This is a genomic window from Pseudomonas sp. PAMC 25886, assembly GCF_000242655.1.
Taxonomy (GTDB): Bacteria; Pseudomonadota; Gammaproteobacteria; order Pseudomonadales; family Pseudomonadaceae; genus Aquipseudomonas.
Window position 1 is genome coordinate 57,672 of record NZ_AHHC01000058.1, and the last position, 57,319, is coordinate 114,990.

The 57,319-nt window shown below is 61.6% G+C and carries 51 protein-coding genes (2 of these 51 only partly in view); 23 read left to right on the forward strand and 28 right to left on the reverse strand.

Annotated elements, in window-relative coordinates; translation table 11 throughout:
• Positions 1–330: the beginning of an autotransporter-associated beta strand repeat-containing protein gene (locus MUM_RS0119865; RefSeq protein ID WP_029616016.1), read on the reverse strand. Its footprint begins 10,203 nt before the window's first position; the window shows 330 of its 10,533 coding nt (coding positions 1–330); it begins with the start codon at positions 328–330; its stop codon lies beyond the left edge, outside the window.
• Positions 331–764: 434 nt separating this feature from the next.
• On the opposite strand from MUM_RS0119865, the gene MUM_RS0119870 reads away from it, so the two are divergent.
• Both MUM_RS0119870 and MUM_RS0119875 read left to right on the forward strand, forming a co-directional pair.
• Positions 765–2,573 (forward strand): monovalent cation:proton antiporter-2 (CPA2) family protein, encoded by a 1,809-nt coding sequence (locus tag MUM_RS0119870; RefSeq protein WP_010173267.1) that lies wholly within the window; start codon positions 765–767, stop codon positions 2,571–2,573.
• Between the two features lie 72 nt (positions 2,574–2,645).
• Complete coding sequence (locus MUM_RS0119875; RefSeq protein WP_010173269.1) at positions 2,646–3,224, forward strand: hypothetical protein; 579 nt, start codon at positions 2,646–2,648, stop codon at positions 3,222–3,224.
• A gap of 10 nt (positions 3,225–3,234) precedes the next feature.
• On the opposite strand, the gene MUM_RS0119880 is transcribed toward MUM_RS0119875, so the two are convergent.
• From MUM_RS0119880 to MUM_RS0119890, 3 genes are read right to left on the reverse strand one after another with little or no spacing between them, the layout of a single operon-like run.
• The gene (locus MUM_RS0119880) at positions 3,235–3,954 is read right to left on the reverse strand and encodes an alpha/beta hydrolase (RefSeq protein WP_010173271.1); all 720 of its coding nucleotides are present in this window, start codon (positions 3,952–3,954) and stop codon (positions 3,235–3,237) included.
• A gap of 12 nt (positions 3,955–3,966) precedes the next feature.
• Positions 3,967–4,722, reverse strand: coding sequence for a precorrin-6A synthase (deacetylating) (gene cobF / locus MUM_RS0119885; protein ID WP_010173273.1), 756 nt, complete (start codon positions 4,720–4,722; stop codon positions 3,967–3,969).
• Between the two features lie 58 nt (positions 4,723–4,780).
• Positions 4,781–5,344, reverse strand: a complete 564-nt coding sequence (locus tag MUM_RS0119890; protein ID WP_010173275.1) for a histidine phosphatase family protein — start codon at positions 5,342–5,344, stop codon at positions 4,781–4,783.
• A 198-nt stretch (positions 5,345–5,542) separates the two neighbouring features.
• Here MUM_RS0119890 and MUM_RS0119895 point away from each other — a divergent pair, with 198 nt between their 5' ends.
• Entirely contained in the window at positions 5,543–5,755 is a 213-nt protein-coding gene (locus MUM_RS0119895; protein WP_010173278.1) for a CbtB domain-containing protein, read from the forward strand.
• 15 nt (positions 5,756–5,770) lie between these two features.
• A complete protein-coding gene (locus MUM_RS0119900; protein ID WP_032882004.1) occupies positions 5,771–6,499 on the forward strand; it encodes a CbtA family protein in 729 nt (242 codons plus the stop codon).
• A 40-nt stretch (positions 6,500–6,539) separates the two neighbouring features.
• Here MUM_RS0119900 and MUM_RS0119905 read toward each other — a convergent pair whose 3' ends face one another.
• Entirely contained in the window at positions 6,540–7,094 is a 555-nt protein-coding gene (locus tag MUM_RS0119905; protein WP_010173282.1) for a DUF4865 family protein, read from the reverse strand.
• A gap of 92 nt (positions 7,095–7,186) precedes the next feature.
• On the opposite strand from MUM_RS0119905, the gene MUM_RS0119910 reads away from it, so the two are divergent.
• Positions 7,187–8,053, forward strand: a complete 867-nt coding sequence (locus MUM_RS0119910; protein ID WP_010173284.1) for a LysR family transcriptional regulator — start codon at positions 7,187–7,189, stop codon at positions 8,051–8,053.
• Here the strand turns inward: MUM_RS0119910 and MUM_RS0119915 are convergent.
• Complete coding sequence (locus tag MUM_RS0119915) at positions 8,031–10,124, reverse strand: PTS sugar transporter subunit IIC/EAL domain-containing protein (protein ID WP_010173286.1); 2,094 nt, start codon at positions 10,122–10,124, stop codon at positions 8,031–8,033. The two genes, MUM_RS0119910 and MUM_RS0119915, sit on opposite strands and share 23 nt — an antisense overlap.
• A 233-nt stretch (positions 10,125–10,357) precedes the next feature.
• Between MUM_RS0119915 and MUM_RS0119920 the strand changes: the two genes are divergently transcribed.
• Entirely contained in the window at positions 10,358–11,674 is a 1,317-nt protein-coding gene (locus MUM_RS0119920; RefSeq protein WP_029616017.1) for a serine hydrolase domain-containing protein, read from the forward strand.
• A 24-nt stretch (positions 11,675–11,698) separates the two neighbouring features.
• Complete coding sequence (locus MUM_RS0119925) at positions 11,699–12,028, forward strand: DUF6388 family protein (protein WP_010173290.1); 330 nt, start codon at positions 11,699–11,701, stop codon at positions 12,026–12,028.
• Here MUM_RS0119925 and MUM_RS0119930 read toward each other — a convergent pair.
• From MUM_RS0119930 to tssA, 16 genes are all read right to left on the reverse strand, one after another.
• Positions 12,025–12,903, reverse strand: a complete 879-nt coding sequence (locus tag MUM_RS0119930) for a serine/threonine-protein kinase (RefSeq protein ID WP_010173292.1) — start codon at positions 12,901–12,903, stop codon at positions 12,025–12,027. The two genes, MUM_RS0119925 and MUM_RS0119930, sit on opposite strands and share 4 nt — an antisense overlap.
• On the reverse strand, positions 12,900–13,628 hold the full coding sequence (locus MUM_RS0119935) for a PP2C family protein-serine/threonine phosphatase (RefSeq protein WP_029616018.1): 729 nt from the start codon (positions 13,626–13,628) through the stop codon (positions 12,900–12,902). The genes MUM_RS0119930 and MUM_RS0119935 overlap by 4 nt, the downstream gene beginning before the upstream one ends.
• Complete coding sequence (gene tssM, locus MUM_RS0119940) at positions 13,625–17,014, reverse strand: type VI secretion system membrane subunit TssM (protein WP_010173296.1); 3,390 nt, start codon at positions 17,012–17,014, stop codon at positions 13,625–13,627. The genes MUM_RS0119935 and tssM overlap by 4 nt, the downstream gene beginning before the upstream one ends.
• 15 nt (positions 17,015–17,029) lie before the next feature.
• Positions 17,030–17,890, reverse strand: coding sequence for a type IVB secretion system protein IcmH/DotU (icmH, locus tag MUM_RS0119945; protein ID WP_010173298.1), 861 nt, complete (start codon positions 17,888–17,890; stop codon positions 17,030–17,032).
• Between the two features lie 4 nt (positions 17,891–17,894).
• A complete protein-coding gene (gene tssK / locus MUM_RS0119950) occupies positions 17,895–19,223 on the reverse strand; it encodes a type VI secretion system baseplate subunit TssK (protein WP_010173300.1) in 1,329 nt (442 codons plus the stop codon).
• 1 nt (position 19,224) lies between these two features.
• A complete protein-coding gene (tssJ, locus tag MUM_RS0119955) occupies positions 19,225–19,707 on the reverse strand; it encodes a type VI secretion system lipoprotein TssJ (protein WP_010173302.1) in 483 nt (160 codons plus the stop codon).
• Positions 19,708–19,712: 5 nt separating this feature from the next.
• Complete coding sequence (tagH, locus tag MUM_RS0119960) at positions 19,713–20,894, reverse strand: type VI secretion system-associated FHA domain protein TagH (protein ID WP_010173303.1); 1,182 nt, start codon at positions 20,892–20,894, stop codon at positions 19,713–19,715.
• Positions 20,895–20,912: 18 nt separating this feature from the next.
• Entirely contained in the window at positions 20,913–21,044 is a 132-nt protein-coding gene (locus tag MUM_RS0119965) for a hypothetical protein (protein ID WP_010173304.1), read from the reverse strand.
• 68 nt (positions 21,045–21,112) lie between these two features.
• Positions 21,113–22,645: a sigma-54 interaction domain-containing protein gene (locus tag MUM_RS0119970; RefSeq protein ID WP_010173305.1), complete on the reverse strand. Its 1,533-nt coding sequence runs from the start codon at positions 22,643–22,645 to the stop codon at positions 21,113–21,115.
• The gene (gene tssH, locus MUM_RS0119975) at positions 22,645–25,209 is read right to left on the reverse strand and encodes a type VI secretion system ATPase TssH (RefSeq protein ID WP_010173306.1); all 2,565 of its coding nucleotides are present in this window, start codon (positions 25,207–25,209) and stop codon (positions 22,645–22,647) included. The genes MUM_RS0119970 and tssH overlap by 1 nt, the downstream gene beginning before the upstream one ends.
• A gap of 12 nt (positions 25,210–25,221) precedes the next feature.
• On the reverse strand, positions 25,222–26,229 hold the full coding sequence (gene tssG, locus MUM_RS0119980; RefSeq protein ID WP_029616019.1) for a type VI secretion system baseplate subunit TssG: 1,008 nt from the start codon (positions 26,227–26,229) through the stop codon (positions 25,222–25,224).
• Entirely contained in the window at positions 26,193–27,968 is a 1,776-nt protein-coding gene (gene tssF / locus MUM_RS0119985; RefSeq protein WP_010173308.1) for a type VI secretion system baseplate subunit TssF, read from the reverse strand. Before tssF ends, tssG begins: the two co-directional genes overlap by 37 nt.
• Complete coding sequence (gene tssE, locus MUM_RS0119990) at positions 27,958–28,383, reverse strand: type VI secretion system baseplate subunit TssE (RefSeq protein WP_029616020.1); 426 nt, start codon at positions 28,381–28,383, stop codon at positions 27,958–27,960. The genes tssF and tssE overlap by 11 nt, the downstream gene beginning before the upstream one ends.
• Complete coding sequence (gene tssC, locus MUM_RS0119995) at positions 28,380–29,855, reverse strand: type VI secretion system contractile sheath large subunit (protein WP_010173310.1); 1,476 nt, start codon at positions 29,853–29,855, stop codon at positions 28,380–28,382. The genes tssE and tssC overlap by 4 nt, the downstream gene beginning before the upstream one ends.
• Positions 29,856–29,882: 27 nt before the next feature.
• Entirely contained in the window at positions 29,883–30,380 is a 498-nt protein-coding gene (tssB, locus tag MUM_RS0120000; protein WP_010173311.1) for a type VI secretion system contractile sheath small subunit, read from the reverse strand.
• Between the two features lie 32 nt (positions 30,381–30,412).
• On the reverse strand, positions 30,413–31,966 hold the full coding sequence (gene tssA, locus MUM_RS0120005; RefSeq protein ID WP_010173314.1) for a type VI secretion system protein TssA: 1,554 nt from the start codon (positions 31,964–31,966) through the stop codon (positions 30,413–30,415).
• A gap of 477 nt (positions 31,967–32,443) precedes the next feature.
• On the opposite strand from tssA, the gene MUM_RS0120010 reads away from it, so the two are divergent.
• A complete protein-coding gene (locus MUM_RS0120010; protein WP_010173316.1) occupies positions 32,444–32,959 on the forward strand; it encodes an Hcp family type VI secretion system effector in 516 nt (171 codons plus the stop codon).
• 55 nt (positions 32,960–33,014) lie between these two features.
• On the opposite strand, the gene MUM_RS0120015 is transcribed toward MUM_RS0120010, so the two are convergent.
• Positions 33,015–33,836 carry an aldo/keto reductase gene (locus MUM_RS0120015; protein WP_010173318.1) on the reverse strand — a complete coding sequence of 274 codons (822 nt, stop codon included), beginning with the start codon at positions 33,834–33,836 and terminating at the stop codon, positions 33,015–33,017.
• Between the two features lie 108 nt (positions 33,837–33,944).
• On the opposite strand from MUM_RS0120015, the gene MUM_RS0120020 reads away from it, so the two are divergent.
• The 15 genes from MUM_RS0120020 (at position 33,945) to MUM_RS0120090 (ending at position 52,993) form a co-directional block, all read left to right on the forward strand.
• Positions 33,945–34,439: a DUF1543 domain-containing protein gene (locus MUM_RS0120020; RefSeq protein WP_010173319.1), complete on the forward strand. Its 495-nt coding sequence runs from the start codon at positions 33,945–33,947 to the stop codon at positions 34,437–34,439.
• Positions 34,440–34,542: 103 nt separating this feature from the next.
• Entirely contained in the window at positions 34,543–35,643 is a 1,101-nt protein-coding gene (locus MUM_RS0120025; RefSeq protein WP_010173322.1) for a polyamine ABC transporter substrate-binding protein, read from the forward strand.
• Between the two features lie 25 nt (positions 35,644–35,668).
• Positions 35,669–37,087 (forward strand): aminotransferase, encoded by a 1,419-nt coding sequence (locus MUM_RS0120030; protein ID WP_010173324.1) that lies wholly within the window; start codon positions 35,669–35,671, stop codon positions 37,085–37,087.
• Positions 37,088–37,143: 56 nt separating this feature from the next.
• Positions 37,144–38,001, forward strand: a complete 858-nt coding sequence (locus MUM_RS0120035; RefSeq protein ID WP_010173326.1) for a response regulator transcription factor — start codon at positions 37,144–37,146, stop codon at positions 37,999–38,001.
• A gap of 88 nt (positions 38,002–38,089) precedes the next feature.
• Complete coding sequence (locus MUM_RS0120040; RefSeq protein WP_003208024.1) at positions 38,090–38,371, forward strand: peptidylprolyl isomerase; 282 nt, start codon at positions 38,090–38,092, stop codon at positions 38,369–38,371.
• 140 nt (positions 38,372–38,511) lie between these two features.
• Positions 38,512–40,371: an extracellular solute-binding protein gene (locus tag MUM_RS0120045; protein WP_010173329.1), complete on the forward strand. Its 1,860-nt coding sequence runs from the start codon at positions 38,512–38,514 to the stop codon at positions 40,369–40,371.
• Complete coding sequence (locus MUM_RS0120050) at positions 40,371–41,432, forward strand: microcin C ABC transporter permease YejB (protein WP_003208021.1); 1,062 nt, start codon at positions 40,371–40,373, stop codon at positions 41,430–41,432. The genes MUM_RS0120045 and MUM_RS0120050 overlap by 1 nt, the downstream gene beginning before the upstream one ends.
• Complete coding sequence (locus MUM_RS0120055) at positions 41,432–42,454, forward strand: ABC transporter permease (protein ID WP_010173332.1); 1,023 nt, start codon at positions 41,432–41,434, stop codon at positions 42,452–42,454. The genes MUM_RS0120050 and MUM_RS0120055 overlap by 1 nt, the downstream gene beginning before the upstream one ends.
• 11 nt (positions 42,455–42,465) lie before the next feature.
• Positions 42,466–44,037, forward strand: coding sequence for an ABC transporter ATP-binding protein (locus tag MUM_RS0120060; RefSeq protein WP_010173334.1), 1,572 nt, complete (start codon positions 42,466–42,468; stop codon positions 44,035–44,037).
• Positions 44,034–45,431, forward strand: a complete 1,398-nt coding sequence (locus MUM_RS0120065) for a sigma-54 interaction domain-containing protein (RefSeq protein ID WP_010173336.1) — start codon at positions 44,034–44,036, stop codon at positions 45,429–45,431. The genes MUM_RS0120060 and MUM_RS0120065 overlap by 4 nt, the downstream gene beginning before the upstream one ends.
• A 330-nt stretch (positions 45,432–45,761) precedes the next feature.
• The gene (locus MUM_RS0120070) at positions 45,762–47,153 is read left to right on the forward strand and encodes a GntP family permease (RefSeq protein ID WP_010173338.1); all 1,392 of its coding nucleotides are present in this window, start codon (positions 45,762–45,764) and stop codon (positions 47,151–47,153) included.
• Positions 47,154–47,160: 7 nt separating this feature from the next.
• A complete protein-coding gene (locus MUM_RS0120075) occupies positions 47,161–47,934 on the forward strand; it encodes a 3-hydroxybutyrate dehydrogenase (RefSeq protein WP_010173340.1) in 774 nt (257 codons plus the stop codon).
• Between the two features lie 109 nt (positions 47,935–48,043).
• Positions 48,044–50,002 carry an acetoacetate--CoA ligase gene (locus MUM_RS0120080; RefSeq protein ID WP_010173342.1) on the forward strand — a complete coding sequence of 653 codons (1,959 nt, stop codon included), beginning with the start codon at positions 48,044–48,046 and terminating at the stop codon, positions 50,000–50,002.
• Between the two features lie 135 nt (positions 50,003–50,137).
• Entirely contained in the window at positions 50,138–52,675 is a 2,538-nt protein-coding gene (locus MUM_RS0120085; protein ID WP_029616021.1) for a PAS domain-containing hybrid sensor histidine kinase/response regulator, read from the forward strand.
• Positions 52,676–52,717: 42 nt separating this feature from the next.
• On the forward strand, positions 52,718–52,993 hold the full coding sequence (locus tag MUM_RS0120090) for a peptidylprolyl isomerase (RefSeq protein ID WP_010173346.1): 276 nt from the start codon (positions 52,718–52,720) through the stop codon (positions 52,991–52,993).
• 131 nt (positions 52,994–53,124) lie between these two features.
• On the opposite strand, the gene MUM_RS0120095 is transcribed toward MUM_RS0120090, so the two are convergent.
• From MUM_RS0120095 to MUM_RS0120115, 5 genes are all read right to left on the reverse strand, one after another.
• Positions 53,125–54,033 (reverse strand): sugar kinase, encoded by a 909-nt coding sequence (locus tag MUM_RS0120095; RefSeq protein WP_010173348.1) that lies wholly within the window; start codon positions 54,031–54,033, stop codon positions 53,125–53,127.
• Between the two features lie 129 nt (positions 54,034–54,162).
• Entirely contained in the window at positions 54,163–55,371 is a 1,209-nt protein-coding gene (locus MUM_RS0120100) for an amino acid deaminase (protein WP_010173350.1), read from the reverse strand.
• 9 nt (positions 55,372–55,380) lie between these two features.
• Positions 55,381–56,145 (reverse strand): IclR family transcriptional regulator, encoded by a 765-nt coding sequence (locus MUM_RS0120105; protein ID WP_003208002.1) that lies wholly within the window; start codon positions 56,143–56,145, stop codon positions 55,381–55,383.
• A gap of 176 nt (positions 56,146–56,321) precedes the next feature.
• Positions 56,322–56,711 carry a RidA family protein gene (locus tag MUM_RS0120110; protein WP_010173353.1) on the reverse strand — a complete coding sequence of 130 codons (390 nt, stop codon included), beginning with the start codon at positions 56,709–56,711 and terminating at the stop codon, positions 56,322–56,324.
• A 24-nt stretch (positions 56,712–56,735) separates the two neighbouring features.
• A protein-coding gene (locus MUM_RS0120115) for an amino acid ABC transporter ATP-binding protein (protein ID WP_010173355.1) crosses the window boundary here: on the reverse strand, positions 56,736–57,319 show its 3' portion. The gene runs 202 nt beyond the window's last position; the window shows 584 of its 786 coding nt (coding positions 203–786); its start codon lies beyond the right edge, outside the window — the gene reads right to left on this strand; it ends in the stop codon at positions 56,736–56,738.

Consider the following 57,319-nt stretch of genomic DNA (forward strand, 5'->3'; position numbering starts at 1 on the left):
CGCCGGGTCGATTAGACCCGCGTTGTTCAAGGTAACGTTGTTGCCCGTCAGATTCAGCGCCACGCCACCCAGCGTCGCGTTCAGCTGGGCAGCCGAGCCCACATTGACGGTCAGGTCATTCACCGCACTGGAAAAGGTGTTCAAGAACAACGGCAGCGAAGGCACGCCGGTGCAGGTGACCGTGGCGCCAGCCGCAGGACTTGCCGGCGTACAAGCAGCCATCGCCTCCGGGCTCGCCAGGCCAAGAACCAGGCCGGCAATACCGAGGCGAATAGCAAGGTTCAGAGGAGAAATACGAGGTATGGCGGCAGTAGCAAGTCTTCTTTCCACGTGAAACTCCTTGTGGTCAAAGCCTTTCATCCATGAATGCGCAGAAGCCCCTAATACAGATCCAAACACGCATCGACTTCGAAATACCTGACCGTGGTGACAACTGATCCTGTTTGTCAAAACGTTAGCCGGGTACATAAAAGTCATTGAAATAAATGGTATTAATACTTTCGCGAGTACTTCGTAAGAACCAGGCGTCCTCCAATCAACGCTGAGGCGACAGCGTTGGCACCTGCAAAAATTCAGATTTCAAAACGTAAAAAAGCGCTCTAATAGCGCCCTGTGTTACCCCTGTAGGCGCGAGCTTGCCCGCGAAAAACGCTCAGGCTCCGCGTGTAGTCATGCCAGCCAGCGTCATCGTTAACGACCATCGCGAGCAAGCTTGCTCCTACGGTAAAACCTGTTGATTCAGCAAAAAGATCCTGGAGTCCCCAATGCCCCATGAAGGCAACCTGTTACAAGCGGCGGTTGTGTTCCTGCTTGCCGCCGTACTGACCGTGCCCCTGGCCAAGCGCCTGCAACTGGGCGCCGTGCTGGGTTACTTGCTGGCCGGGGTGATCATCGGCCCGTCAGTGCTGGGCCTGGTGGGTAATCCGCAAAGCGTCAGCCAGTTTTCCGAGCTTGGGGTGGTGTTGCTGCTGTTCATCATTGGCCTGGAGTTGTCACCGAAACGCTTGTGGGTGATGCGCAAGGCGGTGTTCGGCGTGGGCCTGGCGCAGGTGATGCTGACGGGTACAGTGATCGGCGTGGTGGCGCTGTTTGTGTTTGGCCAATCCTGGAACAGTGCGATTGTGCTGGGCCTTGGCCTGGCACTTTCCTCCACCGCGTTTGGCCTGCAGAGCCTGGCCGAGCGCAAGGAACTCAACCAGCCCCACGGGCGCCTGGCCTTTGCCATTCTGTTGTTCCAGGACATCGCGGCCATCCCGCTGATCGCCATGGTGCCGTTGCTCGCGGGCAGCGATCACCCCACCACCGCCTCCCAGGGGCTGGAGCACGGCCTGCAGGTGCTGGCCAGCATCGCGGTGGTGATCATCGGCGGGCGTTATCTGTTGCGTCCGGTCTTTCGCATCGTGGCCAAGACCGGCCTGCGGGAAGTGTCCACCGCCACCGCGTTGCTGGTAGTGATCGGCACGGCCTGGCTGATGGAACTGGTGGGCGTCTCCATGGCCCTCGGCGCGTTCCTTGCCGGGCTACTGCTGGCAGACTCCGAATACCGGCATGAGCTGGAGTCGCAAATCGAACCGTTCAAGGGCCTGCTGCTGGGTCTGTTTTTTATCAGCGTGGGCATGGGCGCCAATATCAGCCTGTTGTTCAGCGCGCCGGTGATCGTGCTGGGGCTGACCCTGCTGCTGATCGCCATCAAGCTGCCGCTGCTGTTTTGCGTGGGGCGCCTGGCCGGTGACCTGAACCGTGAAAGCGCATTGCGCCTGGGCGTGGTGCTGGCGGCCGGCGGTGAGTTCGCCTTCGTGGTGTTCAAGATCGGCCGCGACCAGGGCCTGTTCGAGCCGCACCTCTACGACATCCTGGTGCTGACCATCACCCTGTCCATGGCCGTTACGCCGTTACTGCTGTTGCTCTGCCCGAAGCTGTTCAAGCCCAAGGTCAAGCCTGTGGAAGTGCCCGAGGAATACCGCGCCATCGAAAGCGATTCGCCGCGGGTGGTGATCGCCGGGATGGGCCGTATGGGGCAGATCGTGGCGCGGATCCTGCGGGCACAAAACATCTCGTTTATCGCCCTCGACACCTCGGTGGAAACCATCGAGCTGACCCGCAGTTTCGGTGGCATGCCGGTGTTCTATGGCGACCCCCAGCGCCCGGAAATCCTCCACGCGGCGAAGGTCGACCAGGCCGAGTTTTTCGTCATCGCCATGGACGACCCCGAAATCAACATCAAGACCGCCGAGCTGGTGCGCAACCTCTACCCGCACATGAAAATCATCGCCCGCGCCCGTAACCGCCAGCACGTGCACCGCCTGGTGGACCTCGACGCGTCACCGGTGCGCGAGACGTTTTACTCCAGCCTGGAAATGAGCCGCCGCACCCTGGTGGGCCTTGGCTTGACCCAAGCCCAGGCCGACGCGCGCATCAGCCGCTTCAAAAACCATGACCTGCAGCTGCTGGCAGCGCAACACGCGGTGTATGACGACGCGGCCAAGGTGATGCAGTCGGCCCAGGAAGCCCGGACGGAATTGGCGCGGTTGTTTGAGATGGACCGACTCGAGGAGGAGTCCGACAAGGTGTAAGGACGGAGATGAACGATCTTGCGAAAATTCTGACAGAATACGGCGCAATTTCGTTCATCCCTGGAGAGCTTCATGGCCACCCTCAGCAAGACCGCAGCCCTCTTGGCCCTCGCGCTGGCCGCCGGCTTCGGCGCCAGCCAAGTCCTCGCCGCCAGCAAGCCGGCCGCGCAGAAAACCGCCACCCAGACCGTCTCCACCCTGGACGGCAAGTTCAGCTTCAACCTGCCCAAGTCCTACCAGGCCGACCCACTGCCCGCCGGTGATGCCGAGCACGGCACCGCAGGCGCCACCGGCACGATGTACAGCGACCAGGCCACTAAAAGCGTGATCTTTGTCGTCGAAAAACCGAGCGCCGCCGGCCTGATCAAAGACAATGACCCGCAGTTCCTCGACGGTGCCGTGGCGGATTTCGTCAAGGAGCAAAGCGCTGCCCTGCCAGACTTCAAGAAAGGCGCTGAGAAGAAACTCACCGTCAAGGGCCTGGCCCTGCGCCAGGTTGACAGCACCGCGACCATGGGCGGCGGCAAGACCCTGAGCTCCACATTCCTCACGGGCTCCGGCAGCCACCAGTTGGTGGTGCAGGCCATTTCCCGGGCGGATGACGAGAAAGGCCATGCGCTGTTGGTGAAGCAGATTATCGGCGGTAAATGAATCGCGGGACTCAGCGCAGGCTGTTTTCCAGCCACTGCTTCAAGTCCAGCAATTCCGCCTCACCGACGGTATGAATCATTCCCGGGTAGCCGTGGAATTCCGGCGTGAGGCCAATCCCCCGCAGCGCCTCATTGGCCCGCGTGGCCGAGTAGTAAGGCAGCGCCTGGTCCAGGGTCCCGTGGCCGATGAAAATCGCCAGCTTGCCCAGTCGCTCGTCCGGCTTTAGCTCTGCCTTGAGCACCGGCAACACGCTGCCACTCAACGCCGCAATCCCGCGCAGGGTTTCGGGATGCCGTAGCCCCACTTCGTAAGACATGATCGCCCCCTGGCTGAAGCCCACCAGAAACACCCGCTCAGGTTGGGTGTGGTACTTGGTGGTGGCCCGGGCGACGAAGTCTTCGATCAGCTTCGCGCTGCTCTGCAAATCGGCGGTCTCGCCATCAAAATCGCCATCGCCCGGCTTCTTGCGAAACCAGCGATAACCACCGCCCTCTACCGGCATCGGTGCCCGCGCAGACAGGTAGGTCCAGGTCGACGGCAAGCGGTCCTTGAGCCCGAACAAGTCCGCCTCGTCACTGCCATAACCATGCAGGAAGATCACCAGCGGCTCGTTGCGCGCATCGCTTTGGGTCTGCTCCAGATACGGCAGCGGCAAGTCCGTGTGCAATTCAGCTTCGGCATGGGCAGCGCTGGTAAACAGCGCCAAGGTGAGGGCGATCAGTTTGAGCATGGGCATCAACCTTCAGGGTTTGCGCAACAAATAAGTATCCATGATCCAGCCATTGGCCTGGCGCGCGGCCTTGCGCACCCGTTCGATTTCTTCGGCCACCTCGGCCACTTTGCCGCTGATCAGGATTTCGTCCGGTGTGCCCAGGTAGGCGCCCCAGTAGATATCCAGGTCCTGGTCGGCCACGGTGCGGTAGGAATCTTCGGCATCCAGCATGACAACCAGGGTGTCGGCATCACTCGCCTGCCCCGCCGCCAACCGACGCCCGGTGGTGATTTCGATGGAGCGGCCGATGCGGTTCAACGGCACTTTGTGCTGCGCTGCCAAGGCCTGGACGCTGGTAATCCCGGGGATCACCTCAAACTCGAACACACAACTGCCACTGGCCAGAATCGCTTGCAGGATACGGATGGTGCTGTCGTACAGCGCCGGGTCGCCCCAGGCCAGGAAGGCGCCGACTTCGCCGTCGGCCATTTCTTCATTGATCATCCGCTCGAAGGTCTGCTGCTTGTCGCGGTTCAGGTCCTTGACGGCGGTGGTGTAGTCGATGTCACCGCGCACCCGCTCGGGGCAATCGGCCTCGACAAAGCGGTAGGCATGATCGGTGATGTAGGTCTCGCAGATTTCCCGGCGCAGGTCGATCAGCTTGTCCTTGCTCTGGCCCTTGTCCATCAGGAAAAACACGTCGGTGCGGTTGAGCGCCTTGACCGCCTGCATCGTGATGTAGTCGGGGTTGCCGGCGCCAATGCCGATGATCAGGATGCGTTTCATGGGAAAGTCTTCATGGGTGTTCTCGGTGCGGGGAGCGGATTTTGCCATGTTCCGGGCGTCAGGCGTGAGTTTCCAGGCGCAGGCGCCAACGACCGTTGAAGCGCAGCTCGGTGGATGACAGCGGCTCGATGTCGATCAGGTTGAACTGCGACGGCGGGCATTGCATCACGTGCAACAGCGCCGCACGGATGACAAACGGATGGGTCACGGCCAGCACGTGCCCCGGCGTTTGCTCAAGGGACTGCAACCACTGCCCTACCCGTTCACACAGCTGCGCCACTGATTCGCCGCCATGGGGCGCCGAGGTGCTGTCGGTTAACCAGGCCTGCAGCGCTTGCGGTTCGGCCTGCTGGACTTCATCAATGGCAAGCCCTTGCCAGCGGCCGAAATCGCAATCGCGCAGGGCTGTTTCAACCGATGCATCGGCCGCAAACAGCGTCGCCGTCTGCCGGGTTCGCGCCTCCGGGCCACACAGCACCTGGGGCGCACGCTTGAAGCGCTGCGCGAGGGACAACGGCGCCTGCTGCCAGTCCATCTCCACCGACTCATCCAGCGCAAAGCGTGCCTGTTTCTGGGCGCGGGTGCTGGCGTGGGAAATAAGGGTCAAACGGGTAGCCTGCATGACAAATCGCTCTGGTTTTAAGGTGCAGTCAGCGTAGACTTGCGAAGTTGTTTCAATATGTTTCAAAAATTCTGCAACAGGAAGCCGGTTCAATGCCGGCGCGGTCGCGCCACTGTATTCGGCCTGATAGCCGTAAGCCAGACCCTGTTTCAGCCAACTCGCTATCCATTTCGGGACGCGTCATCCCTGGAGGTTTTCATGGCTTATACCGCTGCAACTGATTCCGACGTTTCCATCCCGTCCATTCCCCTGGGCGAAATCCTGCCCTGGGCGATCTTCAGCGGCCTGCTGCTGTTGCTGGCGATTTACTTCGTTGGCGCCGAGCAAGGCGCAACCGCCGTGTTCAAAGGCATGTACGTGCATGAGTTTGTGCATGACGGTCGTCACCTGCTGGGTTTCCCCTGCCATTGATTGGAGCGTGACGACATGACAGGGCATTTACTCGTTCGCGGGATGCTGGTGGGCTTGCTGGCCGGGATCCTGGCGTTTGGTTTCGCCAAGACCTTTGGTGAACCGCAGATCGACAAGGCCATCGCCTTCGAAGATCAGATGGCACAGATGCACGGCGACGCGCCGGAAGAAGAGCTGGTGAGTCGCGACGTACAAAGCACCTTCGGCCTGTTCACCGGTGTGGTGGTGTACAGCGTCTCCCTGGGCGGCATTTTCGCCCTGGTGTTCGCCTACTCCCTGGGCCGCATTGGCCGGGTTGGCCCCCGTGGCCTGGCGGCGCTGCTGGCGTTGGCGGCGTTTGTGACGATCATCGTGGTGCCGGGCCTGAAGTACCCGGCCAACCCGCCGTCGGTGGGCGACCCGGCGACCATCGCGCAACGTACCAAACTGTTCTTCCTGATGCTGCTGGTGTCGGTGGCGGCCGCCGTGATTGCGATCAACGCCGCACGCAAGCTGATTGCCAGCCGTGGCGTGTGGGCCGGCGCCATTCTGGGTGTGGCGCTGTACGTCGTGATCGTGTCGGTGGCCGGCAGTGTGTTCCCGACCATCAATGAAGTGCCTGAGCAATTCTCGGCGGTGTTGCTGTGGAAATTCCGCGTGGCCTCCCTGGGGATTCAACTGGTGCTGTGGACCACCCTGGGCCTGGTGTTCGGCGCCGTGGCCGAGCGCAAGTTGAGCCAGCCTCAGGCGCGTCTCAACTCCTGATGGCACCGGTAGCCGCCGACGGATCGGCGGCTACCGGCAATCATACCCCTGGCCGCGCCAGGTAAAACACCTCGTAGCCACTGCCCGGATGGCTCACATCCAGCGCCTTGCCCGACAAGGTGATCCGCACCAGCTTCCACGCCTGTACATCGAGCGCAAGGAACACCGCGAAGTTATCGCCGCTGTCTGCGATCTGTTGATTGCGCGCCTTTTCGGCGGCCAGGACTTGCCCACGGTCCGCCCCCGGCGCCAGCGCCCATTCCTCCCGATACAGGCTCAAGGCGTTGTGCGCCGGCCCACGCTGCACATCCAGCGGCAGCCAGGACTCAATGTGTGGCTGGCCAAAACTGTCGAGGACTTTCTGAAAACGCTCGCCGAGCAGAAAGTCCGCGGCCTGCAACGGGTCCGACCAGAGATAGACCGATGAATACAGGTTGCCCACGCCCGGCCCCTGCCCCCGGGTCTGGGCGATAAACGCCTTGAACAGCAAACCCTCGGCGTGATCCCACAACGGCCCCAGGCGGGCAGCCCGCTCACGGATGACACCCATGTCGTAATCGGCTGGCAAGCGGTGTGAATACTGTTTGGCAAACATCATGGCGCTCCTGTTCAGATGAGGGGCCAGCTTGCGCAACGGCCATGATTTCATCAAGATATCACCGGATATAAGTGTGATAAGGATTTGAAATGACCGACGCACTCAAGCCCCTGGATATCGACACGGTGCACGCCTTTGTACTGGTGGCCGATTTCGCCAGCTTCACCCGTGCGGCCCAGGCCCTGGGCACCTCACAGGCAGCCATCAGCCTCAAGCTCAAGCGCCTGGAAGACCGCCTCGGTTACCGCCTGTTGGTGCGTACGCCCCGGCACGTGAAGCTGTCGCCCCAGGGCGAGCAGTTCATCGTGGCCGCCCGTGCGCTGCTCAATGCGCATGAGCGCGCCTTGGGCGACATGGGCAACGGTGCACCGCGACGGCTGGTGATCGGCATCAGCGACCATGTGGCCGGGCCGGACCTGCCGCTGTGGCTCAGCCGCCTGGCGGCGTACGACCCGCTGGTCATCCTGGAGGTGCGGATTGCCTCCTCCCGGGACCTGGTCACGGCGTTTGACCGCAACGAACTGGACGCCGTGATCGTGCGCAACGAAGGCGATCGCCAGGACGCTGAAGTGTTGGTGGTGGAACGCTTTGGCTGGTTTGCCGCCCCCACCTGGCAGCACACGCCGGGCACACCGTTGCGCATGGCAACCATGGCCTCGCCCTGCGGCGTGCGGCACCTGGCAGTACGAGCACTGGATGAGGCGCGCATTGACTGGACCGAAGTGTTTGTCGGCGGTGGCGTCATGGCCGTGGGGGCAGCAGTCAGCGCCGGCCTGGGTGTGGCGGCGCTGGCCCGGCGGGTGGCGCCGGCGGGCGCTGTGGAGGTGAGTGAACAGTATGGATTACCGGCATTGCCCGTCAGTGAAATCGTGCTGCACAGCCGGATCAGTGATGGCCGCTCCCGCGAGACATTGCGGGCCTTGAGTGCAACCTTCAGAGGGGTTCTGGAGCGCTAGACTGCATCTGGGTGTACCGCCCGCGCACGAACTGCTCCAGTTCATCCCCCGGCAACGCCTTGCTGAAATACCAGCCCTGGATGATCAACTCCGAGCCCGACTGCAAAAACGCCAACTGCTCGGCCGTTTCCACACCTTCGACCACCACGCCGAGGTTCAGCGCCTCACAAAACCGCAACATCCCGGTCAACACCTGGGCGCCCTTTGGATCATGCTGGGCCACCACAAAACTGCGGTCGATCTTGATGAAATCCACCGGAAACTGGTGCAGATAGCTCAACGCCGAAAACCCGGTGCCGAAGTCATCGATGTACACCTTGGCGCCAATCGCCTGCAGCTTCTCGATCATCTGCCGCGTGCCCTGGATATCCCCCACCAACGCATCCTCGGTGATTTCCACCGACACCTGACCGTGGGCCTGGGCCAGTATCTCCACCAGCCGGTCACCGTAAGCCGGAGTGGTGAGGGTGGCGCTGGAAATATTGATCGTCATCGGCAACCCGAAGCCGACCTTCTGCCACTTCTGGTACTGGCGCACCGCCTGGGACGCCACCCACACATCCACGTCGGGCATCAGCCTGGCGTGGGCCAGCCATTGCAGGAATTCCCAGGGCGAATGCACCGTACCCTCGGCATCCCGGGCACGCATCAACGCCTCGCAACCGGTGCAGAGCCCGGTCCGGGTCGAAACCTGCGGCTGGAATTCGAGGTAAAACTCATAGTCGCAGATCTGCTGGATATGGCTCAACTCGCTGACCCGGCGCGCCTGGGCCTTATGGGAGGCCATCACCGGGTCCAGTTCCAGCAAGCGGCCTTTTTCTTCCAGGCCGCGAAAGGTCATGTCCAGCGACTTCAAATACACCGTGCCACCTTCCGTGGCCTGACGATGAATCGCCCGCACATAGGGCGCGTAAATCAGCGTGCCACCCCCCAGCAACAACACCTGCAGCACGACCGCCGCCAGGTCGCCATGGGTACTCAGGTAAGCGTTGAGCAACACCGGCGCAGTAAACGGCACACTGACTACCGCCGGCGACACCCAGCCCAGTTGCACCACTGTGATCGCCAGCATCGCATTGAACGCCGGCACCAGCAGGAAGGGAATGAACAGGCGTGGGTTGAGGATAATCGGCAGGCCAAACAACAGCACTTCACTGACATTGAACAACGACAGCGGCAGGCTGGCTATCGCCACCAATCGCATGGACTGGCTCCTGGAAAACACCAGGATCGCCAGCAGCAGGCTCAACGCACCGCCGGAGCCACCGATAAACGCGAAGCTGCCCAGCAAGCCGCCGTTCAACACATATTTGATCGGCTCGCCCGCCGCCATCGCCGCATTGTTGAGCGCCACGGCCTGGTCCAACACATCAAACAAAGGCTGCATGGCGTAGACGCCATGGATGCCAAAAAACCACAGCAGCGAATTCATCAGGGTCACAAACAAGCCGGTGCCATAGGGCGACTGCAGTGCGTCAAGCACCTGCGGGCCCTGAAGTTGCGCCACCTGGGGAATCTGCAACAGCAACGACAGCACGATCACCAGCCCGAGCGCCGTAATCGCCCCCGGCACCACCATATTGATGGTGCCCTTGAGGTTGTGGCCCACCAGGTCTTCGTTGACCAACCGGGTCCAGCGCCGCCGGTGCAGCCAGGCGATAACCGGCACATTGAGCAGCGGCGAGGCAATCGCGATAAACAACACAAAGGTCGCGGAGGCGCGAGGGAAATCCCGCAACACAAACGTGGCGATCACCACATGGGCCAGGCAAAGGAACGCTACCGGCAACTGCGGCAGGCGGTATTGAATCGCGAGCATGTAACCGATGGAAGCGGCCACCAGCAACGGGATCACCGAACTGATCTTGTTGTGAAGGCCCGCCAGGAAGGCCACCACCTGCGGGTCGAAACCCAGCACCCGGGCGCATTCGGACAGGATCAGGAAACCCGCCGATACCAGCAGGCATGGCAGGATCCACAACAGCCCCTCGCGTATGGCCCGCAACGACTCGGTGCTGGCCAAGGCTGCCAGCCGCTGGGTGAAGAAAAGCTTGAACAGCGTTTGCGCCATCACCTGTCCCTCGGTCGCTGGTGCCAGGGTCGAAAAATAACACCTGGCTGTCGCCTGATCACGGGGTAACGCTACACGTCCTGACACCGCGAGCGAAAGGTTTTTGCCTCCCCAGGGGCAATTATTCAGAATCGCCGTATGGGCCTGCTGCTTGTCGATTGCCTCGGGTTGGCCCATCCTTCGGCGCATTGGTTGTCGTAAAAAACGACGCTCTCTTCGAACGGACTCGACTGATGCTGCGATTCTCTCCCCTCATGGCCTGCGCGCTGCTCGGCCTGATCAGCCCGTTGGCCGGCGCCGCCACCCCGACCTTCCCGGATGCCCAGGCCAGCGACCCGGCCCGGCTGCAATGGATGGTCGGCGCACCACCGCCGGCAGACCGCACCCTGCGCTTTGAAGACGGCAGCTATTTCCGCTTCCCGGCCATGCGCTGGAGTGTCGCCCACTTTCGCCAATTGATGCCCACGGTGAATATCTCCCGAGGGCTGGGGGCGCCGCTGGTGTTGCCGCGCAAACTCGACCCCGGGCTCGACGCACTGCCCGTACAACCCGTGAGTGCCGCCCAGCCGTTGACGTGGCGCCAGAGCCTGGACGCCACCTACACCGATGGCATCGTGGTGATGCATCGCGGCACGGTGGTGTATGAGCGCTACTTCGGGGTGCTCAAGGACGACGGCCAACACGCGGCCATGTCGGTCACCAAATCGGTGATCGGTACCCTGGGCGCAATGCTGGTGGCCGATGGCACCCTCGATCCACAGAAAAACATCGTCGACTACGTGCCCGAACTGAGACATTCCGCGTTTGGCAGCGCCACCCTGCGCCAGGTGTTGGACATGACCACTGCCCTGGACTACAGCGAAGATTACGCCGACCCCAACGCCGAAGTCTGGGCCCACGCCCAGGCCGGCAACCCGCTGCCCAAACCCAAGGATTACACCGGGCCGCGCAGCTACTACGAGTTCCTGCAAACCGTGAAACAGCGTGGCGAACATGGCCGCGCCTTCGGCTACAAGACCGTCAATACCGACGTGCTGGGCTGGGTGATCGCCCGCGCGACCGGCCGCAACGTGGCGCAACTGCTCAGCGAACGCATCTGGAGCCGGCTCGGCGCCGCACAGGACGCCTACTTCACCGTCGACTCCATCGGCACACCGTTTGCCGGTGGCGGCCTGAACACCGGGCTGCGGGACCTCGCCCGGTTTGCCGAGATGCTGCGCAATGGCGGGCGCTTCAATGGCCAGCAAATCGTGCCCGAAAGCGTGGTGAAGGATATTCGCCAGGGCGGCGACAAGCAGGCGTTCGCCCAAGCCGGCTATGCTCAATTGAAGGGCTGGAGCTATCGCAACATGTGGTGGGTGACCCACAATCCGGACGGTGCCTTCATGGCCCGTGGGGTACATGGCCAGAGCATCTACATTGACCCCAAGGCTGAAATGGTGATTGTTCGCTATGCATCACATCCTGTGGCGGGCAATGCGGCCAATGACGGGGTGACCTTGCCGGCCTATGCGGCCATGGCGGCTTTTTTGATGACCCAACCAGACTGACCTCTCTTATCCTGGAGTAAACCTTTGTCCCAACCCGGCGAAAACCACCAGCTAGCCCTGGACCGATTCCTGAACGAGCACCCGGCCCTGGCCGCAGAACTGAATACGTTGAACCCCCTGGCGGCCCAGGCCAAGGGGGAAACCATCGAGCAGTACCGCGCCGAGCGCCTGCATGAAGCGTTTGAGGCTGAAGCCGAGCAGCAAGGCTTGTTTGCCTGGGAGCTGACGCTGAAACTGACGGCGCACTCCCCTGCGGAGTTCGAGGCCCAGCGCCTTGAGGTGCACAAGGAAGTGGCGCAAATGGCAGGCCTGAGTTGGACGGAATATTGCCAACTGCATGACCTGCCCGGCTAGAACCAGCGGCCCAGTCCCTGGCGGGTATCGCCGAGCACCTCGTGTAACTCATCAAGGGTGATGGCCCGGCGTTCGGGGTCGACCGCCAACGCCGTGCGTAATGCCGGCCAGCAACGGCGGGGTAATTGCCGGGGCCGGGGCGGACGTTCAGCGGGCTGGCGTCGGCCGTGTGCCAACTCATACAGCACACACGCCGCGGCATACAGGTCGGCACTGGCCGACAACGCTCCTCCGGCCAGCAACTCCGGCGCGGCGTATGCGGGCGTCCAAGCGTTGAAACGACTGCGACTCAAGCCGGGCGACCCCGTTGAAGCCTGCCCGCAAGCCTGGCCCAGGCCGAAATCAAACAAACGCAAGCCGCCATCGCCCACCATGATATTGCCGGGCTTCACATCCCCGTGCAGTACGCCGTGCTGATGGCTATGGCGCAGCGCATCCAGTAACTGCACGGCGATGCTTTGCAGCTCTCGCCAGGGCAAGCCACCAGGACACTCCAGCAGCAACCGATCCAGGGTCATGCCCTGTAGCAACTCCATGGTGAAGAAGGCGATCTGGCAGGGAGCGTCCACTTCAAACGAAAACACACGCACCACTTGCTCATGCCGCAGGCTACGGGTCAGGGCGAACTCGCTGTAAAGCAGCACATGGGCATCTGCAGACTCGCGGATGGCTTCACCCAGCACCTTGATCGCCACACGGGAGCGCGGCTCGCCAAACTGTTCGTGCAGCAGGTCCCGTGCGCGATAGACCACCCCCATGCCGCCTGCCCCCAACACACGTTCGATAAGGTAGCGCCCGGCCAGCAATTCGGGTGTGCCGTCACGCGGCGGGGTTGCCTGTGCCTCGGCAAAGGCAAAGTGGGTCACGTCGCTCACGACTGCACCACCACAGCGGTCAGGTTGTCAGCGGCGGCCCCCCGTAATACACCGGCGAACAGTTGGTCCAGCGCCTGCTGCGGGCTTCCCAGGCTCAATGCCTGGCCCAACTCGTAATGGCTAAGCGCCTGGTACAGGCCATCACTGCACAGCAGAAAAACATCCCCCGCCATGGTCCCGAGTTCCAATACCTGCGGATTCAGAGGAGCCCGCGAGCCGATGGCCCGGGTCAAGGCCCGTCCATCAGGATGAGCCCTGGCCTGTTCCAGGCTCACTCGCTGATCAACCAACTGCTCGAAGAGCGAATGATCCCGCGACAGCTGGTACAACGTCTGCCCGCGCCACAGGTAGCAACGGCTGTCACCCGCCCAGACACACGCGGCGCGGTCGCCCTGAAGCAGCAACGCCACTACCGTGCTGCCCATGATGCAGTCGGCGCCCTGGCCGGCCAAGGTTAACTCCTCGCCCAGCCGCCGGTTGAGCCATTGCAGGCAACGGCGGGTTGCCTCGACACGTTCGTCCAGGCTGCCCTGGCCTGGCAACGACGCCAGGCTATCGACCACCATCTGGCTGGCAATATCCCCCGCCTGATGCCCGCCCATCCCGTCCGCGACGGCCCAGCACCCGTTCCGGGGGCAATCGAGAAAGGCATCCTCATTGCGCAGCCGGACCTTTCCACGGTCCGTTCGGCCTGCGCTGTGCCAGCGGTCGAGAGGCCGGCTCACAACTGCTCCGGCAGGCGGAAAGTACGCCACTGCGCCATCTGAAACGGATTGGGCGTACGTCGGCTGGTCAGCAGGTAGTTGGCGCGCAAGCCCGCAAGGTCCGCCTTGAGGACCAGCACATCCTGCCCGCTGGAGGGTTCGCTCTGCATCAGGTCGAACAGACGGAACAGGGACCAGGCCCCGGTATTTTTTTCGAGGCCCAACGCCCGCTCACTGGCCCGCTCCAGCACCAGGCTGCTGCGACCATTTTCAACCTCGGTTGGCCATTGCATTGCCATGGGTACAATCGGCCCGTGCCGGTACTCCATCTGCTGATCACCGAAACGCAACACCGCGCGGCTCACCGACGAGTCCAGGCTGTAGGGCGCCAGCGTGAAACGAACCTGCAAGTCACCCGGCTCATCCGCAAAAAAACCGCGCCTGATCACCTGCACCTTCGCTTGCTGGTCGAGCAATACCCGTGACATCGGCAAGCTGCGCCCATCCAGGCTACGCAGCCTGTAGCGCCCTGCCTCACCGCTGACAAACGGCCTCAGGTAGCTGTCGAAAAAACGCGCCATCACCCCTTCCGGCTTAAAGAACTCCTGAAAATCGTTGAGGGAAACGTCGCTGCTGGCATGGGCATCGAACGGAAAACGCTGCTTGATCGCCTTGGCGTAAAACCCATACACCTCGCTCTGATAACGCTGGTTCACATGGCGATAGGCCTGGTCGAGCAACCGGCGCCAATGTTCGTCGGCCAGGCTTTCGAACCAGCCCGCCAGCGGCAATGGCAAACGTGCAGCAACGTTTCGCAGGTTACCCAGGGCGTCCTGCTGCCCCTGGATCCGCCGCTTGACCATTTCGAAGGCCACCGGCTCCGGCGCCCCTTCGCGATTCAAGGCCGCCAACTGCAAGTGCAAGTCGTTGAGTGCCTGCAGCATCCCGGTCAACTCGGTGCCCGGGTTTTGCTGGCTGTCCAGCAATTGGTGCAAGGGCTCGAAGCGGCGTTGCATGGCACGCCGGGCGGTATCGGGCAACGTATTGGCCAGCCCGGCAGCGGTCTGTACCCGCTCTGCCACAGCGCCCGGCAGTTTGGCAGCCAGCTCGTCCAGCCGCTCAGTGGCCGACGGTAAGCGCGTGTTGTCACGCACCTGTTGCAACAACTGCAACAACGGTGACTGGGCCGACGTCAAACTGGCGAGCTGCTCGGTACCTTGCCTGGAACTGTCAGTTTCACGCAGGCTAATCTGCCCAAGTGCCTCGCCCCAGGCATCCGCATACTCGCTGAAGTAGCGCTGTTCGAGTTCCACCATCAACCGTTGCAGGTCCATGGCGCTCAGGTCGGCGCCCTCTCCCAGTACCCAGTTATCCTGAACAATGGCGTTCACCAGTCGCGCGCCCTGCTCTTCGAAATGCCGCAAGTACTTGCGGGTATAAAACCCCGGAATGGGACGGTCGCCGCCATCAAATACCCGCCCGTGGGCAAGGCGCAAAGGTTCAAGGTCGCGGGCTTGTTCCCGCAGCACGCGGTACACCACATCGACCAGTGACTCGCCCCGCAACACGTGCCGTGCATGGGCCACCAGTTCATCATCGAGCGGCTGCACGAAGGGCTGTTCAAGCAAGCGGGCGAAGTGCCCATTCAAACGACTTTGCACAGAGGGCTCGCCGGCAAACCGTACCGACCAATGCCCCGCCACCCGCTCACGCAGCCAGCCGACATCCCGGCGTTCTCGCAGGTTGAGCATCAGGTACGCACGAAGGTTGTCCACCAACCGCTCACGATCGTCCAGGCTGCCCCGAACCTGCTCTTGCAGCATCTCGCTGACCTGGGACAGCAGTAACTGACCCAACGCCTGCTCATAGGCCTGCTCCAGTACGGAGCGGGTGACATTGCCCTGATACAAACCCATCCGCTCAGCCAGCCTGGCCTCACCCTGGGCAGGGAAAACCTGTGTGGCCGCCAGGCGATTGTCCAGCAGAGGCAAGAGTGCCAGGGTAGCGTCCAGGCCGGGCTGCGCGGTCGTGGGTGGGTGCACCAGACCTTGCAGTTGCTCCAGACGTTGATGATTGGAGGAGTAACTGTGGGTCCAAAGCAGTCCCGCCGTCCCGACAACCACTAATGCACTCAGCGCCATCAGCCCCTGCCGCCAGCGAATCCGACGCCGCTCCAGGCTGTCGAGGCCCGCCAGATCCGCTTCAGCCAGAATCACCCGGCTGAACAGGCCCTGGATAAAACGCGGCCGAGGTTCCAGCGCCTGTGGGCTACCGCCCGCACTGGTGAAGTAGAAGCCACGAAATCCGTTGGTGCGCTGATAACGCGGGCCGCAGAAGGCCACTTCGATATACAGGCTGAGACGCTCACCAATCCGGGCCGCCTGATGAGGGAAATCGAGCATCCGGCCACGCAGGTCGCTGTTACGCTCATGGTGCAGACGCTGTACAAGTTCACCGCTCAAACGCTGCAGCAGCGCTTCGAACGCCTGGCGGACCTGGCCATTTTCAATACCGGCTTTGCCCGGGACGATATATTCGCCGAGCACCGCGTCACTGCCCTCCCCCAGTGGATGCTCGAAGAACTCCGCAAACCCCGGCAGACGGTCGGCCTGGGTCACCACCAGATAGATCGGCAAATCCACATGCAACGTGTGCCGGATTTCCTGCAGCCGACTTTGGACCGCCCGCGCCTCCTTCTCCAGATCACGCTCGCTGCCATGGAGCAGTGTGTCCATGGACAGCGCCACCACCACGCCATTCAGCGGGCGCGTTCGGCGACGCGCCTTGAGCAGGCCCAGCAGGGTCGACCAGCCTGCGCCATCCACACTGCCGTCGGGCTGGGTGAGGTAGCGGCCAGCAGTGTCGAGCAACACGCCGTCTTCGGTGAAATGCCACTCACCGTAACCGGTGCCACCGACGTCTGTCGTCGCCATCGACCCGCCCCGATCCGGGAGCAATTGCAATCCACTGGCGGCCAACATTCGGGATTTCCCGCTGCCTTCCTTGCCGATCAGCAGGTACCACGGCAACGCATTGCGCCAACGCAGGCTGCGCTCGCCGTAAATGCTCGAGTTTTTCAAGGTGTACAGCGCGTCCTTGAAAAGACCGCGCAGATGCCGCTGCTCGCTCTCGACCAGCTCTTTACGCGGGCGCAGTTCAACATTGTCGACGGTTCCTTGCCGGGCCGTGCTGCGCCAATTGGCATACACCACCCCCAGGCCCCATAGCAAAAACAGCGCGCTGATCGTCAGCAGGCGCGCCGCTGCCGTTTGCCAGAATCGATAATCATCGACCGCCAGCAATGGCCCGAAGAACCACACGATCATCGCGACCGCGAGCACCAGCAACAGGCTCCAGACCCAAATCCTGCCCAGCACGGTGCCCGCGTTCCGGAAGAATGCGTTCATGAGTTGCTCCCTGCGTTAGAGGGGCGCCCGGGTAATATCCGGCGCCAATAGTTGATACGGTTGCAACGCCGTCTCGCGCTGCTGGTCCAGCACCCAGGAAAACCCCGAATACAGGGTCAACAGGCAGGCCACGACACCCACAGCGACCCAGGTGGCAGGCACCACCCTCAGTCGCCTTTGACGTGGCAGCTCCGTCCTGGGCGGAGGTGCGCATGCAGAAGGCGAGTCGCCCCGTACATGCCGGATCTGCCGATAGAGCGCGTCCCGAACCTGTTCAAGCTGCAACAGCCCGCGCTCCATCACCCGGTACTTGCCCTCAAAGCCGAGTGACAGGCACAAGTACATCAGCTCCAGCATCGCCAGGTGCTTGACGGGGTCTCTCGACATCCGCTCAAGCAGTTGGAAAAACTTCTCGCCGCCAAAGGTTTCGTTGTGAAAGCTGCTCAGCAGGCTCATCTTCGACCAATCGCTCTGGCTGCCCCATGAGGTGGTGACCACAGCCTCGTCGATCACACTGCACAGCACATACCGCGCCGCCATGACCTCGCTGCCCTGCGCTCCGTCATGTCGAGCCCTGGTCTCGAAAAGCGTGACCGCGGATGACAACCGTTCGTTGAGTGCCCGCAGGCTTTCCTCGGCGTTGCTGCGCTTGAGCTTCACCACCTCGGACAACAACTCCCAGGCAGGCGCTACCAAACCATTCAGGCCAACGTTGAAGTGCTCCGCGCCCTGCAATCGGGCGGCGTAAATCATCCGATCTTCCAGGTGTTCGAAACGGGGCGGCGAAGCGAAGTCGGTTATCGGCCCTTGCGCCGGGCCGCGCCCCTGTCGATCGAGCAGTACGGTTTTTTCATCCTGCGGGTATTCCCTGTCCATGGTCTCAGTTCCTGATGGCCCAGAATTTCAGTTCCAGTTCGGCAAATTCGCCGCTGACGTGGAAGGCAAACCCTCCCGAATGCTTCAACTGCTCGATGTCGCGGGCATCGAGTTCAAGCAAGAAATAGGTTTTTTCGGCATGGAACGGGATCTGCCGGGGAGCCACCGGCAGCGGTTTGACCTTGATGCCCGCCAAATGCAGGTTAACCAGCTCGCGAATCCGCTCCACAGGGCCAACCTTGAGGTGCGCCGGAAGCCGGTGGCGCAGTTCCTCGGCGTCACAATGTGCACTGGCGGTCAGAATGAAAGTCGCCGAGCCCAGCAGGTTGAGGTCGCTTACCGGGCACACCAATACCCCGTACTGGCGAGGTTGCAGCCCAAGCTCAACGGCATGCTGTTCAAGCACCCTCGACAACAGGCTGCGAATCGGCTCCATCAACCCACGAAAACTGGCGCCCTGATCACTGTGCCGGTAATGCCCCTCGAAGTGCGCACGCTTGCTGTCGCTGGCAAACGTCGCCAGCTCACCCAGGACCGACAGCAGTGTTCGATACAACGTTTCAGGGCTGACCTGGCTCAGGCTCAGGTAGTGACGCAAAACCAGTTCGGTGCGATTAATCAATTGCAACATCAGGAAGTCACCGACCTCCGCGCCGGCGGCAGAGCCGTTGGCGCGAATCCGCCCGGCGATGGCGTCTCCCCGGTAAGCGAGCAGGCTGATCACCTCCTTGAGGCAAGACAACAGGTACCCGGAGCCCTGCAGGTGAATGAAGGTCGGAATAAAATCGGCATCCAGGCGGATGCCCTCCTCGGTGCAACTGAGCACCTGCGCAACCTTGAGTTTCACGTAATGTTGGTCGCTGTGCTGCTCCCCCAGCAGCAGGCGAAAATCCAGCTGCCCGCAATTGACCTGACGGCGAGAGTCTTCCCCGGCGTTGGAGTCACTGACGTCTACCGCAAGGGTCTTGTAGCGCGCCACTACGTCGAGCTGTTCGGGTAGACGGGCTTCCACACAATTACTCGTGGTCAGCGGCAACGCCAGGTACACCGCCTGTTTTCCGGTATTTGCCGGCACCTCCAGCACCAGTGACTCCATGGCCCCGCCCAGCTCGAACAGGCTGCCATCCGGCAATACGCCACTGGCCTGGCTGACAACGATCTTGCCCATATTGAGGTACTGCACATCGATGTCCAGGGCCAGGAAACCCCAGGCATGGCGGCACAACAACTGGGTGCGACGCTTGAGTTGCTGATCGTGATACCGATCGTTTTGCTGAAAATGCTGAGGGCGCAGCAACATGCCTTCCTGCCAGATGACTTTTTGACTGTGCATGTCAGTCCCCCGCCCTGGCCGAGTGTGGGCTCGCTGACCGAATACCGGTTTGATCAAGCACCAGCTCGGCGCGCGTCAATTGCTGCACCGTCACCGGCAACACATAGCGCCATTGCGCGTGGGGCAAATCACGGTAAGCCGCCAGCACGCCGACATAGCGACTGCCCGGCTCCAGACTGAGTTTGAGGGTGGTGTGATCGCCGGGGCGCAACTCGAGCTCTTCGAGGTTCACCAGGTCTTTGGGCAGCGCCTGCGCTCCATGGCCGTAAAGGCTGAAAAAGTCCGCATGTTCGAAAGCCACTGGGTGTCGAAGCTCCATCAGCCGCACCACGATCGGCGATGGCCGGCCATGGATATCCGGGTTGACCCGCTCGCTGGCCGTCAGTGTCAGGTCCAGCTTGGTCAACTTCGAAAAGGGCGACAGAGAACACCCCCCCAACAAGCCGATTACGGCGCACAACAATGCAGCGGTGACTCGGGACATGACGATCATCCTGGATAACGGTGAAGGGTTGAGATCAGACGAATCTGCTCCTCGTAGGCCTTGCTGAAGTCACTGCCCAGCAGGCGCTCACTGAGATGTTCGTCCTCGATCAGCGCCTGGTAATGGCGTTGATACGCCCGCCAGTGGGTGCTACTCCGGGGAATCAGCGCAGGCTTCGCCTGACGCTCGAAGCACAGGAGCAGATGCCCCGGTGCAAAGGCCGCCAGAGCCCCGCGCACGGCTGCGCGGCAGGCCACCAGTAAAGCCACCTGGTGAGCCTGCATGTCGCGGTAGGCGCGCATGACCACCCTCTCGGCCGGCACCTGCCCCAACTGCCCGGTGCCCAGCAGCAACCCCAAGGCCTCACTGGCGTCAGAGCTGTCTCTGAAAAGATTGGGACTTTGGAGCGCCGTGTGGGTGGGTGCCAGTTTCAGCTCATGCTTGAGTTCGTTGCGGGTGCCCAGGTTCTGTTGCAACCCTTCAGTCATTTGCCTGAGCAACCCGGCCGCCTTGATCGCCAGCACCTCTCTTCCCGGCCCATCCAGGGTGTCCAGATCGATTCCAAGTGCCTGCGCAAACGCCGACCAAAATGGCTCTGAACCCTGGCTTGGCTGCGGCGCCTCCACGCTCATGGCAGCGTTGTGCCCCGGCTCCACAAGTTCAGGAACCGTCAGATGATCCCTGTCCGCGGCTGCATGATCTGTCCACTGCAATGCCTCATGGGACGTCATGACCAGAGCGGCCAACTCCTGCGACTCGTCTTCCCGCTGCCGTTCGCAGGCCAGTGCCCGCACCGGATCCAGGTCAAGAAATGCATCATCGGGTATCAGCGTGTGCAATCCGTCCTGGCCTGACGCCGTCGCCGGACTGACCAGCCATGCGCGGATATTCAGCGGCCCTAATTGAAAGACCGTGCCGTCGTCTATTGGTCGTTCCAGTCCCTCCTGCAAACGCTCACCGCTGCCTGCCAGGCGGGTTCCATTACTGCTGACGTCCGTCAGAAAGTACCGGCCGTCACGATAGCTAACCACCGCGTGACGGCTGGAAACCTGGCGGCTGGGGTCAGGAAGCGTCCAGTCACAACTGGCTCCCCGGCCTATGACACCGCCAACACGGTCAAAGGTTTTGCCCAGGGCCGGCGCTGAGCCTGCTTGGCCCACAGGACACACCTCAAACACTAGTTGCATGGCTGGACTCCCCTGCGCTCAACGGCCACGACTGATGGGCTGCGGGTCACCCAGCGGGCGGTAGTCACCGTCGTCAAAGACGTGATTGGTGTTACAGCCACCCAGCACAAACAACACAAGCACCAGGGCTTGCCACTGACAAACAGCCATGAGGTATCTCCCATTGGGGTGGGTCCCGCTTTCAGGCGGGCCATTGCAGGATTTGAAGGGGGCACCATTCAGCACTCTCCCCTGGCGTCGCCAAAGGGAATGTCCAGGCGTGCAAGGCGGTAAAGCAGCGTGCGCCGCGCGAGACCCAGCTCACGGGCAGTGCGGGTGCGATTGCCGCGGTTCTTGCGCAGGCAGTCGATCAAAACAACGCGCTCGACCCGCTCCATCCGCTGGCGAAACGTCGCGTCAACCGCTGGCGCACCGAGGCCGGACGACAGCGACAAATGCGTGGGCAGGATGACGTCGTCATCACAAAGCAGCACTGCTCGCTCCACCATGCATTTAAGCTCGCGAACATTGCCGGGGAAGCTGTGGCTGGACAGTTGGTCCAGGGCCGCACTCGACCAGCCTACCGGCGCCCGACCCAGCATCGCGCAGGCCTTATCGGCGAAATGCCGGGCCAGTTGCAGCACGTCACCGTCTCGCTGGCGCAGCGCCGGCAACTCGATAGGGAACTGCGCCAAGCGGTAATAAAGATCCTCGCGAAAGCTGCCCTCAGCCACCATGCCAGTGAGGTCCCGGTGGGTCGCCGCGAGGATCCGTACATCGACCTTGTGGGCCGTATTGGCGCCCAACGGCCGGATCTCGCCTTCCTGCAGCACCCGCAGTAACTTGGCCTGCAGTGACAGCGGCATGTCACCGATTTCGTCGAGTAGCAGCGTGCCGCCGTGGGCGGTGTCAAACAGACCGGCGTAATCTCTTTCAGCCCCCGTGAAAGCGCCCTTGCGGTAGCCGAACAACTCGCTCTCCAGCAAGCCTTCGGGAAACGCGGCGCAGTTTTGCACCACAAATGCCTTGTTGCTGCGCGGCCCGGCAGCATGAATGGCCCGTGCGACCACCTCTTTTCCAGTGCCGGTCTCTCCCCGCAACAAAACGGTGTAGGGGCTGTGCACCACCTTGCCAATCAAGCGACACGTTTCGTCCATCGCCGTGCTGTTACCAATCAAGCCGTAGGCGCTGGCGACAGGGGTACTGCGCACCACCTTCAAAGCGCCGCTGCCCCGGCGCATTCGCCGCAACATGGCCAACTGGTTCACGACAAAGCACCCCAATTGCCCGAGGGAGGCACCGTAGCCAGCCAGCTCCGTCGCTCGCTGACTGGCGCACAACAACACCCCGGACACCTGTTTGCCCTGCCCCGGCAATGGCACGCACAGCAGGGATTGCCAAGGCAATGTGGCAGCCGGCAGAAACCCCGTGTCATACACACTGTTGTCCAGCTCAATGAGGTTGATTACGCGGTTCTGTCCCAGAACGTACTGCAACAGTTGCTCGTTCTTGAAGTCCGTTGCCGGGTTTGCACCATCACCGGATGGTGGCCGTTCCGGAAAATACTGGGCAGCCAGATCGAGGCGGCCGGTGGCCTGATCCAGCAGGTACAACTGGCTGAGTTCGCACGCACTCAACTGTGCGACGGCTGCCGCAAAATCCTCGGCCAATGTCGATTCGTCGCCAACGATACCTAACCGGGCGAAACACCCCAGCAAGGCAGCAGCGTAATCCAGTGGGCCTGGCAGGTGGGTAAACAGGTCGTCCGTCATCAGCTGAACTCACAGACAACAGTGCCGTTGGGATCCAGCCTGGCGTGGGCAAACTCCAGGGACTTGCCAGCGGCCATCGCCTCCAGCAGTCGGTCCACCACCTGTGGCAACAGGTTCGCCTCGATCCATTGATCGACAAACCTCGCGCCACTCTCACTGTGGCTGCAGCGCTCGGCCATGTGGGTGACCAACGCCTCCGTGTGACTGAATGTCAGCTTGCGTTGAAGCAATCGATGCCCCAGGCGTTGAAGCTTGTTTTCAACCAACTGATGCAGCACTGCGCCCGCAACCGGGTAATACGGGACTACACGCATACGAGCCAACAATGCCGGTTTGAAATGAGCATTCAGGGCCGGCCGTATAGCGGTATGCAGCACCTCGATATCCGGTCGTTGCCCGTCGGTGCACAGCTCGGTGATACGTTCGCTGCCCAGGTTGGAAGTCATCAGGATCAGCGTGTTGCGAAAATCGATTTCACGCCCTTCGCCGTCATTGGCCGCCCCTTTGTCGAACACCTGATAAAACAGGTTCAACACATCCGGGTCGGCCTTCTCGACCTCATCGAGCAGCACAACGGAATAGGGCTTCTGTCGCACGGCCTCAGTCAGCACCCCACCCTCCCCGTAGCCGACGTAACCCGGCGGTGCACCGATCAACCGGGACAAGGAATGTTTCTCCTGGTACTCCGACATATTGATCGTGGTGACAAAACGCTCGCCGCCATACAACAGGTCGGCCAGAACGTGTGCAGTTTCTGTCTTGCCCACGCCGCTGGGGCCCACCAGCAGGAATACACCTACCGGCGCATCAGGCCTGTTCACGCCGGCCGCGACAGCGCGCAGGCAACGATCCAGGACCTGCACCGCGTACGTCTGCCCGAGAATGCGGCCACGCAGATCCTCGGCAACGTTCAGGACCTTCGCACTGTGTTCACGGGCAAGCTGTTCCTGCGGGATACCGGTCCAGGCACTGATCACCTGTGCCACCAACCGCGGGCACACTTCGAAGCTGACCAATCGTTGCCCGTGCTGCGCAGCCTGCAACGCTTGCCGGTTTTCAGCGAGGCTCTGTTCAAGGGCCTCAATCCGTTCGCCTCTGCCGCGGGATTCGGCCAGTTGCTGGCGCAGCGAGAGCACCTTCTCGGCCAGGTCGCGCTGGCAGGCCCAGCGTTGTTCAAGCTGTAACTGTGCGACCTTTACTTCTTCCAGTCGCCGTGTGAGTTGCTGCAACGCCGGTTCATCGATGGTCAATCCTGCGTCGGCATCCCGGCGCACGGCGGCCTGCTGACGCGTGCCTTCGGCCAGCTCGGCGCGCAGACGTTGCAGTTCGCCCGGTGCCGTCACCAGGCTGATACGCACCCGGGCACAAGCGGTGTCCAATACGTCCACAGCCTTGTCCGGCAACTGGCGGCCCGTCAGGTAACGGGCACTCAACTGCGCGGCGGCGACCACGGCATCATCGCGCACGTAAACGCCGTGACTGGCCTCATATACCGGGGCCAGCCCACGCAAAATCGTCACCGCATCCTCAATCATCGGCTCGCGCACGAGTACCGGTTGGAAACGCCGCGCCAACGCAGGGTCTTTCTCGAAGTATTTCTTGTACTCCGACCAGGTCGTGGCGGCGATGGTGCGTAACTCGCCACGGGCCAGCGCCGGTTTGAGCAGGTTGGCAGCATCGGAACCGCCCGGCTGGCCGCCTGCGCCCACCAGGGTATGGGCTTCGTCGATAAACAGGACGATCGGTTGCAAAGAGGCACCGACCTCGTCGATCAAGCCTTTCAAGCGTCGCTCGAACTCGCCCTTGATACTGGCGCCGGCTTGCAGCAAGCCCATGTCCAACGTGAGCAGACGCACGTTCCTGAGCACCTCTGGCACTTGCCCACTCACGATCTGCAGAGCCAGGCCCTCGACTATCGCGGTTTTCCCCACACCCGCTTCGCCTACAAGGATGGGGTTGTTCTTGCGCCGCCGCGCGAGGGTATCGATCATTTGCCGGATTTCGTTATCGCGACAAAGTACCGGGTCGAGTTTTCCGTCCCGAGCCTGGCGAGTCAGGTCATGGGTAAAACGCTCCAGCAATGAATGCCCGCCTTCAGGTGAAGGTGTCTGCGGGCTTTCACTCAAGACAAAACCGAGCACACGCTGCACATCAAGCTTGCTCAACACCACCTGGTATCGGCTGCCCGCGTGCTGCAACGGGTTGCGCAACAACGCCAGCAACAAGGCACCGTGCTCCACTTCGCTTCGGCCCAACTCCAGGCGGGCAACCAGCACCGCTTGCTGCAACCATTGCACCAACGCAGGTGAAAACACCGGATTTCGGGAGGCGCTCTGGTCGATCCTTGGTTGCAGCACGGCGTGCAGTTCGCCGGCATCCACGCCCGCGTCCTGCAGCGCACGCATCAACAGGCCCTCGGGATGCTCCAGGAGGGTCAACAGCAGGTCTTCCACCAAGACCTCGCCGCCACCGCGGGTCACACATCGTTCGGCGCAGCGTTCCAGATCGCGCCGTGTGGGCGCCGTCAATGCCTGGATAAGTTGTTGCAGATCCACATTCATCATATTCATCCGTCCCTAATGAGATTTACTGGCCAGGGTGACCATGCCGTAAGCCCGCTCATGCCCCAGCCAACTGGTCCAGCCCAAGCGGCAGACGTTGTGTTCACCGATGCGCAATGGCCGTACCTCACCCTCTGCCAACACCAGCCGAACGTCGTATTCCAAGGGGTCCCGGGCGGCGAAACGCACCAGCGCACACAGCGGCTCATAACCCGCCCCGGTGGGCAAAAACTCGTGAAAACGCTCCCAGTCGAGTGCCAGCACATGAACCCTGAACATGCCACTGCGATCGAGGATGGAATCCCCCAGCACCAGATCGGAACCCAGCGAGCTATAGCTGCGGCCAAGGTCATTACGCTGCTCGTGGGCAATCACTACCGTGCGCTTGACCCACTGCTCTATAACCAGCCGGCTGTGCTTGAAGTAATAACGCAGCACGGTCTCGATCAGCGCGGCAGAGTGCGCCCGCAGACTCAGCAGCCCGAGGTAGGGCAACAGGCGCTTCCAGTTCAGTCGAGCGGTGCTGCGAATCACGCTGCCGCCCAGGCCCACCAACGCAAACATCTGCTCGGAAAATGGATCACTGGCGCCGGTTTGAAAACTCGCCTGATAACGATATTTTCGCCAGATCGGCACTATCAGCCGGTGCAGGCGATGGTGAAAGAGATCCAGGAAATCACGCGTCGTATTGCCGCCCGAGACCTCGGCAAAGGCTTGCTCGCCATAGAACGCCGGCAGCGGCGACCCTGTACCAAACAGGCCCAGCACGTTGAGACGAACCCGTGCCCGCAAATGGCCGTGCTCGACAAAAAACTCCACACGGTCAATATCGTTGCCGGGAAACCCAAAGCCTGGATTGGCCTGGAACTCCAATTGGTCGTACAACCCCTCTTCGTCCAGCGAGGGGTGCGCCTCGCGCAAGCGCTCGATGATCTGCGCCACCGCCTGAAACACCGAGTACTCGCGAATCACTCGGGATAATGCGTTTAAAGCAGGGGCTGCTGGCCCATCCGGGGTGGCCATAGGTACACATCTCCTTGTGTGCTGATGACTCGCAGTTCGTGGTACGAGTTGAGGCTGGCGTAGAGCGCGAAGAACTCATTCAGTACCGAAGCAAAGACAAACACGTCGCCCTCCCCCAGGTAGCCCTCGGGATCGATGGTGAGGTCAACACGCAAGCCGCGAAATGGCAGGCCCCGGTGCAGCCGGTCCACAGGCTGATGGCTGATCGATTGAAGTGCGCCAAGCCTTCTCTGGCTGACCTTCTCCACCTGGCGGTCGTGATAGCGCGGCAGGTCGTAGGTTTCGAGGATCACTCTCAGGGCGTTGATATCGGTCAGCGACAAATAGTTGAGCGACATATTGCTGATCAGTCGCCACAGGAAGTCGCTGTCCAGGGGCGGCGCAAAACTCGGGGTTGCCGCCGTGATGTTGCGGAACGAAACAAACTCGGGTGTCTGCTCGCAAGCCTGGTTGATGTCCCCTACCTGCAGTTGGCGTGGCAGGTTGTGGTTGGTGCAGGTCAGCTCAACCGACAGGGTTTCCTGATCATGTTCCCGGCGCGGGTCGAAACTCAGCCAGGTATCCAGGCCGGTATGGTGCAGCGATGGCCGCTGGCGAACGCCATAGCTGGGCGAGGCGCCGCCAAAATCGTGTTCAAACGACTCGAAGGGCACATATTCCTGGTACCCCAGCCCCCCCGGCCGCCATCCCGTGACTTTGTCGACTGAAAACACACCGCAGTTTCCCCGGGTGTATTCGCCAGGCAACAACAGGTATTCGTCCTGCTTGCCATCCAAACGAATCGGCACGCCATCGTGCTTGAACAGATTGACGATGGGCGTGCAGTACAGCTTCACGTTGTCCAGGGTCGGCGTCAGTCGCTCAAGGCCGCGGCCACGCAGGTTGAAGCGCAGCACCAGCCCATGGACCTGTTTGAGCACGTCAATGGGCAACCTGTTCAACACGTCAAGGCCGCCCACATCGACAAACAGGTATTTATCGGGAAAGGCGAAGTACTCCTGCAAATGGCGATAGCCACGGAAGGTATTCAACGGATAAGGGATCAGTGCCTCATCCTCGGAAAAGCCCACTGGACTGATCTGGCTACTGGACAGACGCAGCGACACAGCCTCACCGTCGCTGCCAATTACCGGCCGTCCATCACGGCCCAACGGTTGCAACTCGAACCCATCCAAGTGCCGCAAAAGGCCCAGGTACAGCGCCTGGCTGACGGGTTGCTCCCCCGCAAGATGCAGACGCAGGCAGCCCAGTGCCAACTCGCCGAAGTCGCCCTCGGCTGTCATTTCCAGGCGAAGGCACAGCAGCGTGCACTCGCCCTTTACCGAGTATTCCAGGGCGGCCAGTTTCAGCGGTAAAACCTGCGTCGGGTAACAGGTACGAAAACGGCAACGCTCCCCGTTGATCGCAACACTTTCCACCGGGGTGTCCCGCTCGACGTGGATGGCAGGCCCCGCCCGATTGAGGGGATCGAACTGCAGCATGCTGAACGAAGGCAGCGGCCGCATATAGTTGGGCCACAGCAAATGCATCAACGAGTGACTCAGCTCCGGCAACTGGTCATCAAGCTTCTGACGCAAGCGACCGGTGAGGAATGCAAAGCCTTCAAGCAAGCGCTCTACATCCGGGTCCTGGCCGGCGTCCCCAAGAAACGGCGCAAGTGCCGGGTTGCGCTCGCAGAAGCGTCGCCCCAACTGTCGCAGTGCACCCAGCTCGCTTTGGTAGTAGCGGTTAAAGGACATCAGGCGTGACCTCAACCTGTGCACCATGGGCCAGGTTTGCGCAGAAGGCGACTGTTTGCTTCACGCCATCTATTTCCATGACGCCCTCGATGGAAAAAGCCAGCACCAACGGATCACGGTCCTGGGGCAATGCCTTGACACGTACATCCTTCAGCCGTGGTTCATAGGACTGGATAAAACGCTCAATGAGAAAGCGTGCCTGGCTCAACGCGTCATGCAGGCTGAAGCGCATGTCGTTCAGGTCAGGCAACCCGTAATCCGGTAGCGTCTGCACGCTACCCACACGGGTGCTGAGCATTTTCGCCAAATGGCTGGCCACGGACTCCACGACGCTGTCCTGCGGACGGCGACTCGCGCCGGACTCCAGGCGTTCGAAAAGGCTACGGTTTTGGAGGATCACGTGGCTACGGCTCATTCTTTATCGAGCTTGCCGACGAGCGACAACGTGAAGTCCGCCCCCATGTACTTGAAATGCGGGCGAACGCTCAGGTTGACGCGGTACCAGCCGGGCTCCCCGTCAACATCGCTGACCACAATGCGCGCCGCCCTGAGCGGGCGCCGTCCACGCACTTCGGCACTGGGGTTATCCTGGTCAGCTACGTATTGGCGAATCCACTTGTTGAGTTCCAGCTCCAGGTCGGTACGTTCCTTCCACGATCCCAGCTGCTCACGCTGCAAAACCTTGAGGTAATGAGCCAGGCGATTGACGATCATCATGTAGGGCAACTGGGTGCCCAGCCGGTAATTCAGTTCGGCAACCTTGCCCTCCGCACTGATTCCAAAGGACTTGGGCTTCTGCACCGAGCTTGCAGAAAAGAACGCCGCATTGTCGCTGCCCTTGCGCATGGTCAGGGCAATGAAACCCTCTTGCGCCAGTTCGTATTCACGTCGGTCGGATACCAGCACCTCGGTAGGAATCTTGGTTTCGATCTCGCCCATGCTGTGAAAGTGATGCAGCGGCAAGTCCTCCACTGCACCCCCACTTTGCGGGCCGATAATGTTCGGGCACCAGCGAAAGCGGGCGAAGCTGTCCGTCAGGCGCGTAGCAAAGGCAAACGCCGTGTTGCCCCACAGATAGTGCTCGTGGCTGTTGACCACATTTTCCTGGTAGGCGAACGTCTTGACCGGGCAATCCACGGGATCGTAAGGCGTACGCAGTAGAAAGCGCGGTACGGTGAGACCGACGTAACGAGCATCTTCGCTCTGGCGAAAACTCTGCCATTTGGCAAACTGCGGCCCCTCGAAATGGTCTTTCAGGTCCTTGAGGTCAGGCAGGCCGGTGAAGCTCTCCAGGCCGAAGAACCCCGGACCAGCTGCCGCAATGAACGGCGCATGGGCCATGCAGGCCACGCTGGAGACGTACTGCATCAGCCTGACGTCGGGAGCACTGGGCGACAGGAAATAATTGGCGATGATTGCCCCTACGGGCTGACCGCCGAACTGACCGTATTCGGCACTGTAGATATGCTTGTAGAGCCCGGACTGAGTTACCTCAGGTGAGTCCTCAAAGTCATCCAGCAAGTCCTGGCGGGAAACGCTCAGCAATTCGATCTTGATGTTTTCACGGAAGTTGGTGCGGTCAACCAGCAACTGCAAGCCGCGCCAGGATGACTCCAAGGCCTGGAATTCCGGGTGGTGAAGAATTTCATCCATTTGCTGGCTGAGCCTTGCGTCTATCTCGGCGATCATCCGGTCAACCAGGCGCTTTTTGACCGGCTCGCCCCTGTTCTGTGGTTTGATCAGCTCCTCGATAAATGCCGAAACCCCGCGTTTCGCGATGCCATAGGCCTCGTCGTCGGCACTGAGGCGGGTTTGGGCAATGATGTTGTCGAGAATGCTGTATTCATCTGTTGTGGGAGCGTGCAGCGGGCTTTGGCGGGTTGTCATGGCGTCAGTGTCCTTTTACTGAAAGAGTCATACGGCGGAGCTGTCCAGCCCCAGTTCAGCCAAGACCCGGGTGCGGGACTCGTCATCGCCGAGGGCGTCTTCAATGGCTTTTCGAAAGCTGGGGGTGTTGCCCAGCGGTCCCTTGAGCGCAACAAGTGCATCACGCAATTCCATGAGCTTTTTCAGCTCGGGAATTTGCTCAATCAGGTGTGCAGGGTTGAAGTCCTTCATCGCATTGATCCTGACCTGGATCGCCAACTCATCAGGTTCGGCAGCGTCCTGGAGCCGATTGGCAACGTTTAACGTCAGGCTCAAGGCTTGCTTGGCCAGCACTTCGTCAAAGCTGTTCTTGTCGATACCGATGGGCTTGCGATCTTCGAGCTTGCGCAGGTCTTCACGCTGGGTGAAGTCGCCGAGCACCAGCAGTTTCAACGGCAGCTCGACCTCTTCCTGCGCGGTGCCGACGGCGGGTTTGAACGTGATATTGATGCGTTCCTTGGGGGCTACCGAACCTTCTTTCGCCATGGTGTTTCTCCTTTTTCGGGTGGCTCGAAAGCCTATTCAAGTACCGCTTCAAGATCGAAGTGGCACAGCCTGCGATGGACTTCTTCCTTGCGCTCACGCACGGAATGGCTTTGCGGCAACACATCACAACAGCCATACAAGAGTTGCAGCACTTCAACCGCCAGCTCGGGCTCCCAGCGCTGCAAGCCTGATTGCTGCAGTTCGTGGTCCAGATGGTCGAGTTGGACTTTGGCAAGGTCATGCTTGCCCGCCAGGACACACAACCGGGCCAGGCCAAGTCGCCAATGAAAACGGGCACGCTCACCTGCAGCGCTTTGCATGCCTTGCTTGAGCGACCGAACAGCCGCCTTGAACCCGTCCTTGCGCAATACGGGCATAACGTCGTGCAACGCTTTGTCCCAGGGCGCTGCCTGGGCATCAGGCACCGACCTGGGGGTCACCGGGGCTTGCAAATGGCGGGTAACCTGGGTGTTGATCCAGCCTCGGGTAACGGAGTCGGCAAAGGGTGTTCCATCGTGGAAGCGCAGCTGCAGTAGCCCCGGCAATCGCTGGAGCAACAGGGCGAAGTGCACTTCCAGCTCGGTCATGGCCAGATCGGCCTGAAGTGCCTGCAGGCACTCCCACACCCGGTACAAACCGTCAAACCAGAAAGGTGCGCACGCCAGGCTCGCCTCAAGCTCCAACAACAAGTCGGCGTGCTGCCCCTGGGCGAAGCGCTCCTGGTAACGTTTGAGCTTGTCCGGCGCTGGGCCTCGCAAAGGCGTGACCTGCTCGCTGTTGCAATCCGGGAGGCTGGTGATCGTCAGCCAGGTCAAGGTTCGGTTCAGGCGCAGCGCGCGCAGGTCCGTGGCATTCTGGCGCTGCCACCAGGCCGACAGAGACCGGGCACTCTCCTGCAGCGTGCGCAGCAGCTTATGAGCGTCCTTTTCGTTATCCACGACCGGCTCGGGCGCCAGCAGCTGAGTGGCCACCTGCTTGATCTGGGCGATCACCGCGGCCGTGCCGCCTGGAAGGGGATCACTCTCGGTGACCTGCTGCAGCCTGTCCGACAGCTGCCTGCGAACCGGCAGTAACAGCGGCGCGTCTTCAGAAAGGTGTTCGGTCCATAGTTCATCCAGCCGAACCAGATGTTCGAGCATGCAATGGAACAGGGGGCGCTGGTCCTTGAACGAAAGATTTTGCGCAAGCACCTGCCCAAGGCGCGGCACCAGCCAGCCAAATGCGGCGCTGCGGGTGCGCAGCTTGCCTGGATATACGACCGCCCAATGATGCTCACAGAGGTAGCGCAACAATCCGAGGCCGGCGAGAAGGCCGGCGAAGGACTCGCGCTGATGCAATGCCCAGGTCAACCAGACGGCAACCCGCAAGTCCTTGGATTGATGACGTAACAGGGCCTCACTTTTTTCCACCACCCACTGCCAGTCAGGCTGACTGTTACCGTGAAGGGAATGCGCCTTGCCGAGCTCGGTTTCTAGTGCCTCATACTCGGTCGAAAAACGCATATCGACGCCCGCAAAACTCGCTTTCGAGTTGGGTGCCTGCGCAAGTTCGAGGTAATAATCGGAAAGCCTGTCTGAATAAACCATCATTGGCCGCACTTTACTTCCCTGGATATATTCAGCGAACTAATGGCAATTCAAGCGCACACCAGAACACTGTTTAAAGTTCGCCTTCCCGGCGGGAAGAGCACGAACCTTATCCGTGCAAAAAGCAATGTTCAAGCCACGAAACGATGGTTAAGGAATTTCCTACGAAAATATATAATTCGACGACGCGCAACAATTTGCGCAGCCAAAACAACAACTAACACCATTAATCAAGCAGACTCTCCGTACGGAACCCTGTATCGACATGAGCAACTAACTGCGCACCTATGCGCAAATAAATACAATTAAAGCCAGCTACAAAGCAGTACTCTCCGTCGAAACAAGACCCGATAAAATCTTAACTCCCTGTTTTCATTAGACCCTTAACTTTCCGGCACGCTTCTTGATATCGAGCATTACCCAGCCAACAGATCAGTCGGCTGGGGCGACCTCATTTATCAGGCAAGGAAACCCGTCATGCCAACACCCGCGTATCTCTCCATCACCGGCACCAAGCAAGGCTTGATCACGGCAGGCACATTCACCCAGGACTCGGTCGGCAACATTTATCAGGAAGGCCACGAAGACCAGATCCTGGTGGAAGCATTCCAGCATCAGGTGATCATTCCCCGAGACCCGCAATCCGGCCAGCCGACCGGTCAGCGCGTGCACAAACCCCTGATGATCAGCAAGGTGTTCGATAAGTCTTCGCCGCTGCTGTTCAGCGCCCTGACCTCCGGGGAAATGGTCAAGTGCCGCCTTGAGTGGTACCGCACCTCTTCAGCCGGCACGCAGGAGCACTACTTCACCATCGAGTTGGAGGACGCGATCCTGGTAGACATCCAGTCACGGATGCCTAACTGCCAGGACCCGAACAACGCGCACTTCACGCACCTGGAGGATGTGTATTTCACTTACCGGAAAATCGTCTGGACCCACGAAGTGTCCGGCACCTCGGGCTCTGATGATTGGCGCAACCCGGTAGCTGGCTAAGCACAACCCGAAACAGAAACGGCAACGCCATGGACGGCGCCGTTTCTGTCGGGCACTAGACCATCGCCAACGGATGCTTGCGTTTGGGCGCACCGAAAACCCGGTCAATCGCGTCCAGGTCGTGCTCATCCAGCACAAGCTTTGCCGCCGCAGCATTGAGCCGCACATGCTCGGGCGTCACAGCCTTGGGAATCGCGATCACACCGTCCTGGCGCAATACCCAAGCCAGGGAAACCTGGGCGGGTGTGACCTCGTGGCGACGGGCAATTTGTTTGAGGGTCGGGCTGGCCAACAGCTCGCCACCCTGGGCGATGGGACAGTAGGCCATCAAGGGCAAATTGTGTTGCTGCCACCAGGGCAGCAGGTCGAATTCGATACCGCGCTCTTCGATGTTGTAGAGCACCTGATTGGTGGCACAGGCCGGGGACGCCAGTTCCTGCAGGTCGGCCACATCAAAGTTGGACACGCCCCACCGACCGATCTTGCCGGCCTCACGCAAGCGCTCGAAGGCTTCCACCGTTTCTTCAAGGGGATACTGCCCACGCCAATGCAGCAGATACAGATCGATGTAGTCGGTGCCCAGGCGCTGGAGACTGGCCTCGCAGGCCTGCGGAACACCTTTGCGGCTGGCATTGTGCGGGTACACCTTGCTGACCAGGACGACCTGGTCGCGCCTGCCGCGAATCGCCTCGCCGACGACTTCTTCGGCGCCACCTTCGCCGTACATTTCAGCGGTATCGATCAGGGTCATGCCCTCATCAATGCCCAGTTGCAACGCGGATACCTCTGCGCTGCGTTGGTCGGGATTTTCGCCCATGCGCCAGGTCCCCTGGCCGATGACAGGGACGGGAACGCCGGCCAGATCAATGGTACGCATGACAACCTCCTGATGAATTCGCGAATTAACAGTGTGGCACTGACTGGACAAAAGGGTTCAATCGAAGGATGGTGGCACTTTCCATCCTAGCCTTAGAAAGGACGTGCAATGCTGTTTGTGGTCATGCTCGGGGGCAAGCATCCCCGGGCGAAAATCGAAGTGCACGACGTAGTGTTTGCCGTTGCCGACACCCTGGAAGCCGCCTATCCGCAACTGCGCGATGGCTGGTTCGGCAGCCAGAAAGGTGTGCATATCGATTCCTGGATGACGGTCGACGGGATTGACGGCTGGAAAGTCCAGCTCAGCCACCTGGCGCCTAACGCCGGGGCACCGCGCCTGTACTTCATCAACCTGGGCGGTTATGAAGCCAATAGCTTTGGCGAAGCCCACCACTACCTGCTGGTGGTTGCCCGCACGGCCAAGGAAGCTGCAGCACAGGGCAAACAGCAGATGCTCAGCCACTGGACGCAGTCCCATACCGACGGCGTGCTGGATATCGACGATTGCCTGCCCGTCGACCTGGTAGACGGGCGTTATATCCATCTGGAACCCGGCGCACACCGCCCGATCATCACGCAAAACGACTACATCGTCTTGCCCTGACGGCCTCCTACCCGAACGGGGTATGGCGCCCACCCGCTACCTGCCTGAAAGTGCAATCAGCCCCTCGGCCTGACAACAAGCACAACTTCAAGGTGGGTCCGCCATGCATAAAGCCGTTATCGCCCTGTTAAGCGCTGTCTTGCTTGCATCAACGTCCCTCAGCCAGGCCGCTGACGACCCGGGCAACACCTTGCGCATCTACAACTGGGCCGATTACATCGGGGAACACACCCTCGCCGACTTCGAAAAAGCCACCGGCATCAAGGTGATCTACGACACCTATGATTCCTACGAAACCGTACAGGGCAAATTGCTCTCCGGGCGCTCGGGTTATGACCTGGTGGTGCTCAACGCGTCACTGGTACCGCTGCTGATCAAGGCCAAGGCGTTCCAGCCCCTCAACAAAGCGCTGCTACCCAACTGGAATAACCTCGACCCTCAAGTGCTGAAAAGCCTGGAAACCCATGACCCGGGCGTGACCTATTCCGCGCCCTACACCTGGGGCAGCAATGGCGTGACCTACAACATCGACAAGATCAAGGAACGCATGCCGGACGCCCCCATCGGCTCCCTGGCGATGATCTTCGACCCCAAGATCATTTCGCGTTTCGCCGACTGCGGCATCACCTTCATCGACTCTCCCACCGACATGATCCCGCTGGCCCTGACCTACCTCGGCCTGGACCCCAACAGCGTGGCGCCCAAAGACCTCAAGGCCGCCCAGGATGTGTTGATGGCCGTACGGCCCTACATCCGTAAATTCGACTCCAGCGGTTTTATCAACGGCCTGGCCAACGGCGAGCTGTGCATGGCCACCACCTGGTCCGGCGATTACGCCACGTCCCAGGCCCGGGCGGCGGAAGCCGGGGCCAAGGTCAACCTGGGTTACTTCATCCCCAAGGAAGGCTCGCTGATCTGGTTCGATAACTTCTACATCCCGGCTGATGCACCCCATGTGGCAAATGCCCACAAGTTCATCGAGTTCCTCCTGCAGCCCGAGGTCATCGCCGGCGTCAGCAACACCATTCACTACGCCAACAGCAACCTGGCCTCCAAGCCCCTGGTCAACGCAGACATTCGCGACAACCCGGCCATCTACCCGGACGCGGCAACGATGCAGCGCTTGTTCACCCAGAAAAGCCAGTCCCAAGCCGCCGTGCGCCTGATCACCCGTACCTGGAATGCCGTGAAGACCGGCAAGTGAAACCCAGCCATTGAAGGTAAATGCCATGACTCTGCCAAATCCTGCTTTTTTCGCCCAGTTCGACCACGACCAACTGGACGCCGCCGACAAGGCCCATTACATGCACGGCTTCCACATGTTCGACGAGCACCGCGAACAAGGCTCGCTGAACATCGCGGCCGGCGACGGCGCCTACATCTACGACACCGCCGGCAACCGCTACCTGGATGCGGTCGGCGGCATGTGGTGCACGAATATCGGCCTGGGTCGCGAGGAAATGGCCGAAGCGATCGCCAACCAGGTTCGCCAGTTGGCGTACTCCAACCCGTTTTGCGACATGGCCAACGTCACCGCCATTGAACTGTGCGCCAAGCTTGCCAGCCTGGCCCCCGGCGACCTTGACCATGTATTCCTGACCACCGGCGGGTCCACGGCGGTCGATACCGCCTACCGCCTGGTGCAGTTCTATCAGAACAGTCGCGGCAAGCACGAGAAGAAGCACATCATCTCGCGGTTCAGCGCGTACCACGGTTCCACGTTCCTGACGATGTCCATCGGCAACAAGGCCGCCGACCGCGCGCCGGAATTCGATTTCATGAGCGACCTGTTCCACCACATTTCGTGCCCCAACTATTACCGGGCGCCTGCGGGGATGAGCGAGGCGCAATTTCTCGATTTCCTGGTGGACGAATTCGAAGACAAGATCTTGACCATCGGTGCCGACAAGGTGGCGGCGTTCTTTGCCGAACCGATCATGGGCTCGGGCGGCGTGATCATTCCGCCGAAGGGTTACCACCGGCGCATGTGGGAAATCTGCCAACGCTATGACCTGCTGTACGTGGCGGATGAAGTAGTGACGTCCTTCGGCCGGCTGGGAAAATTTTTCGCCTCCCAGGAGGTGTTCGACATGCAGCCAGACATCATCACCACCGCCAAGGGCCTGACCTCCGGCTACCTGCCCCTGGGTGCGTGTATTTTCTCGGACCGCATCTGGCAAGTGATCGGCGAGCCGGGCAAGGGCCGCTGCTTTACCCACGGTTTCACCTACAGCGGCCATCCGGTGAGTTGCGTGGCGGCGCTGAAGAACATCGAGATCATCGAGCGGGAAAACCTGCTGACCCATGTCGAAGACGTCGGCGTGTACCTGGAACAGCGCCTGCAAACCCTGGCCAGTCTGCCGCTGGTGGGTGACGTGCGTTGCCAGCGGTTGATGGCATGCATCGAGTTTGTCGCCGACAAACACACCAAGGCGCTGCTGCCGGACGCGGTGAACATCGGCGAGAAAATCCACCTGCGGGCCCAGGCCAAAGGCTTGCTGGTACGGCCCATCGGTCACCTGAATGTGATGTCGCCGCCGTTGATTATCACCCATGCCCAGGTGGATCAAGTGGTGGAGATCCTGCGCCAGTGCATTCTCGACACCGCCGAAGAGCTGCGCCAAAGCGGCGAGTATCAAGGCCGATGAACCCCGCCGCCTCGGTGCTTTTGCCGGGGCCGTGGCCGGCGGGTAGACTGGCAGGCATGAGCCAAAATGCCGATCACTGCCCTGCCCCGTCCTTCCAGGTGCTTGAAGCCTGGAATGGCGCGTTGGCCCACGCCTTCGTCAGCGTTGACGAGGCGTCATTCCTTGAACACCTGGCCTGCGCCCTCAGCGCCCTGACCCCCATCGAATCGATGATGATCAGCCTGGAGCGCCAGGGCCAGGCGCCGCACTTGCTCTACCAGCAAGGCATCCCCCGGCCGCACTACGAAGAAATCATCAACCGTTACTTTTCCCGGGGCTACCTGCTGGACCCGTTCTGCCTCGCAGTGGACAAGGGCCTGGCCGAAGGTTTCTACCACCTGGCACAAATCGCCCCGGACGACTTCTTCAGCAGCGAGTACTACAAGACCTACTACCTGCGCAGCGGCGGCGCCCAGGAGAGCTACTACATCGTCGACCTGTGCCCCAACAGCAAAATCTCCCTGTGCATGTTCCAGGGCCTGAGTGCCGGCCAGTTCAGCGACGAACAACTGGCGCTGCTGCGAACCGCCCAACCCATCGTACGTGAACTGCTGCGCCGCTTCGGCACCACGGGCGGGTTGTGCAAGGTGATCAGCGACGAGGCCTTCACCCAGACCCAGGTGCATCAGCAGATTGAAGCCGCGTTCATGCATTTTGGCAGCGGCGTATTGACCGTGCGCGAGCGGGAAATTGCCCACCTGATCCTGCGCGGACACTCGGTGAAATCCACCGCGCAGGTGCTGGGCATCTCCCCGGAAACCGTGCGCATGCACCGCAAGCATTTGTATACCAAGCTTGAGATCAACTCCCAGGCTGAGCTGTTTGCGCTGTTTATCGATTGGCTGACCCAAAGCGGTGTGATGGCCCGATCCTGAGCCGTCCGGGCAACCCGGGGGAACTTTGCCAGGAAATAACCACCTGAATCCGGTACGCTCAGCATTTTTACCCAAGGAGATACCCCTCATGGCCAAAGCCACCGCCCGTCACATCCTCGTTGCCACCGAAGACAAGTGCAACGAACTGAAAGCACAAATCGAAGGCGGCGCCGATTTCGCCGAAGTTGCCAAAGCCAACTCGTCCTGCCCGTCCAGCCGTCAAGGCGGCGACCTGGGTTCGTTCGGCCCGGGCCAAATGGTTAAAGAATTCGACACCGTCGTATTCAGCGCCCCGGTCAACACTGTGCAAGGCCCGGTGAAAACCCAGTTCGGTTATCACCTGCTGGAAGTGACCAGCCGCCAGGACTGATCCGGTCCGCGCCTATGCTTGAAACAACGGCCCGCCCTTTGGTGGGCCGTTGTGCATCTGTGACAGTGTGATGACTGGCGATGCGTACGCGCTTAGCGTACAAATCCCTTTACCTCTTCACCCGGCGCCCAAGGCTGATAATGCGAGTCGCTTTTTCTACCCTGTTTTGCTCCACCCTGGCCCTGCTGCTGGCCAGCACCGCCGTGATCGCCGCGCCGCAATCGGCGCTGACCGTGTACGGCGAACCGGCCAAATACCAACCCGGTTTCACCCACTTCGACTATGTCAACCCGAATGCCCCCAAGGGCGGCAGCCTGCGGCGCTCGGCGATCGAGATTGGCCGCTACGACCATGTGCTGCCCTACGGCGACAAAGGCATCGGCGTGAGCCAGGTCGACGGCTGGCTGTATTCGCCCCTGGCCCTGCGCTCGCTGGACGAGCCCTATACGGTCTACGGCCTGGTGGCGGAAAAGATGGAGCGGTCAGACGACGGTCTGTCCCTGCGTTTTTACCTGAACCCCAAGGCGCGCTTCGCCGATGGCCAGCCGATCACCGCCGAAGACGTGCGCTACAGCTTCGACCTGCTGATGACCCAGGGCAGCCTGCGTTACCGCACGCTGTTCGCCGACGTCAAACACGTGGAAGTCGAAGGCCCGCGCCAGGTGCGATTCGATTTCGCAAGCAATGAAAACCGCACCCTGCCCCTGGACGTCGCCACCCTGCCGGTATTTCCCGAGCACTGGTGGAAGACCCGCGACTTCGCCAACGGCGGCGGCTACGAGATTCCCCTCGGCAGCGGCCCCTACACCATCAGCAAGGTGGATGCCGGCAACACCATCACCTTCAAGCGCGACCCGAACTGGTGGGGCAAAGACCTGCCCATCAGCCGTGGCCTGTACAACTTCGATCACCTGAGCCTCGAATACTTCGGCGACACCGAAGTGGCGCGCCAGGTCCTGCGGGGTGGTGCCTACGACTTCAACCGCGAATTCTCCGCCACCGGCTACTCCATCGGCTACAACGGCCCGGCCCTTGACGATGGCCGCCTGCAACGCGCGCACCTGGCCAAGGAAGCACCGCAACCGGCCCAGGGCTACGTGTTCAACGTGCAAAAACCAATGTTCAAGGACCGCCGCGTGCGCCAGGCCCTGGCCATGCTATGGGACTTCGAATGGGCCAACCGGCAGATGATGCGCAATATGTACATCCGCCAGCAGAGCTTCTTCTCCAACAGCCCGCTGGCAGCGACCCAACTGCCGGACGCCCAGGAGCTGGCGATTCTGGAACCCCTGCGCGGGCAGATTCCCGATGAAGTCTTCACCCAGGTGTTCAAGGCCCCCACCACCGATGGCACGGGGATGATCCGCGACAAGCAACTGCAAGCCCTGGCGCTGCTGGAGCAGGCTGGCTGGAAACCCGACGGCGACAAACTGGTAAACGCCGCCGGCGAACCGCTGGAGTTCACCTTCCTCAATGCCCAGAACGGCATGGAACGCCTGTTGTTGCCGTACAAACGCAACCTGGCGCAGATCGGCATCACCCTGAACATCCGCCGTATCGACTCCTCGCAATACGTCAACCGCCTGATGGCCCGGGACTACGACATGATCGTCACCGGCTTCCCAGTCACCACTTCGCCGGGGATGGAGCTGTACAACTACTTCGGTTCCGCCGCCGCGTTTGATACCGGCGCCAACAACTACATGGTGCTGAAAGACCCGGCCGTCGACAGCCTGATCAACGGCCTGGTCAAGGCCAACACCCAGTCGCAGATGCTCAGTTACGCCCACGCCCTGGACCGCGTACTGCAATGGAATTACCTGTGGATTCCCAACTACTACCCGCCGGGCACCTCCGCCGCGTGGTGGAACCGCTTCGGCCGCCCGGCGGTGGAAGCCAAAACCGACGAAGCCCTGGAAACCTGGTGGGAAATCAGCCCGACGCCGCTGACCAATGAACAGATGAAAGCCGAACTGACCAAACGCCCGGGAGCCCGCTGATGTTTGCCTATATCGTGCGGCGCTTGCTGCTGATCATTCCGACCCTGGTGATTATCCTGCTGGTGAACTTCGTTATCGTGCAGGCCGCGCCCGGCGGGCCGGTGGAACAGGCCATTGCCCACCTGCAAGGCATCGGGGGCGGTGGTGTCGGCGGCTCGTCTGCCGAAAGCCTCAGCAGTGGTTCACGGGCCAGCCGTGGCCTGGACCCGAAACTGATCAAGGACATCGAAAAACAATACGGCTTCGACAAACCCGCGCCGGAACGCCTGTGGCTGATGCTCAAGAGCTACGCCCAGCTGGACTTCGGCAATAGTTTCTTTCGCGGTAAAAGCGTGACCGACCTGATCCTCGAAAAGATGCCGGTGACCATTTCCCTCGGGCTGTGGGCCACCTTGATCACCTACCTGGTGTCGATCCCGCTGGGGATTCGCAAGGCGGTGCGCCATGGCAGCAGTTTTGATGTGTGGAGCAGCACCGCCATCGTGATTGGCTATGCGATGCCAGCGTTCCTGTTTGCGATGTTCCTGATCGTGGTATTCGCCGGCGGCACCTCGCTGAACTGGTTCCCGGTGCGCGGGCTGGTCTCGGAAAACTTCGACCAGTTGAGCACCGTGGGCAAGATCGCCGATTACTTCTGGCACCTGGTCTTGCCGGTCAGCGCCCTGGTGATCGGCGGTTTCGCCACCTTGACCATCCTCACCAAAAACTCGTTCCTCAATGAAATCACCCGCCAGTACGTGGTCACCGCACGGGCCAAAGGCTTGAGCGAACGCCGGGTGCTGTATGGCCATGTGTTTCGCAACGCCATGCTGCTGGTGATCTCGGGGATTCCCCAGGCGTTTATCGCCGTGTTCTTTGCCGGTTCGCTGCTGATCGAGGTGATTTTCTCCCTCGATGGCCTGGGCCGCATGAGCTACGAAGCGGCGGTTTCACGGGACTATCCGGTGGTATTCGGTTCATTGTTTATCTTCACGTTGTTTGGCCTCTTGATAAAACTCATCGGTGACCTCTGCTACACGCTGGTGGACCCGCGCATCGACTTCGCCGCGAGGAACGCCTGATGCTCAAGCTCTCTCCCGTGGCCCGCCGGCGCTTTGAACGCTTCAAGAAAAACCGTCGCGGCTGGTGGTCGCTGTGGCTGTTTATCGGCCTGTTTATCCTGACCCTCGGCGGCGAACTGATCGCCAACGACAAACCCCTGGTGCTCAGCTACCAGGACGAGCTGTATTTCCCGGTGTTCAAACGCTACACCGAGCAGGCGTTCGGCGGGCAGCTGCCGTTCCAGGCGGATTACCGCAGTGAATACGTGCAGAACCTGATCAAGAAGGACGGCGGCTGGATGCTGTTCCCGCCGATCCCGTTCAGCGACGACACCCCCAACTATGAACTGACCCGCCCCGCCCCCAGCCCGCCCTCCAGCGTGAACTGGCTGGGCACCGACGACCAGTCCCGCGACGTGCTGGCGCGGGTGATCTTCGGCGCCCGGGTGTCGATCCTGTTTGCCCTGGCCCTCACCGCCATCAGCGCCGCCATCGGCATCGCCGCCGGGGCCTTGCAGGGTTACTACGGTGGCTGGGTCGACCTGCTCGGGCAACGCATCCTGGAAGTGTGGTCCGGGCTGCCGGTGCTGTACTTGCTGATCATTCTGTCGGGGTTTGTCGAACCGAATTTCTGGTGGTTGCTGGGCATCATGGCGCTGTTTTCGTGGCTGGCCCTGGTGGACGTGGTGCGCGCCGAGTTCCTGCGGGGGCGCAACCTGGAGTACGTCAAGGCCGCGCGGGCGCTGGGCCTGGGGGACGGCAAGATCATCCGCCGGCATATCCTGCCGAACGCGATGACCGCCACCCTGAGCTACTTGCCGTTCATTTTGACCGGGGCGATTTCCACCTTGAGCGCCCTGGATTTCCTCGGCTTCGGCATGCCCGCCGGCAGCGCCTCCTTGGGCGAGCTGATCGCCCAGGGCAAGCAGAACCTGCAAGCGCCGTGGCTGGGGCTGACTGCGTTTTTCACCCTGGCGCTGATCCTGTCATTGCTGGTGTTTATCGGCGAGGCGTTGCGTGACGCCTTCGACCCACGCTCATGAAGGCCGTTGAGATGACTGAAAACCTGATCGAGATTCGCGACCTGAGCGTCGCCTTCAACGGCCAGACCGTGGTGCGCAAGCTGTGCCTGGATGTACGCCCCGGCGAGTGCCTGGCGCTGGTGGGCGAGTCGGGTTCGGGCAAGTCGGTGACTGCCCATTCGATCCTGCAACTGCTGCCCGAAGCCGGCACCGAGACCACCGGTTCGATACGTTATCGCGGCCAGGAACTGCTCGGCGCCTCCCCCGCCACCCTGCAAAAACTGCGGGGCAACCGGATTGCGATGATCTTCCAGGAGCCGATGACCTCCCTGAACCCGCTGCACAGCATCGAGAAGCAGATCGGCGAAACCCTGCTGCTGCACAAGGGCCTGGGCGGCAAGCAAGCCCAGGCGCGGATCCTTGAACTGCTCGAACTGGTGGGCATCCAGAAGCCCCGGGAGCGCCTCAAGGCCTACCCCCATCAACTCTCCGGCGGCCAGCGCCAGCGGGTGATGATCGCCATGGCCCTGGCCTGCGAGCCGGAACTGTTGATCGCCGACGAGCCGACCACCGCACTGGACGTGACGGTGCAGCGCAAGATCCTGCTGCTGCTCAAGTCCCTGCAACAGCGCCTGGGCATGTCGCTGCTGCTGATCAGCCACGACCTCAACCTGGTGCGCAGCATTGCCCAGCGGGTGTGCGTGATGAAGGCCGGGGAGATTGTCGAGCAGGCGGATTGCGAAACTCTGTTTTGCGCCCCCAAGCACCCTTACAGCCGCCTGCTGCTGGATGCGGAACCGGCAGGCATCGTCTTGAATCACGAGGTGCGCGACACGGTGTTGCAGGTGGATGACTTGAGCGTGCAGTTCCCGCTGGGCGGTGGCCTGTTCCGGCGCAAGCAGTACCTGCAAGCCGTGGATGGCATCAGCCTGACGGTGCAGCGCGGCAAAACCTTGGGCATTGTCGGCGAGTCCGGCTCGGGCAAATCCACCCTGGGCCAGGCGATTTTGCGGCTGCTGGATTCCAGCGGCGCGATTCGCTTCCAGGGCGAGGCCCTCGAAGGCCTGACGCAAAAGCAGATGCAGCCGTGGCGCAAGCAGATGCAGGTGGTGTTCCAGGACCCGTTCGGCAGCCTCAGCCCACGGATGTCGGTGGCGCAGATCATCAGCGAAGGCCTGGAAGTGCATGCCCCGTGCAGCCTCAAGGACCGCGAAGCCCAGGTGATCCGCGTGCTGGAAGATGTGGGCCTGGACCCCGCCAGCCGGCATCGCTACCCCCATGAGTTCTCCGGCGGCCAGCGCCAGCGCATCGCCATTGCCCGCGCGCTGGTGCTCAAGCCGGCGTTGATCCTGCTGGACGAACCCACCTCGGCGCTGGACCGTACCGTGCAGAAACAGGTGGTGGCATTGCTGCTTGAGCTGCAGGAAAAATACGGCCTGACCTACCTGTTTATCAGCCATGACCTCGCCGTAGTGCGGGCCCTGGCCCACGACATGATCGTGATCAAGGACGGCAAGGTGGTGGAACGCGGGCCGAGCGATGAAGTGTTTGCCGCGCCTCAACACCCCTACACCCGGGAACTCCTCGCGGCGGCGCACCCATGAGCACCACCGGCAGCCTCAAGGATTACCAATACGTTCGTGGCCTGGCGATCCAGTCGTTATTCGAGATCATCGAGCAGTCCAGCGAAGGCACCGTGATTGTCGACGGCGACGCGAATATCGTCTGGATGAACGAGCGCTACGCCAAGCGCTTCGGCCTGAAAAACGCCGACGACGCCATCGGCCAACCCTGTGAGCAGGTGATTTCCAACAGCCTGCTGCGCCAGGTGGTGCGCAATGACCAGCCGATTTTGCTGGACATCCAGGACACCCCCAAAGGCCCGCTGGTGGTGATGCGCCTGCCGATCCATGACGATGCGGGCAAGGTGATCGGAGCGATCGGGTTTGCACTGTTTGATGAGCTGCGCAACCTGTCGCCGCTGATCGAGCGCTACCTGAGCATGCAGCAGGAACTGGCGTCTACCCGTTCGCTGCTGAGGTCGCGGCAGAGCAAGTACAACTTCGCGCACTTTATCGGCACCAGCGCGGCCAGCCTGGAGGTCAAACGCCGGGCGCGGCGCAGTGCGAGCGCGGAGTCGCCGGTGTTGCTGCTGGGGGAAACCGGCACCGGCAAGGAGCTGCTGGCCCAGGCGATTCACGGCGCCTCGCCCCGGGCACACAAGGCGTTTGTCAGCATCAACAGCGCGGCCATTCCTCATGATTTGCTGGAAGCTGAATTCTTCGGCACCGCACCGGGCGCGTTTACCGGCGCCGACCGCAAGGGCCGTCCCGGCAAGCTGCAAATTGCCCAGGGCGGCACGCTGTTCCTTGATGAGATCGGCGACATGCCCCTGCCGCTGCAAAGCAAATTGCTGCGGGTGTTGCAGGAGAAAGAGTTCGAGCCGGTGGGCTCCAACGAGATGATCCACAGCGATGTTCGGGTGATTGCCGCCACGTCGATGGATCTGGAAGCGGCGATCAAGCGCGGTGAGTTCCGGGCGGACCTGTATTACCGGCTGAATGTGCTGCCGATCCAGGTGCCGCCATTGCGCGCGCGGCTGGATGATTTGCCGGCGCTGAGCGAGGCGATTCTGGAGGAGTTGCGCAGCCAGCATGAGCTGGATCGCGAGGCCCTGGCGTTATTGGCACAGCATGCGTGGCCGGGGAATATCCGCGAACTGCGCAATGTGCTGGAACGGGCGGCGTTGTTGAGTGATGACCTGGTGCTGGATGCCAGCGAAATTCGCGCAGCAATCGGGACGTTCAGTCCGGTGGAGCACAGTTCGGTAGAGACGGTTGAGGGCGAGCGTTTCAGCGCGGCCCGGGAGCGGTTTGATCGGCAGGTGATTGGGGCGGCGTTGAAGGCCTGTGAGGGGAATGTGGTGGAGGCGGCGAAGCGGCTGGGGCTTGGCCGGTCGACCTTGTACAAGAAGATGGTTGCCTTGGGCATCGCCTAGTCTCCAAACAGAGATACAATTCCAAATACAGAGAAAATCCAATGTGGGAGCGGGCTTGCTGTGGCGAGCGGGCTTGCCCCGCGCTGAGCTGCGAAGCAGCCCCATCAATCTGTGGTGAACCCGACGGGGGACAAGCCCCCTCACCACAGCAAGCCAGCTCCCACATTTGATCACCGCCAGTCTCAATTCAGAGACAAATTCCGGAATCCACTCATAAAAATACAATATTACCCTTATATTTCAACAAGTTAACCACTTGGCACACATCTCGCTATAGCCCCTCCCCACAGCCTCACCCCCACAAAAATAACAATCAGATGGAGACACACCATGAGTGTGATCATTGCCCTCGCAGCCCTGGCGTTGCTGATGCTGGCCGCCTACCGTGGCTACAGCGTCATCCTGTTTGCCCCCATCGCCGCCCTCGGCGCCGTGCTGCTCACCGACCCTTCTGCCGTCGCTCCCGCTTTTACCGGGGTGTTCATGGAGAAAATGGTCGGCTTCCTCAAACTGTATTTCCCGGTGTTCCTGCTCGGCGCGGTGTTCGGCAAGCTGATCGAGATTTCCGGCTTCTCGCGCTCCATCGTCGCCGCCGCGATCCAGTTGCTCGGCACCCGCCAGGCGATGCTGGTGATCGTGCTGGTGTGCGCCCTGCTGACCTACGGCGGCGTGTCGCTGTTCGTGGTGGTGTTCGCGGTGTACCCGTTTGCCGCCGAGATGTTCCGCCAGAGCAATATCCCCAAGCGCCTGTTGCCGGCGACCATCGCCCTCGGTGCGTTCTCGTTCACCATGGACGCCCTGCCCGGCACGCCGCAGATCCAGAACATCATCCCCAGCACCTTCTTCAACACCACCGCCTGGGCCGCGCCGTGGCTGGGATTGATCGGCACGATCTTCGTGTTCTGCGTCGGCATGCTGTACCTGGCCCGCCAGCGCAACAAGGCCCAGCGCGCCGGTGAAGGCTATGGCACCAACCTGCGCAACGAGCCGGAAACCGCCGAAGATATCAAGCTGCCCAACCCGTGGATCGCCCTGTCGCCGCTGTTGCTGGTGGGCATCATGAACCTGCTGTTCACCCACTGGATTCCGCTGTGGTACGGCAAGACCCACACCCTCAGCCTGCCGGGCATGAGCGCGCCGGTACAAACCGAAGTCGCCAAACTGACGGCGATCTGGGCGGTGCAGGCGGCCTTGCTGGTGGGGATTATCGTGGTGCTGGTGTTCGGTTTCTCGGCGATTCGCAGCAAGCTTGCCGAAGGCAGCAAGAGCGCGGTCAGCGGCGCACTGCTGGCGGCGATGAACACCGCGTCGGAATATGGGTTTGGTGCGGTGATCGCCTCCTTGCCGGGCTTCCTGGTGCTGGCCGACTGGCTCAAGGGCATCCCCAACCCGCTGGTCAACGAAGCGATTACCGTGACCCTGCTGGCCGGCATCACCGGTTCTGCCTCGGGCGGCATGAGCATCGCGCTGGCGGCCATGTCGGAGAGCTTTATTTCAGCGGCCCATGCGGCCAATATCCCCCTTGAAGTACTGCACCGGGTCGCGGCCATGGCCAGCGGCGGCATGGACACCCTGCCCCACAACGGCGCCGTGATCACGCTGCTGGCGGTGACCGGGCTGACCCACCGCGAAGCCTATAAAGATATTTTCGGCATCACGATCATCAAGACCCTCGCGGTGTTCGTGGTGATTGGTACTTTCTACGCCACCGGCATTGTGTGAGGTTGATATGACGACATTGAACGGCAAGACCGCCCTGGTCACCGGTTCCACCAGCGGCATCGGCCTGGGCATTGCCCTGAGCCTGGCCAAGGCCGGCGCCAACCTGATCCTCAACGGTTTCGGCGACGCCAGCGCGGTGATCGCCCAGATGCAGGCCTTCGGCGGCAAGGTCGGGCATCACCCTGCCGACGTCAGCGACCCGGCGCAGATCGCCGAGATGATCGCCTACGCCGAGCGCGAGTTTGGCGGCATCGACATCCTGGTGAACAACGCCGGGATCCAGCACGTGGCGCCAGTGGATGAGTTTCCGGTGGAGCGCTGGGACTCGATCATTGCGATCAACCTGTCGTCGGTGTTCCACAGCACGCGCCTGAGCCTGCCGGGCATGAAGGCCAGGGGCTGGGGACGGATCGTGAATATCGCTTCGGTGCATGGTCTGGTGGGTTCGGTGGGCAAGGCCGCTTATGTGGCGGCCAAGCACGGGGTGATCGGCCTGACCAAAGTGGTGGGCCTGGAAACGGCCCAGAGTAATGTCACCTGCAATGCCATTTGCCCGGGTTGGGTGTTGACGCCGCTGGTGCAGAAGCAGATTGATGATCGCATCGCGACCGGGGTGGACCCGCAACAGGCGCAGCATGATTTGCTGGCGGAGAAGCAGCCGTCGCTGGAATTCGTGACGCCGCCGCAACTGGGGGAACTGGTGCTGTTCCTGTGCAGCGAAGCCGGCAGCCAGGTGCGCGGCGCGGCGTGGAATATCGACGGCGGCTGGTTGGCGCAATAAACGACGATCCCCAAGACACCGGAGATCAAATGTGGGAGCTGGCTTGCCTGCTCCCACATTTTGACCTGTGTTGTTTGGCAGATTTGACACAAGAACAAGAGATTTCCTTATGTCCGAAATACTCTGGCAACCCTCCCCCGAACGCATCCACGCCACCCGGATGGACCAGTTCCGGCGCTTCATCAATGATCGCCATGCCTTGCAGATCAGCGATTACCCGGCCCTGCACCAGTGGAGCATCGACCAGCGCCCGGACTTCTGGCGGGCGATTGTCGAGTTCTTCGATGTGCAGTTCCGTACACCGCCCAGCGCAGTGCTGATTGAAGACGCCGAGATGCCCAGCGCCCAGTGGTTTCCCGGCGCCACCCTGAACTTTGCCGAACACTTGCTGCGCCGCCGCGATGATCACCCCGCCGTGGTCGCCCTCGGCGAAGACGGCCAGCGCGAGCAACTGAGCTACGCCGAACTGGCCCGCCACGTCGCCGGCCTGCAACGCAGCCTGCGGGCCGCCGGTGTGGGCGTGGGTGACCGGGTGGCCGCGTGCATGCCCAACACCTGGCAAACCCTGGTGGGCATGCTCGCCACGACCAGCCTCGGGGCCATCTGGTCGTGCTCTTCACCCGACTTCGGCACCCAGGGCGTGATCGACCGCTTCGGCCAGATCGAACCCAAGGTGCTGATCACCTGCGCCGGCTACCGCTACGCCGGTAAGGTCATCGACCAAAGCAGCAAGCTCAATGAAATCCTCGAACGGCTGCCGTCCCTGCAACAACTGATCATCGTGCCGTATGCCCGCCCGCAAGCGCGCCCCGAGGACTATCAAACCCAAGCCAGCGTCGCACTCTGGAGCGACTTCTACACCCCCGGCGGCGAGCCCGACTTCGTCGCCGTGCCTTTCGACCACCCGCTGTACATCCTGTATTCCAGCGGCACCACCGGCGTGCCCAAGTGCATCATCCACGGCACCGGCGGCGTGCTGCTCACCCACCTCAAGGAACACGGCCTGCACGCCGACCTGTCCCGGGACGACTGCCTGTTCTACTACACCACCTGCGGCTGGATGATGTGGAACTGGCTGGTGTCGGTGTTGGCCATCGGTGCCACGGCGGTGCTCTATGACGGTTCACCGTTTCACCCCGGGCCGGAACGCCTGATGGACCTGATCGATCAGGAGAAAATCAGCGTATTCGGCACCAGCCCGAAATTCCTCGCGACCCTGGAAAAAGCCGGGCTGCAACCGCGCCTGAGCCATGACCTGGGCAGCCTCAAGGGCTTGATCTCCACGGGCTCGCCGCTGTCGCCCCAGAGCTACGATTACGTGTACCGCGAGATCAAGCCCGAACTGTGCCTGTCGTCGATGTCGGGCGGTACCGACATCGTCTCCTGCTTTGTGATCGGCAACCCGGTGCTGCCGGTGCGCCGTGGCGAGATGCAGTGCAAGAGCCTGGCGATGGCCATCGAAGTGTGGGACGACCAGGGCCACCCGCTGGTGGGCGAAAAAGGCGAGTTGGTGTGCACCCGACACTTCCCGGCGATGCCCATCGGCCTGTGGAATGACCCTGATCAGAAAAAACTGCGGGCCTCGTATTTCAGCCAGTTCCCCGGCGTGTGGGCCCAGGGCGACTACGCCGAACAACGGCCCAATGGCAGCCTGCTGATCCATGGCCGTTCAGACGCCGTGCTCAACCCCGGCGGTGTGCGCATCGGCACCGCGGAGATTTATCGCCAGGTGGAAAAGGTACCCCAGGTCCTGGAAAGCCTGGCCATCGGCCAACGCTGGCAGGACGACGTGCGGGTGGTGCTGTTTGTGCGCCTCAACGACGGCATCGAACTGGATGACGCCCTCGAGCAGCAGATCCGCCAGGTGATCCGCGCCAACACCACGCCACGCCATGTGCCGGCGAAGATTCTGGCGGTGACGGATATCCCGCGCACCATCAGCGGCAAGATCGTTGAATTGGCGGTGCGCAATGTGGTGCACGGCGAGGCGGTCAAGAACACCGACGCACTGGCGAACCCCGAAGCCCTGGAGCAATTCCGTGACCGTCGGGAGCTGGCAGAAAGATGAAACGTTTTAGCCCTTAAGCACTCATTTGAAGACAAAGCCCTCAAGCATGCTATTTTTCGAGGGTGGAAAGCCGATCCCCGCTCGCGGGATAATCGGCTTTTGTCATTCTTCAAGCGTTACGCGCAGGGCATTTACATGAACGTATCACCCACCGGCAGCGAGGCCGCGGCACTGATTGCGCGGCTGGACTGGGCACGAAGCCCCCTCGGTGACGCCATTGATTGGCCGCAAAGCCTCCGTACAGCCGTCGACATCGTGATTCATTCGCCCATGCCGATGCTGTTGCTGTGGGGCGCCGAACTCACACAGATTTACAACGACGGCTTCGCCCTGCTGGCCGGCAACAAGCACCCGGCTGCCTTCGGCCAGCCCGCCGACCTGATCTGGCCGGAACTCAAGCCTTTCACCGACCCGATCTACAGCGCCGTCCTCACGGGCCAGGTGCGCACCTTCACCGAACAGCGTTTCGTGCTGCAACGCAACCACCGTGACACCGAGATCTGGCTCGACCTGACCTACAGCCCGATTCGTGACGAACGCGGCCAGGTCGCCGGGATCCTGATCACCGCGATCGAAACCAACGAGCGCCGGCGCATCGCCCTGGAACTCCAGCAGCGTACCGAAAACAGCCTCAAGGCCCAGCGCAACACCGAGCAGCGCCTGCAACTGGCCCTGGCCGCCACCGACGCCGTGGGCACCTGGGACTGGGACATCGGCGAAGACCGGTTTATCGCCGACGCGCATTTCGCCCAGTTGCACGGCGTTGATCCTTGCGATGCCGGCCTGCTGCCCATCAGCGATTACCTGCAAGGCGTGCACCCCGAAGACCGTGGCATGGTGGCCCGCAGCATCAAGCATTGCATCACCCACGGCACCGAATACGCCGAGGAATATCGCCTGCTGCAAGCCGGTGGCGAAGTGCGCTGGGTGTTTGCCCGGGGTCGCTGCTACAAGGACCACCATGGCCGCCCGGCGCGCTTTCTCGGCGCCGCCCTCGACCTGACCGAACGCAAGCACACCGAACAGGCCCTGCGCCAAAGCCAGACCGAGCTGCAGTTGATCATCAACGCCATGCCGGTGCTGATCGGCTATGTCGATCATGAGCAACGCTTTCGCCTGAACAACAGCGCCTACCTGGACTGGTACGGCATGACCCCGCAGGAGCTGTACGGCAAGTCCATCCGCGAGGTGCTGGGGGATGAAGTCTATGCCGGGCGCGTCGACAAAATCGAAGCGGCGCTCAAGGGCAAGGCCTGCAGTTTTGTCACCGTCACGCCGCACCATGACGGGCGGCCGCGCCACGCGCTGATGAAATACCTGCCGCGTTTCAGCGCTGACGGATCGGTCAACGGTTTCTACATTTTTGTGATCGACGAGACCGAGCGCAAGCTCACCGAAGAAGCCCTGCGCCATCTGAACGAAAACCTCGAAGAGCGCGTCAGCCAGCGCACCCAGGCCCTGGCCGAAGCCAACCAGCGCCTGCAAAACGAGATGTTCGAGCGCGAGCGCGCCGAAGACGCCCTGCGCCATGCCCAGAAGATGGAAGCGGTCGGCCAGCTCACCGGCGGCATCGCCCATGACTTCAACAACATGCTCACCGGGATCATCGGCAGCCTGGACTTGATGCAACGCTACATCGCCGCCGGGCGCAGCGACGAGATCGGCCGCTTCACCGACGCCGCCGTGTCCTCGGCCCATCGCGCCGCCGCGCTGACCCACCGCCTGCTGGCCTTCTCGCGCCGCCAGTCGCTGGACCGCAAGCCGGTGGACCCGAACCAATTGGTGGCGTCCCTGGAAGACTTGTTCCGCCGCACCAAGGGCGCGCACATCGAACTCAAGGTGAACCTGGGTGCCGACGTGTGGCCGGTGAACACCGACGCCAGCCAGCTGGAAAACGCCCTGCTCAACCTGGTGATCAACGCCCGCGATGCAATGCCCGACGGCGGGCAATTGTGCATCGAGACCGCCAACAGCTACCTCGACGGCACCGACATCACCACCCTGGAGCCGGTCAAGGCCGGCGACTATGTGATGCTCGGCGTGAGCGACAACGGCGCCGGCATGACCGCCAAGATCCTCGCCAAGGCCTTCGACCCGTTCTTCACCACCAAGCCCATCGGCCAGGGCACCGGCCTTGGGTTGTCGATGATCTATGGCTTTGCCCAGCAGTCCGGCGGCCACGTCACCATTGAAAGCCAGCCTGGCCAGGGCACCTGCGTGCGCCTGTACCTGCCGCGCCTGCATGGCACCGCGCTGGAAAGAACCGCGCCCGCCAGCCAGGCCGAAGCCCCGGTGGCGCTGGCGGGTGAAGCGGTGGTGGTGGTCGAGGACGACCCGGCAGTGCGGATGCTGGTGGTGAATGTACTGGATGAACTGGGCTACACCGCCCATCAGGCGGCGGATGCACGGGCGGCGTTGCCGTTACTGGAATCCGATCTGCGCGTGGACTTGCTGGTGACCGACGTGGGCCTGCCCGGGATGAATGGCCGGCAACTGGCGGAGATTGCACGGCAGCACCGGCCCGAACTCAAGGTGCTGTTCATGACCGGTTACGCCGAGAAAGCCGCCGAGCGCCAAGGGTTCCTGGAGGAAGGCATGGACATGGTGGCCAAGCCGTTTTCGATTGACCTGCTGGCTAACAAAATCCGCAGCATGATCAGCTCAGAGGCCTGACTTCAGGCATAATCGCGCGCCGTTTCACATCAGGACCGATCAATGAAAGCCCAAGCCCGTCACATTCTGGTGAAAACCAGCGAGGAAGCCGAACAGCTCAAGCAGCGTATTGCCAAGGGCGAAGCGTTTGATGTGTTGGCCAAGAAGTATTCCACCTGCCCTTCCGCCAAGCGCGGCGGTGATCTGGGTGAAGTGCGGCCGGGGCAGATGGTGGGGGTGATTGATGCGGTGATCTTCAAAAAGCCCGTGAAGGTGGTTCACGGGCCGATCAAGAGCAAGTTCGGGTATCACCTGGTGCAGGTGTTTTACCGGGATTGAGGGGCTTGTTGTGGCGAGGGAGCTTGCTGTGGCGAGGGAGCTTGCTCCCGCTGGGCTGCGTAGCGGCCCCAAAAAGCCGGGAGCGCTTCGCACTCCAGCGGGAGCAAGCTCCCTCACCACAATAGATGGCGTTAGTCTCGGGGAATCAGTGCACCCGGTACCTGAATGACCCGGCTCGCCAGGCGATGCCCGGCCAAGGCTGCATCCTGCGGCGAGCCGCCCTTGAGCCGGCTGGCCAGGTACGCCGCACTGAATGAATCCCCTGCCGCCGTGGTGTCGACCACCTTCTCCACCACCAACGCCGGCACCTCGAATCGCTCATCCTCACAACGAATCAGGCAAGCATCCGCGCCCCGCTTGAGCACCACCTCGGCAATCGTCGGGTACGCCGCAAATACCTGTTCGCTATCCTCATAGCCAAACAACGCCCGCTCGTCATCTTCGGTCAACAGGGCGATATCCACCTCGGCCAACACCGTGTGATACGCCGCACGCGCCGCTTCTAGACTGGCCCATAAACGTGGCCGGTAGTTGTTGTCGAACACCACTTTTCCACCGCGCTTACGGGTTTCGATCAGAGTTTCCAGCAGCCGCTCACGGCCCACCTCGCCCAACACCGCCAGGGTGATGCCGCTGAAATACACCACGTCATACCCCGGCAACGCGGCCAGAATCGGCTCGGCCGCCGGTGTGGTGAAGCAGTCGCGTACCGCCGCTTCGTTGCGCCAGTAGAGGAATTTGCGCTCGCCCTTGGCGTCGGTCTGGATGCAGTACAAACCCGGCAAGCGCCCGGGCAAGCGCTGGACCATACCCACGCCCAGGCCTTCCTCAGCCCAGTGCTTGCACATGGCGTCGCTGAAGCTGTCATCGCCCAGGGCGGTGACGTAGTCGACGGTGCTCGGCTCACCCAGTTCGCGGCGCAGGTAGACCGCGGCGTTCAGGGTGTCGCCGCCGAAGCTTTGTTGCAGGCTGCCGTCGGCGCGGTGTTGCAGTTCGATCATGCATTCGCCGATGAGGGCGATGCGGGGTTTTGTGTTCATGCCTGGGGTCTCTCGATGTACTTGAGGGCCTTATCGCGGGCAAGCCCGGCTCCCACAGTTGACCGTGTTGTACCTGAAGGAACACGGTCGATGTGGGAGCTGGCTTGCCTGCGATGGGCGCGACTCGGTCTAGAAGCAGGTATGCAGGCTTTCGATCACTTGCAGCTGCTCATCCACCAAATTACCCACTTGCCACTTGTCGAACGTCAGGCACGGGTGGGAAGTACCAAAGGAGATGATGTCGCCAATACGCAACTCAACCTCCGGCGCCACCACCATGAATGCATGCTGGTCCATCACGGCGGTGACCTTGCACGCGGTCACGTCATCCCCTACCGCCGGCAGCACACCCGCCTTGTAGCGCTTGAGCGGCACCGGCAGGCCGGCGTCGTAGGCAACATCGCGCTTGCCGAGGGCGATCACCGCGAAGCCTGGCTCCGGTAAGGACTGCACGTGGGCCCAGACTTCCAGCGCGGGGCGCAGGCCTTCGTTGAGGTCGCTGCGACGGTCGAGTACGCAGCATTGCGCTTCTTTGTAGATGCCGTGGTCGTGGGCCACGTAGCTGCCCGGGCGCAATACGCTGAGGAAGCGGCCGGCGGCGTTCTGGGCTTCGAAGGACTCGGCGATCAGGTCGTACCAGGCCGAGCCCGAGGCGGTGATGATCGGCTTGCCGAGGTCGAAGGCGCCGCTGTTTTGCAGGTCGACGGCCAGGCGCACCAGGGAAGCGGCGAATTCACGGATGCCGCTGATAGCGTGTTCGCCGTGGATCACCCCTTCGTAGCCTTCAATGCCGGTGAGGGCCAGCGCAGGCTGGGCCTTGATCGCCCTGGCCAGGTCGAGCACCTCCTGTTCGCTGCGGCAACCGCAACGCCCGCCGACCACACCGTATTCGATCATCACGTTCAGGCGCAGGCCACGGGCGGCGAAGAATGCGCCCAGGTCGGCGACGTTGTCCGGGTGGTCGACCATGCAGTGGAAGTCGAATTCCGGGTCGCCCAGCAGGTCGGCAATCAGCGCCATGTTCGGCGCGCCCACCAGTTGGTTGGCCATCAATACCCGGCGAACACCACCGGCATACGCGGCACGGGTCTGCACGGCGTTGGCCAGGGTGATGCCCCAGGCGCCCTGTTCGATCTGACGCTGGAACAGCGCCGGCATCATGCTGGTCTTGCCGTGGGGCGCCAGTTGCGCGCCGCTGTTGCTGACGAATGCCTGCATCCAGCGGATGTTGTGTTCCAGGGCATCACGGTGCAACACCAGGGCCGGCAGGCTGACGTCACGCACCAGATGCGCACCGACTTCGGCGGCGCCTTTTTCAACGGCATTGAAGGCAGACATAAGGGTTTCCTATTCGTTGATGCGACGGGCCAGGTTGTTCGCGCTGTCGATCAGCACCCGGCGATAGTCGTTGTAGTTTTTGATGGCATCGGCCCGTGGGGCCACGATGCACAGGGTCGCAATGCTGATGCCTTGGGCGTCCCGCACCGGGGCAGCAAAGCAATGGGTAAAGGTGTCGGCAACGCTGTCGAAGGAGAAAAATCCGTCGAGGGTGGCCTGACGAATTTGCCCGAGGAAGGTTTCCAGAGGCAGACGCTGACCGTCGGGGAGGATGAAATCGTCGTAGTCGATCAGGTCGATGATTTGCTGGTCGCTCAGGTGGCCCAACAGCAGGCGGCCGGAGGCGGTCCAGGGGATTGGGGCGTTCTCGCCGATGTCGGAAGAAATGCGGAAATGCCGCTCGCCTTCGCGCATCAGGGCCACGGTGTATTTGCGCCCGTTGAGCAGGCACATCTGGGCGGTTTCGTGGGTCTGGCTGACGATTTCCTGCAGAGCGTGGTCGGCTTCGCGAGTCAGGTCGAAATGACGCAGGTGGGCCTGGCCGAGGAAGTACAGTTGACGGCCGAGGTAGACGTGACCGTCCTTGCCCACGGTTTCGAGGATGCGCCGCTCCAGCAACGAGGCCACCAGTTCGTAGACCGTGGACTTGGGGCTGCCAATGCCGCTGGCGATATCATTCGGGCGCAGGGGTTGGCCGATTTCCTTGAGGAAATCGAGGATATCGAACGCCCGGTCGAGGCCTTTGGCGCGGCGTTTGATGGTGTCTTCGGTCATGGCAGTTTCGGGTCCCGTCAAATTTAAAGGCACGTAAAGAACTCTGTGGCGAGGGGGCTTGTCCCCCGTTGGAGTGCGCAGCGCTCCCGCTTTTTTGGGGCCGCTTCGCAGCCCAACGGGGGACAAGCCCCCTCGCAACAAAGGCACCACCACAGGTCAAAGGTGTGGCGCAGCATTTAGCCTTTTTTCTTGTAGGCCACGCAATCGATCTCCACCTTGCAGTCGACCATCATGTTCGCCTGCACACACGCCCGCGCCGGGGCATGTTCCGGGTTGAAGTATTCGCCGAACACTTTGTTGAAACTCCAGAAGTCCCGTGGGTCTTCCAGCCACACACCCACGCGCACCACATCTTCCAGCGCGTAGCCGGCCTCTTCGAGGATCGCCACCACGTTCTTCATGGTCTGGTGCGTCTGCTCGACGATCCCGCCGGTGATGATTTCACCGTCCACCGCCGGCACCTGGCCCGACACGTACAACCAGCCGTCCGCTTCCACCGCGCGGGCGAAAGGACGAGGCTGGCCACCGCCTGCGGTGGCGCCGGTGCCGTAACGAGTAATGCTCATAATGGATCTCCTGAAACGAGTGAATTAAAAACGAATGTTCTTGAGAAATTCCGCCAGTCGCGGCGATTGCGGGCGTTCGAAGATGTCTTTCGGCGGCCCCTGTTCTTCAATGCGGCCCTGGTTCATGAAGACGATCTTGTCCGAGACTTCATAGGCAAAGCGCATTTCGTGGGTGACCAGCAACATGGTCATGCCCTCCTCCGCCAACCCCTTGATCACGCTGAGCACTTCGCCCACCAGTTCCGGGTCGAGGGCCGAGGTGACTTCGTCGAACAGCATCAGGCTTGGGTTCATCGCAATCGCCCGGGCAATCGCCACGCGCTGTTGCTGGCCGCCCGACAATTGGCCCGGGAAGTGATTGCGCCGCTCCAGCAGGCCGACACGGTCCAGCCATTTTTCCGCCAGTGCAACCGCTTCGTCCTTGCCCATTTTCTTGACCTTGAGCAGGCCCAGGGTGACGTTCTGCAACGCGCTCAAATGCGGGAACAGGTTGAATTGCTGAAACGCCATGCCCGTCATCGCGCGGTGCTGGGAAATCACCCGTTCCGGATGGCGCACGCGCTTGCCGCCGACGTCGCTGTAGCCAATGGATTCGCCGTCGAGGGTGA

What these genes read in the sequence shown, in the direction of transcription:
- MUM_RS0119870 (WP_010173267.1), top strand. Translation starts at nt 765, where the DNA reads ATGCCCCATGAAGGCAACCTGTTACAAGCGGCGGTTGTGTTCCTGCTT.
- MUM_RS0119875 (WP_010173269.1), top strand. Translation starts at nt 2,646, where the DNA reads ATGGCCACCCTCAGCAAGACCGCAGCCCTCTTGGCCCTCGCGCTGGCC.
- MUM_RS0119880 (WP_010173271.1), bottom strand. Translation starts at nt 3,954, where the DNA reads ATGCTCAAACTGATCGCCCTCACCTTGGCGCTGTTTACCAGCGCTGCC.
- cobF (WP_010173273.1), bottom strand. Translation starts at nt 4,722, where the DNA reads ATGAAACGCATCCTGATCATCGGCATTGGCGCCGGCAACCCCGACTAC.
- MUM_RS0119890 (WP_010173275.1), bottom strand. Translation starts at nt 5,344, where the DNA reads ATGCAGGCTACCCGTTTGACCCTTATTTCCCACGCCAGCACCCGCGCC.
- MUM_RS0119895 (WP_010173278.1), top strand. Translation starts at nt 5,543, where the DNA reads ATGGCTTATACCGCTGCAACTGATTCCGACGTTTCCATCCCGTCCATT.
- MUM_RS0119900 (WP_032882004.1), top strand. Translation starts at nt 5,771, where the DNA reads ATGACAGGGCATTTACTCGTTCGCGGGATGCTGGTGGGCTTGCTGGCC.
- MUM_RS0119905 (WP_010173282.1), bottom strand. Translation starts at nt 7,094, where the DNA reads ATGTTTGCCAAACAGTATTCACACCGCTTGCCAGCCGATTACGACATG.
- MUM_RS0119910 (WP_010173284.1), top strand. Translation starts at nt 7,187, where the DNA reads ATGACCGACGCACTCAAGCCCCTGGATATCGACACGGTGCACGCCTTT.
- MUM_RS0119915 (WP_010173286.1), bottom strand. Translation starts at nt 10,124, where the DNA reads ATGGCGCAAACGCTGTTCAAGCTTTTCTTCACCCAGCGGCTGGCAGCC.
- MUM_RS0119920 (WP_029616017.1), top strand. Translation starts at nt 10,358, where the DNA reads ATGCTGCGATTCTCTCCCCTCATGGCCTGCGCGCTGCTCGGCCTGATC.
- tssM (WP_010173296.1), bottom strand. Translation starts at nt 17,014, where the DNA reads ATGAACGCATTCTTCCGGAACGCGGGCACCGTGCTGGGCAGGATTTGG.
- icmH (WP_010173298.1), bottom strand. Translation starts at nt 17,890, where the DNA reads ATGGACAGGGAATACCCGCAGGATGAAAAAACCGTACTGCTCGATCGA.
- tssK (WP_010173300.1), bottom strand. Translation starts at nt 19,223, where the DNA reads ATGCACAGTCAAAAAGTCATCTGGCAGGAAGGCATGTTGCTGCGCCCT.
- tssJ (WP_010173302.1), bottom strand. Translation starts at nt 19,707, where the DNA reads ATGTCCCGAGTCACCGCTGCATTGTTGTGCGCCGTAATCGGCTTGTTG.
- tagH (WP_010173303.1), bottom strand. Translation starts at nt 20,894, where the DNA reads ATGCAACTAGTGTTTGAGGTGTGTCCTGTGGGCCAAGCAGGCTCAGCG.
- MUM_RS0119965 (WP_010173304.1), bottom strand. Translation starts at nt 21,044, where the DNA reads ATGGCTGTTTGTCAGTGGCAAGCCCTGGTGCTTGTGTTGTTTGTGCTG.
- MUM_RS0119970 (WP_010173305.1), bottom strand. Translation starts at nt 22,645, where the DNA reads ATGACGGACGACCTGTTTACCCACCTGCCAGGCCCACTGGATTACGCT.
- tssH (WP_010173306.1), bottom strand. Translation starts at nt 25,209, where the DNA reads ATGATGAATGTGGATCTGCAACAACTTATCCAGGCATTGACGGCGCCC.
- tssG (WP_029616019.1), bottom strand. Translation starts at nt 26,229, where the DNA reads ATGGCCACCCCGGATGGGCCAGCAGCCCCTGCTTTAAACGCATTATCC.
- tssF (WP_010173308.1), bottom strand. Translation starts at nt 27,968, where the DNA reads ATGTCCTTTAACCGCTACTACCAAAGCGAGCTGGGTGCACTGCGACAG.
- tssE (WP_029616020.1), bottom strand. Translation starts at nt 28,383, where the DNA reads ATGAGCCGTAGCCACGTGATCCTCCAAAACCGTAGCCTTTTCGAACGC.
- tssC (WP_010173310.1), bottom strand. Translation starts at nt 29,855, where the DNA reads ATGACAACCCGCCAAAGCCCGCTGCACGCTCCCACAACAGATGAATAC.
- tssB (WP_010173311.1), bottom strand. Translation starts at nt 30,380, where the DNA reads ATGGCGAAAGAAGGTTCGGTAGCCCCCAAGGAACGCATCAATATCACG.
- tssA (WP_010173314.1), bottom strand. Translation starts at nt 31,966, where the DNA reads ATGGTTTATTCAGACAGGCTTTCCGATTATTACCTCGAACTTGCGCAG.
- MUM_RS0120010 (WP_010173316.1), top strand. Translation starts at nt 32,444, where the DNA reads ATGCCAACACCCGCGTATCTCTCCATCACCGGCACCAAGCAAGGCTTG.
- MUM_RS0120015 (WP_010173318.1), bottom strand. Translation starts at nt 33,836, where the DNA reads ATGCGTACCATTGATCTGGCCGGCGTTCCCGTCCCTGTCATCGGCCAG.
- MUM_RS0120020 (WP_010173319.1), top strand. Translation starts at nt 33,945, where the DNA reads ATGCTGTTTGTGGTCATGCTCGGGGGCAAGCATCCCCGGGCGAAAATC.
- MUM_RS0120025 (WP_010173322.1), top strand. Translation starts at nt 34,543, where the DNA reads ATGCATAAAGCCGTTATCGCCCTGTTAAGCGCTGTCTTGCTTGCATCA.
- MUM_RS0120030 (WP_010173324.1), top strand. Translation starts at nt 35,669, where the DNA reads ATGACTCTGCCAAATCCTGCTTTTTTCGCCCAGTTCGACCACGACCAA.
- MUM_RS0120035 (WP_010173326.1), top strand. Translation starts at nt 37,144, where the DNA reads ATGAGCCAAAATGCCGATCACTGCCCTGCCCCGTCCTTCCAGGTGCTT.
- MUM_RS0120040 (WP_003208024.1), top strand. Translation starts at nt 38,090, where the DNA reads ATGGCCAAAGCCACCGCCCGTCACATCCTCGTTGCCACCGAAGACAAG.
- MUM_RS0120045 (WP_010173329.1), top strand. Translation starts at nt 38,512, where the DNA reads ATGCGAGTCGCTTTTTCTACCCTGTTTTGCTCCACCCTGGCCCTGCTG.
- MUM_RS0120050 (WP_003208021.1), top strand. Translation starts at nt 40,371, where the DNA reads ATGTTTGCCTATATCGTGCGGCGCTTGCTGCTGATCATTCCGACCCTG.
- MUM_RS0120055 (WP_010173332.1), top strand. Translation starts at nt 41,432, where the DNA reads ATGCTCAAGCTCTCTCCCGTGGCCCGCCGGCGCTTTGAACGCTTCAAG.
- MUM_RS0120060 (WP_010173334.1), top strand. Translation starts at nt 42,466, where the DNA reads ATGACTGAAAACCTGATCGAGATTCGCGACCTGAGCGTCGCCTTCAAC.
- MUM_RS0120065 (WP_010173336.1), top strand. Translation starts at nt 44,034, where the DNA reads ATGAGCACCACCGGCAGCCTCAAGGATTACCAATACGTTCGTGGCCTG.
- MUM_RS0120070 (WP_010173338.1), top strand. Translation starts at nt 45,762, where the DNA reads ATGAGTGTGATCATTGCCCTCGCAGCCCTGGCGTTGCTGATGCTGGCC.
- MUM_RS0120075 (WP_010173340.1), top strand. Translation starts at nt 47,161, where the DNA reads ATGACGACATTGAACGGCAAGACCGCCCTGGTCACCGGTTCCACCAGC.
- MUM_RS0120080 (WP_010173342.1), top strand. Translation starts at nt 48,044, where the DNA reads ATGTCCGAAATACTCTGGCAACCCTCCCCCGAACGCATCCACGCCACC.
- MUM_RS0120085 (WP_029616021.1), top strand. Translation starts at nt 50,138, where the DNA reads ATGAACGTATCACCCACCGGCAGCGAGGCCGCGGCACTGATTGCGCGG.
- MUM_RS0120090 (WP_010173346.1), top strand. Translation starts at nt 52,718, where the DNA reads ATGAAAGCCCAAGCCCGTCACATTCTGGTGAAAACCAGCGAGGAAGCC.
- MUM_RS0120095 (WP_010173348.1), bottom strand. Translation starts at nt 54,033, where the DNA reads ATGAACACAAAACCCCGCATCGCCCTCATCGGCGAATGCATGATCGAA.
- MUM_RS0120100 (WP_010173350.1), bottom strand. Translation starts at nt 55,371, where the DNA reads ATGTCTGCCTTCAATGCCGTTGAAAAAGGCGCCGCCGAAGTCGGTGCG.
- MUM_RS0120105 (WP_003208002.1), bottom strand. Translation starts at nt 56,145, where the DNA reads ATGACCGAAGACACCATCAAACGCCGCGCCAAAGGCCTCGACCGGGCG.
- MUM_RS0120110 (WP_010173353.1), bottom strand. Translation starts at nt 56,711, where the DNA reads ATGAGCATTACTCGTTACGGCACCGGCGCCACCGCAGGCGGTGGCCAG.